Origin of the sequence: Roseateles sp. (assembly GCF_039595295.1) — a bacterium.
Classification (GTDB): domain Bacteria; phylum Pseudomonadota; class Gammaproteobacteria; order Burkholderiales; family Burkholderiaceae_C; genus Roseateles.
Window position 1 is genome coordinate 55,218 of the sequence record NZ_JBCNLU010000002.1, and the last position, 57,125, is coordinate 112,342.

Genomic DNA, 57,125 nt, shown 5'->3' on the forward strand with positions numbered 1-57,125 from the left:
GCGTCGTGTCGCGGGCGAGCATGTCCTGTTTCACCGATTCGCGCTGCTCGGTCACGGCCAGCACCGCGTCCTCCAGCCGGTCCGCGTCGCGCCGCGAGATGTAGCCCTGCTTGGCCAGATCCGCCTGATCCCGCACCTGACGCTGCGCCAGCTCGGCGCGACGCTCCAGCGTTTCCAGCTGCCGCTTGTACTGCGCGATCTCGGCCTCCAGATTGCGGACCTCGCCGCGCAGCCGCGTCTCACGCAGCTCATAGCGCGAGCGCACCGCGTCGCGTTGCTGCTCCAGCTGCTCGCGCTCTCGCGCCAGATCGACAAGCAGCCGACCCGACAGGCTCTGCCCCTGATCCAGCTGCCCATCCAGGCGCAGCGTCGCGATCTCCGCGCCGCGCGCGACGGTGTCGCCTTCCGATGCGTGCAGCGCCTCGATGACGCCGTCGCTCTGCGCCTCGACGCGGATCACGCCGCGCTCGGGCCGCAGCCAGCCGCCGACGGTCTCCTTGCGCGCATAGGTCCCCAGGAACAGGAAGCCCAGCAGCAGCGCGAAGACCAGCACCACCAGCGCGGTCACCCAGCGCGCGCCGGCCGGCACATGCAGCAGCACCTCGCCGAGCAGCCGCTGCCCGCGGTGCTCGATGGCCTCCTTGCGGAAGAGATTTGGCTTCATGGGCGGCGCTCCTGGCCTGACGCCACGGACGCCACGGACGCGTCCGACGCATCGGTCGTGGCCGGCGCGCGGGCCGCGGCGACGGCGGCGGCTTCCGCATCGATGAGCTCGGGTTCACCGGGTGCGCGGTCGGGGGCGCGGCGTCGCTCGACCAGACGGCCTTGCACCAGCTCCAGCACGCGATCGGCGCGGTCGACCAGCTCGGGCCGGTGCGCGACGACGATGCGCGTGATGGGCATGTCCTGCACCAGATCGGCGATGCGGCGCTCGGCGCCGGGGTCGAGGTTGGCGGTGCCCTCGTCGAGGAAGAGCACGGCGGGCTTGCGGTAGAGCGCGCGGGCCAGCAGCACGCGCTGGCGCTGGCCGCCGGAGAGCGTGGAGCCCATGTCGCCGACCATGCTCAGGTAGCCCATGGGCATGGCCTGGATCTCGTCGTGGACGGCGGCGGCCTGGGCGCTCTCGACGACGCGGGCCATGTCGACCTGCGGGTCGAAGAAGGCGATGTTGTCGGCGATGGTGCCCATCAACAGGCCGTCGTCCTGCTGCACCACGCCGATGGCCTGGCGCCAGGCGCGGATCCCGAAGGACTGCAGCGGCATGCCGTCGACGAGGATCTCGCCGGACGTCGGCGGGAGCAGGCTGAGCATCAGCTTGAGCAGCGTGGTCTTGCCGCCGCCGGAGCTGCCGACGATGGCGACGTACTCGCCGGGCTGGATGTCCAGCGAGATCGATTGCAGCAGCAGCGGCTCGTTCTGCGCGTAGCGGAAGGAGACCTCGCGCAGGCTGAGCGCGCCGCGCGGCGTGCGCTCGGGCAGGGCGGCGGCGGATTCGAGGCCGGCCTCGCGCGGGGTGGTGACGATGTCGGCCAGGCGCTCCATGTGCAGGCGCAGCAGGCGGAACTGCACGACCTGGCGCAGCAGCGCCTCGGCGCGGTCGCCGAACTGGTTGCGGTAGAGCAGGATCGCGAACAGCATGCCGGCGCTGAGCGAGCTCTCCATCACCATCAGCGATCCGAAGTAGACGACCAGCACCAGCTGCAGATTGAAGATCAGGCTGCGGGCGAACTGGGTGCCGACCTCGACCTGGCCGGTGCCGAGCGCGGCGTTGACGACCTGGCCGAAGTGGTTGCGCCAGACGACCTCGCGCTGCGATTCGCGGCCGTAGAGCTTCACGGTCTTGGAGGCGCGGATCGATTCGATGAGGTAGGTCTGGGCCTCGGCCTGGGCGATGAGCTGTTCTTCCTCGCGGCGGCGGCGCAGCGGGTAGAGGCCGAGGACGAAGACCGCGTAGAGGACGAGCGAGACCAGCACGATGCCGCCGAGCGCGGGGCTGTAGATCATCAGCAGCACGGCGGTGGCGATCATCATGACGCCGTCGATGAGGGCGGTGACGGCGGACTGGGTCAGGGCTTCCTGGATGGGCTTGACGGCGCCCATGCGGGAGAGGATGTCGCCGACGATGCGTTTCTCGAAGAACTCGGCGGGCAGGCGCAGCAGGTGGCGCAGCACGTTGCCGGAGAGCTGGAAGCTCATGGCCTGGCCGAGTTGCAGCACGGTCCAGCCGCGCAGGGCTTCGGTGAGGGACTGCAGGATGTACATCGCGCCGAAGGCGAGCGCGAGCACGAGCAGGAAGTTCTGGTCGAGGCGGGCGACGGCGTCGTCCATGGCGAGCTGCAGGAAGGCCGGGGCGGCCATCGTGAACAGCTGGAGCATGACGGACAGGACCAGGGTCTGGAGCAGGGGGCCTTGCCAGCCGCGCACGCGGGTCCAGAGGTCGCGCATGCGGGCGCGGATGCGGACCTCGCGGGGCTGGAAGCTGGCGGTGGGGGTGAGCTCGAGGGCGACGCCGGTGAAGCTCTTGGCCATCTGGCGCGGGGAGATGCGGCGCACGCCCAGGGCGGGGTCGTGAATGATGGCGTCCTCGCCGCGGAGCTCCTTGAGGACGACGAAGTGGTTCATGTCCCAGTGCAGGATGCAGGGGAGCTGGAGCTTGTTCAGATGCGAGGGTTCGAGGCGCAGCGGGCGCCCGGCGAAGTCCATGCCGTCGGCGATGCGCATCAGGTCGGCGAGGGTGGCGCCCTTGAGGGAGAGCGCGTATCGCTGACGCAGGCCGTTCAGATCGACGTGATGCCCGTGATACGCCGCGATCATGGCGAACGACGCGAGGCCGCATTCAGCGACCTCGGACTGATGAAACATCGGCAGCTCGCGCCGGCCGCGCAGCCAATCGAAGGGGTTCAACGGGGTTCCCGAATCTAGGAGGGAAGGGCGGTATTGTGCCGAGGGACCGGCAGGCTGTAAGGGGGAAAACAGCGAGGGCGTCGTGGGGCGCTCCTTGGACAGATGCGCTAGAGCAACTGCGCATTGAGGTCGGTCGGCTCACTTGAACCAACGTCTTGATCGGCTCCGCACCCTGGAAGCAGAATCCGTCTTGCTCTTTGAAGCCTTGTTTGCGTCCAGCCCCTCGGGGACTCATCTGGACAACCGCCCTTAGAGGCCTTGGGAAGCCCAGTCGAAAGACTGGGCTTCTATCGTTTCGGGGTCAGGGCTTGCTCCAACAAAAAGGGCCGCGAAGCGGCCCCTTGTATGCTGGCGAGGTGAGTCGCTCAGGTCGGCAAGTCATTGACGACTTGCGGGCCGCCGGAGATTGCGGACAGGTCGTCTGGGTTGACCAAAGTTGGCCAATCGTTGATGACCTGCGGGCCACCAGCCACATCGGCCACTTCATTAGCAGTCAAGCTGCGCGGCTCGGCGGCGTCTTGTTCATTTGATTGGATTTGTTGCTTGTCGTTCATCTGTTCCTCTCAGAAGTGAAATGCGTGGAGGCGGATCCTTGGGATGCGCTAAACAATTCTGCGCGGCAATTCTTGAAACGACAAGGGCCGCATTGCGGCCCCAATCGAAGAGGATTGAATCGGGGATCGCCCGAGTCTCTGACCTCAAGCGCAAGAGGCCGTCAAGGGCAGTTGGACGGACCGTCGTTAATCACCTGAGGGTCGCTGCTCGGGTACAGGTTCTGCACCGTCCCAGGGGTCGAGAACAGGAGCACCACTCCCTTTGTGATCGTGTTCGCGGGCATAGAGAACGACACATTGTTGAAGTCGTCCGCCGGCGCGAAGTTGCTGGCGTTCATGCCTGCCACGGACCCAATCGTCTTGAACGTTGCGCCAATCAGAATCAGCGAAGTGGACTCGGCCGGGGCGAAGATGCACTCGCCTGCCTCCTTCGGGATGTGAATCTCCGAACCATCGATCTGATTGTCGGGATTGCCATCGGAAGTCGTGAAGTATTCGCAGACGGCAAAGTTGCCATCGGCGCTAGGTTCGGCGGCGACATAGACGGTGTAAGACATTGACTTCTCCTTGAGCAGTGAATTGGAATGATCAGGAAGGGTCACCCACGGACCGATCGCGAACCAGCCATTGAGCTGCGCGTTTCACGTCCACTCGATCTCCCTGTCCCAAGCAAGATTGGGCCTCAACCCAGCCTTGGGTGATCTGTTGATGTGAGCCAATTGCCGCAGGTATCTTCTTCGTAATGTCATCAATCTGACGGCATTCCGCACGGATGTCGATCGTGCTTTGCAAAGCGGGGTTCGATTGCACGAGGTTGATCAGCATTCGTCGAGTTTCCACAAATGAGGTCACTGCGCGAATGTCGCCCGAGGTCGATACGGTTTCAGCTTCGCTTGCCGCTTCATCTCTTAGGACTTTGATTGCTCCAGCGACATCTCCTTTTGCCTGCAGGGTCCGCGCCATCAGATTGGCCCATCGCCCCCACACCTCGATCAGGCGAGCCTTACTTCCCGGTCGTGCCTTTGCGTACTGCTCAATGCGCGTCTTCATCGCTTCGAGCTGCTCAAGCCTTGTGGCATGTGTCAGCCCTTGCCATCTGATATCCAGCTCGGTGATTTCACTCTGCAACAGATTCACCCACCATTGAGCATTCGCGGGATCCTGCGCATGCATCTTTCGCAGTGTTGAGGTCGCCGCTTCAACCTCGCTGGTAGCCTGTGGGATCTCTCTCAATCGAAGAAGAGCCTCCGCACGCCAGCGACGCATTACGGCTTCGCGATAGGTCCATGCGTTGTCATTGGGTGCAATGGCTCGGACCTCGGCCAACACGGCAGTGACCTCCGCAAAGACACCTTCTGCGGCGCGGAAGTTTCCGCTTTGCATGTTGGTCGTGCCGAGCCAACTGAGGCTATCCGCCAGATCCGCTCGAATCGATGGGTCTTGCTTGTTGGCGGTCAGTACGGCTTGGCGCTTCAGCTCAATGGACCGTTTGAAGTACTCCTTGGCACCCTCCAAGTCGGAACGTTCCATTCGGGCCGTACCCAGGCTGTTATACGCATAGGAAAGCTCAATGCGCGCCTCACGATTGTCGGGTTGAGCAGTCACCCAGGCCTGCTCTGCATCACGGTAATCGAGCCAAGCCTTCGTTGCTTCGTCGTGATCACGTGCGTAGTAATGGGCATGGCCAACCCAGAACGCAGCCGCACCTTGCGCCTTTCGCCATTCGCCGATTAGCTCAGACGTTGGCGGGTCACCTTCGAGCAGCTTCCGCGCCGCCTCCAACGGCTCCAACGCCTCCTTCAAATTCCTCTTCGAAACCCGTACCTCGCCAATAACCGTCAGCGCCTTCGCCCGTTGCAACCGCTCCTGCGGCGACGCCTCGCTGTCCTGCGCCAAATACGTCAGCGCCTTGCTCCCCACGCTATCGAGCAATTCCAACCGCCCAACCGGCCGCAGCTTGTCCGCAAACTCCCCGAGCATGTAGCTCAGCAAGTCATCCGCTTGCTGCCGTCGCTCCTGCGCCTGATGCTCCGCCATCGAAGCCCGCTTGGCCTGCAGCACGCTGACCGTGGTCAACCCGACCAGCGCCAGCACCGCCGCGCTGCCCGCGGCCACGCTCCACCGGTGCCGCCGCACAAACCGCCCCAGCACATACAGCCGCGTATCCGGCCTCGCCGTGATCGGCTCATGCGCGAGCCAATGCCGCAGATCGACCGCCATCGACTCCGCATTGGCATACCGCTCCGCCGGCACCTTCTTCAGCGCCTTCCCGACGATCGTGTCCAGATCCCCCCGCAGCAGCTTCGATTGCCGCGCCACCACCGGATCCAGCTGGTTCTCCGCCACGTCCGACAGCCGCTTGGGCACCAGCTCCACCACCGCCTTCAGGCGCTCCAGGTGTTGCTGCGTGTCATCCGCCGTCGGATGCCGCCCCCCCAGCAATTGATAGAGCAGCACCCCCAGCGCATACACGTCGGTCGCCGTCGTCACATCCCCTTGCTGGACCTGCTCCGGCGCCGCGTACTGCGGCGTGAACGCGCTGCCCGCGCGCTGCGTGAGCTCCGTCGCCGCGCCCGACTGCGTCGCGTCGTCCAGCAGCTTGGCGATGCCGAAGTCCAGCAGCTTCACCTGCCCGTCATGCGTGACCAGGATGTTGCTGGGCTTCAGGTCCCGATGCAGGATCAGCCGCTGATGCGCATGCGCCACCGCCGCCAGCACGTCCAGGAAGAGCTTGACCCGTGCCTCCACGTCCAGCCCGTGGACCTGGCAGAAGCGATCAATCGGCAAGCCGTCGACGTACTCCAGCACCAGATACGGCTGATGCCCGTTGTGCAGCCCCGCGTCCAGCAGCCGCGCGATGTTGGGATGCGAGAGCCGCGCCAGGATCTGCCCCTCGCGCTCGAACCGCCCGCCGTCGCCCCGGCCGAACAGCCCCGACTTCAGGAACTTGACCGCGACCTCGCCCTCGAAGCGCCCGTCGGCGCGCCGCGCCAGCCACACCGTTCCCATGCCGCCATGGCCGAGCTCCCGCTCCAGCACATACGGCCCGATCGAATCCCCCGTCAGATCCGGCGCGACGGGCGAGCTCATCAGCGGCGGCAGCGAGCCCTGCAAGGCCTCGGCCGCCGGCTGCTCCAGGAAGCTCTCCTGATGCAGCGCGGCATCCCGCGCCAGCAGCGCCTCCAGGTGCTCCGCCATCGCCGGATCGCCGGCGCGAATCTCCGCCAGACGCGCGCTGCGTCCGGGCTCCTCCAGGTCCAGCAGCTCATCGAGCAGCGGGCTCAGCGCAATCCAGCGCTGTTTGTCGAGTGCGTCCATCTTCCCTGTGGGCGTCTTGTGGGCAAGGCGCCGATTCTGACTGTTGAGCGCCGACCGGCGTCAGGTCTTGAGACTCATCGACAGCAGGATGCGGGCTTTCTGCCAGTCGCGCTGCACCGTGCGCTCGGTCACCCCCAGCGCCTCGGCGATCTCCGACTCCAGCAGACCGCCGAAGTAGCGCATCTCCACCACCTGCGCCAGCCGCGGGTCCACGCCGGCCAGCTCCTCCAGCGCCTCATGCACCCGCAGGATGTCCTCGTCGGTCTGGGGCGTCTGCTCCGCGATCGCGGTGTTGAGCGTCACCGCCGGCTGATCGCCGCCGCGCCGCTCGGCCTGCCGCGCCCGCACCAGGTCGATCACCACATGCCGCATCACCCGCGCCGCATAGGCCAGGAAATAGCGCCGGTCCGGGAAGCTCTTGCCCTGCGCGCCGGCCAGCCGCAGCCAAGCCTCGTGCACCAGCGCCGTGGTGTCCAGCAAGGTCATCTCACCCGCCGCGCGGATCTTCTGACGGGCCAGCCGCTGCAGCTCGCCATACAGCTCCGCCACCACCTGGTCGGCGGCGGCGCGGTCGCCTTGCCCGGCGGCCTGCAGCAGTTGGGTGATTTCCGTCATGGGCGGGACTCTAGCGGCCTCGTATGACCCTGGTGCAGCCCCCTGGGCGACGGACGCGCCAAACCTGACCCTCCCGGCGTCATTCCAAGGGTTTCCACCTACAAGATTTTTGCGAGCGAAATGTCGGGACGGTCGTCGGGAATCCGTTCTGTATTGATGAGAGCGCGATTCGGTCATGTGGCAAGGGAGGCCGGCATGGACGGGCTGCTTCAGCAGAGTCGCGCTCTCACCCCATTCGAACGCGTCCCCGCGACGGTCCAGGAGGCCGGCGGCGGGCGCGACATCAAGAAGTCAGCAGGGAGTTGTCGCGCATGAGCCTGTCCACCGTCACCGCCACGTCCGGCGATACGTCCGCCACCGCGGAGACGGCTCGGATGGACCGCGTCAAGCCGACCCGCCACACCCCGGCCCTGTGGGTGCCGCGCGTGGACGCCCTGGCCGAATTCGGCCTGATGATCTCCCGCCACCTCACGCAATGCCGCCGCTACGGCGGGCATCTCGCGGTGCTCTGGCTGGAAGCCGAGCCGCTGGCCCGCGAGGGCCAGTCCTGGCCGCCCGAGGCGCAGGACGCGCTGATGACCGCCGTGGGCCGGCGCCTGCGCAGCCGGGTGCGCGGGACCGACATGGTCCTGCAGGTCGGCGAGACCAGCTTCGCGGTGATGCTGCTGGACGCGGGCTCGTCCGAGGCGCACATCGTGCAGCAGCGCCTGATGCAGGTGCTCAACGGCCCCTACAACGTCGAGGAGCACACCATGCACGTCGGCCTGAACCTGGGCTCGGCGGTGTTCCCCGAAGGCGGTGTGCGCGGCGCCGATCTGGCCGAGAGCGCCCGCTCCGACCTGCGCCGCCGCGTCGGCTGAGCGCCCCCGGGGACGTCCCTCGGAAGTCCCCAGACGTCTCTCAAACGTCTCTCAAACGTCCCGTCCGTAGACGATGAATCCCTTGAACTCCGCCACGCGGTCGTAGAGCGCGCGGCCGGTGGCGTTGGTCTCGTGCGTCTGCCAGTAGAGGCGCTCGCTGCCCTGGGCCTTGGCCGCGGCGGCGGTCGCCTCGATCAGCGCGCGGCCGATGCCCTTGCCGCGCAAGGCCGGGGCGGTGAACAGGTCTTGCAGATAGCAGACGCCCGCCGGCCGCGTGGTGCTCAGGTGGAAGAGGAAGTGCGACAGCCCGACCAGCTCCCCGTCGAGCTCCGCCACCAGCGCGTGCATTGGCACGCGCTCGTCGAGCAGCCGTTCCCAGAGGATGCGGGTGCGCTCTTCCGGCAGGGCGGTCACGCCCTCGAGTCCGTAGAAGGCGTTGTAGCCGTCCCAGAGCGGCCGCCAGGCAGCGAGGTCGGAGGCGGTGAGGGGGCGGATGAGGAGGGTGGAGGACATGCGCTCGTGAACAGGTGAAGAGGGCGAGATCCAGGCTCATGCCCGGGTCACGGTCGAGGCCATTGCCATTGCCATTGCCATTGCCATTGCCAAGGCCTGGGGCGAGCCCGGATCTTCGGGCCCCGCTCGCCCGGTATCAAACGTCACGCCGTCATCGCACCCGCCGCGGTTCAGCGCGCCGGACTGTCAATCACCCTCACCACCTCGCGCCACGGCACCAGCTTGAAGTTCTGCCGCCCCGTCGGCCAGCGCTTGTGCCCGTCCTGCACGACGAGCAGTCCTTCGCCGTACGCCCCGCCCAGCGACACCGACGTCACGTCCAGCCCGTCCGTCTCCGACGCGGCGTCGATGCCCTTGTCAATGTTCAGTCCGACCCGGAAGCGACCCTTGACCGCATACGGCGCCTCGGCATCCAGCACCACGTAGCTGTCGTTCCCTTGCGAGGACACCACCAGCCATGCGCCGCGCGGTCCGCGATGCACCGCGATGCCCTCGACGTCCGCATGCAGCACCTCGCCCACCGGCAGGATCAGCGTCGCGTCGCCGAGCTTGCCGTCCGCGTCCAGCGCCACGCGCCACAGGCCGCGCTTTTCCTCGCCGACGAAGAACTGCTTGCCGGCCTCGTCCGCGACGCAGCCCTCGGGTTGCGTCGCCAGCTTCAGCGTGGCCACCGTGGTCGAGCGCCATGCGCCGCGCTCGCGCGACACGCGCATCTGGATCAACCGCCCGTCCTTGTCATTGACGAACACATCCAGCCCGCCGCCCGGATGCCGCGCGCTGCAGATGCCGTAGACCTCGTCGAGGCCCGTCGGCAGTTCGGTCAGCGTCGACAGGCGGCCCTTCGCGCCGATCCCGAACAGCACCACCGTGCGGCGGTCCCGCTGCGTCGCCACCGCGAGGTCCCAGTCGCGGCCGTCGTAGCGCAGGCGCTGACGCACGTCCACGTTGTTGACCCGGCCCACCGGCAGGAACTGCGTCTCGCGGCCCTGCAGGTCGTAGACGCCGAGACCGCGCTTCTTGTCCGTGCCCAGGATGCGGCTGCGCGAGGGCTGGGCCGCATCGATCCAGATCGCCGGATCGTCGGCCGCATCGCCGCCGCCGCGCACCGGCTCGGTCTGCGCGCTCGGGACCGCGACCGGAATCACCGGCAGCGGCCGCGAGACCCGCGCCTCCAGCCACAGCGCCGTGTCCTGCGGCGCCAAGCCAGGCGCCACCAGCGCGCGGCCGGCGCGCTCGGGATCGGTGTTGAAGGACCACAGGCCCACGTCCGCCTCGGCGACGTAGAGACGGCCTTCATCGTCGCGCACCGCGCAGCCCTTCGCATCCGGCACCGTCGCGAGCTGGCGCAAGACCTGGCCCTCGGTCGACGCCTTGGCCTTGGCGCCGCTCAGCAGCCACTGCTCGGTCAGGCCGTCGCTGCCGATCAGGAAGGCTTGCAGCGACTGCTGCCGCGGCTCCAGGTACAGGCACACGGCCTCCACGTCATAGGCCGGGCCGGACCAGTGCGCGCGCTCGCGCAGCTTGCCCTCGCGGACTTCGAGCAGGCGCAGCGCGCCGCTGTCGGCGTCCTGCAGCAGGGCCACCGTCGTGCCGTCGGCGAGCACGCGCCGATCCCAGCGCTTGGCGCGCACGCCGAACTCATCCAGCGCCTGCCCCTTGGAATCGCGTAGCGTCAGGCCGTGCTTGCCGAGCTCCAGCACCGGCGCGGCGGTGGCCGCGCGGGCCGGCGCCGCCCCCAGGCCCAGCATCGCCATCGTGGCCGCGGCGATCAGCGCCGCCCGCATCGTGCGCGTCGTCGGCTTCGTCGTGATCTTGTTCATCGTCGTCATGCCTCGCCGCCTCAGAACATCGCCAGCTTCAGGCTGACCTTGTAGGCGCGTCCGTACTGCTCGTACTGGACGTTGCGGGACTTGGCGCTCTGATAGACGTAGTAGCGCTCGTTGCCGAGGTTCAGCGCCTCGAGCTGCAATTGCAGGCCCTTGGTCAGCTGCACGCGCATCGACGCGTCGATCTGGTTCTGCGTGTCGACCTTGCGATCCTGCGCCGCGTCGAGGACATCGCCGACCTCCAGCAGATACGGCGACTTGTGGTTCAGCGCGACGCGCGCGCCGAAGGCGGGCGACTCCCAGCCCAGGCTCAGGTTGATGCTGCGGTCCGACTGGCTGGGCAGCGCGATGCGGCGCGAGACGAACTTGCCGCCGTCGTAGCCGCCGATGGTCGCGCGCGACTTCACGAAGCTGCCGTTGGCGCCCACCACCAGGCCGTTCCACGGCGCCGGCAGCGTGCTCAGCGCCTGGCTCCAGGACAGCTCCAGCCCGCGCACCGTCGCGTCGCCGCCGTTGGCGTAGGTCGTCACATGGCTGAAGTCCTCCCAGCCCTTCGTGCCGGCCAGATCGGTCTGGAAGGCGAAGTCGCGGATCTTCTTGTGGAAGACGTAAGCCGACAGCGCGCCGTCGCGGCCCAGGCGGCGCTCGACGCCCAGATCCAGGTTGCGCGAGCGCAGCGGCTTGAGCAGCGGATTGCCGACCGTGGCCTCGTCGCCGTCCACCGTCAGGCCGGGCGTCAGCTGGCCGAAGGCCGGCCGCACCACCGAGTTCGTCAGCGCCGCGCGCAGCGCCGTGTCGCCGCCCAGCTGCTGCTTGAGCAGCAGCGCCGGCAGCCAGTGGCGGCTGCTGGTCTCGGCACGGACCGGCGCGGTCTTGCCGTCGGTGGACGAGGTGCCGTCGGCGCTGAAACGCACGCGCTCATGGCGCAGGCCCACCAGCCACTGCGTGCCGCCTTGCTCGACCTGCGCCTGCAGATAACCGGCGTCGACGCGCTCTTTCATGCCGAAGTCGTTGACCACCGAGGCCACCGCGTCGCGGAAGCCGTTCAGGTCATAGGGCCTGAACAGGCCGCGCAGTTTCGCGGTGTCGATGCCGGGACCGAAGGAGGCCCACGGATAGTCGACCGCGTCGCCCGACACGAAGTTCGCCATGCCCAGCTGCGAGGACGTCAGGTTGTACGGCGCCTTCTTGAGCACCTTGGCGCTCGGCGCATAGGTCTCCTGCTCGTTGTCCTTGTCGCGGCGCGAGGCCTTCACACCGGCCTTCAGATCCACGTCCCAGCCGGCCAGATCCAGCTCGCGCTGCACGTCGGCCTTCAGGTGGCGGACGCGATCGGTGGCCAGGCTCTTCTCGATCTTGGCCTTGTTGAAGGCGTACTTGGACACGTCGTTCAATCCGGTGGCCGCGGTGGGCAGCGGCTTCATGGTGTCGGCGTGGCCCAGGCCGGTCAGGTCCGCGGTGAAGGCGGACGAGCTCAGCGTGTCGGGCTTGTCCTCGCTGGCGCGGCCGAGCCCGCCTTCCGCCCAGAACTTCCACGGGCCGCGCGTCAGCTCGGTCCCCAGCACGGCGGCCTTGGACTCGTTGATCTCGCGGCGTTCCTTGAGCCCGCGGCTGACGGTGCCGGCGCCCAACTCGCCCACGACCTGCGGCTTGGCGAAGGCCACCTTCATCGACTGGCGGTTCTCGTGATCGGTGAATCGGCTGGCGAAGCTGCGCAGATAGAAGAGCGAGCCCTCCTGCGGCTTCCAGTCCAGGTTGAGCGCGCCGCCCAGGCGCTCGCGCGTGATCGTGTAGCGCCGCAGCTCGAAGCTGGCGAGCTTGTCGCCCTCCCAGTCGCCGCCGGTCTCGACGTTGTCGCTGGCGAAGCGGCGCTGATCCGCCGACAGCGCCACCGCCACGCCCAGCGTCCCGCCGGCGAAGCGATCGGCGAAGGCGACCGCGCCACGGGGTCGGGATTTGCCCGCGTTGGCGTCATAGTTGCCGCCCAGCTCCAGCGTGAACAGCCGGCCCGGCTGGTCGAAGGCGCTGAGCGTGCGCACGGTGACCGTGCCGCCCAGCGAGTTGGCGTCCTGGTCCGGCGTCAGCGTCTTCTGCACTTCAAGCGCGCGGATCAGGCCGGCGGGCACCAGGTCCAGCGCGGGCGCGCGGCGATCGGACTCGGAGGCCGGGGTCAGCGCGCCGTTGATGTTCACGGCGTTGTAGTCAGGGCCCAGGCCGCGGACACGGATGAAGCGGCCCTCGCCCTGGTCGCGCTCGACGGACACGCCCGGCAGGCGGGCCAACGCCTCGGCGGCGTTGTTGTCGGGCAGCTGGCCGATGCCGTCGGCGTGCACGACGTTGACGATGCCCTGCGCCGCGGACTGCTTGTCCAGCGCCGAGCGCAACGCCGCTGCTTGGCCGACCGTCACGACGGTGTCGAGCTTGCGGGTTTCAGCGTCGCTCCTGGCATCGGCCTTGGTCTCGGCTTTCGTATCGGCTTTGGCGTTGGGCGTCGCCCCTGCCTTGGTATCGGTCACGGCCTGCTGGGCCAGGACCGGCATCGCGGCGAAGGCGCCGGACAGGCACAGCGCGAGCAGGGTGGGGCGGGGAAGGGAGCGGATCGGCGTGCGCATGGGGGTCGGTCGGTGAGTCACGGATGGGGGCGCACCTTAGAAACCGCGCATGGCGGGTCCGTGACAGCGCGGCATTGTCCGTGGGCCGCGGCGCGGACGGCTCCCGCCGCCCGCCGTGATGAGCCGATCCGACCCCCTTGTGGCGTCAGCGCCTCACGTCGTCACGGCTGCGCTGCCGCAGGGCCACGCAGGTTGCACAGTTTCGCGGGCGTGCCGGACGACATCTGGTTGTTGACGGCGAGGAAGGTGCGGCCCGGCGCTGTCGGCGTGGGCGCCGACAGCATGCAGGCGCTGAGATCGCGGTTGTCGAAGTGGTTATCGATGAAGCTCAGGTCGTTGATGGTGGTGTCCGTGGCGCCGTCGCCGGTCACGCGTTGGGTGATGTCCGCGACGCTCTGGACGAACCAGTTCGAGCGGATCGTGGCGCTTTTGGTCGGCGGCGGGGCATACGGCCAATCCAGGCTGGGGGCGCCTCGCACGATGTGTAACGCGACGCGCTCGAGCCGGTTGCCGACGAACTCCAGGGATTGCGCCCCGCCGATGGTCACCGTCGGGGCTCGCGCCGGCATCTCTCCGGCAATGACGAAGCGATTCCCTGTCATGCTGAGGGTGGTCGTATTCATCAGACGCGCGGCTTGGCGACCGGCACTGGTGGCGCCAAGGGGCGCCGAGGTCAGTTGCACCGTATTCCTGTCGATGGCGGCGGACGACGTTCGGGTTGCCATCAAGGCAAAGCTGAAATGTCCCTTGCCCTCAGATGCGTTCGGCACTGTGCCGTCGCGTCCCACCAGCGTCGACATCACGCGAGTCAGGCGGCGGACGCGCGTTGCATCGACATCGGCGGAGGCGTCCTGGCTGGCGAGTTCGGCGGCCCCCAGCACATTGCCCGTGATCCGAGAGCCCGTCGCTTCGCGGGCCTGGATGCCGATGCCCGGATGGCCGGGTTCACGCCAGAGCACGTTGCCCAGGACCTGGTTGGCGCCGGACAGCAGCGCGATCTGGGCGGAGGGCGAGGTCGTGCCGCGAATGCCCGTGTACCTGAGGACACTGCCGATGCCGGTCCTGCCGCCGCTGTGGAAGAACTGGACGGCGATGTTGTCCAGCACCAGACCCTCCACCAGAATCTTGTGAGCGCTGTGGTGCAAGTGCTGCGTGATGATCGAGGTTTCCTGAGCCGGATTGATGAAGTGCGTGACGCCGGATCGGCTTCCGACCAGGACGTTGCCCGTGCGCAGCGTCAACTGGCCGCCGACGAGGTAACGACCTTGCGGGAAGAACAGGCCGGCCTCGGCCGACACCAGCGAGGCCAAGGCGGCGCGGATCGCGTCGCCCTGGTCGCCCGGCAGATTGGGGGCGACGCCCTCGAAATCGAGCGCGCATCGCATCGCGTAGGGCGCCTCCAGGATCGGCATCGGCTCGTTGCCGCACATCTCCGACAAGGTCCGGCCCAGGGTGGGCTCGGGGAGCGGCAGTTCGACCGTCGCGGACGCGCCCAGCGGGAGCAGCAGCGCGAACATCGCGCCGGCGATGGCTGGCGGCCGATGTGGCCGATGCGACGGAGCCTGAGGGCGCGCGGAGCGGAACCAGGCGGCGCGAACGAATCGGGAGAGTCGGGACAGGGAACGGATCGACATGGGGCCTCCAAAGGCGGCGAGTCAGGGGAGGCGCTCAGTGGGAGCGCGGTGGATCGGGGTGGTCGCTCTCCTGGGGGGCGCGGACGTGAACTCGCGCGGGAGGAGGCGGCCGGCGCCAGCCTCATCCGCGGCGCTGGTACGGCGGTGCCGCGGCCGCGCTCGTCAGGGATGCTGGGGCGGCGCCGCGCCCTCGGCGCTCTTGAGCTGGAATATGTCGTGCCCGGCCTGCCACTGCGCCATGCCGAAGGGGACCGCAGGGGCGGACAAGTCGCCGCCTCTGCGGGACAACCGATCTCGCGCCTCGTCCTGGCCGATGTTGCGCGCGTGGCAGGCCCAGGCGCCGTCGCTGAGCGCGCCGTTGTCCGCGACAAGGAATCGGCGTTCGGGGACGTTCCATTCGACCGCCTCGATCGCGCAGGGCATCGGCGGGTTCTTGAAGCGGTTGCCGACGAGCACCAGATCCGTCGACGCCTTCAGGGGGCCGTCGAGGCCCTCGGTTTGCTTGACCTGAACAAGCGTGTCGAGGAACCAGTTGCCCACGATGGTGGGCCCCAAGGTGTTGACCACGCCGTGGTGCTCGCCCAGATCCACCGTCAAGGGCATCCGCTCGAAGGTGTTGCCGACCACCCAACTATCCACGGTGCCCAGCAGCTCCAGGTCGACGTCCCACGTCGGCGTCGCCGGAGCGAAATGATTGCCCTGCACCGACAGATGCTCCGTCGAGTACAAGTTGACGGACGCGCCAAACCGATTGCCTTGGATGAGGGTGCTCTTCATCGTGTGGCCGGACACCGCGCTTGGCGGAAATGGGGTCGGCGCCGGGTCGGTGGGGGGCATGCTGCCATCTCGCCGCGGCAAGGTGGCCATGCGCGCGCTCAGATCACGGGTCGTCGCGGAAAGACCGGTGGGGTCGGTCGTCGCGACCTGGTTTCCTTCGACCACGCCCTGGCGCGTGTTGAGCATTCGTATGCCTCCCACCTGATTCGAAGGCGAGGGCCACAGCACGTTGCCGATGATCTGGTGCGAGGCCGGTCCGAACACGCTGAGTTGGAAATTCAACTTTTCCATTTCTCGGAAGCCCGTGTACCTCACGACGTGGCCCTCGCCCTCGGCCTCGCCGTGCAGGTCCACCGCTCGGTTGTCGAGGACCAGCCCTTCGATCAGGACTCCGTTCCCATGCGCACTGATCGGATCGTAGGCCGACCCCGGATTGATGAGATGGCTCGTTCCCTGTCGGCTGCCGACCAGGGCCTGGCCCGACTTCAGTTGGATCACGCCGCCGACGATATAGCGTCCTTGCGGAAGGAACAGGCCGGTCGCGCTGGGTGCCAGCCGGCTCAGCGCCGCGCGGATGTTGTCCCCCTGGTCCGTGCCGGTGTCGCGCGCGATGCCGTGGTCGAGGGCGCAGACGATGGCACGGGATGGATTCAGGCGGGGGATGTACTCGTTGCCGCACATCGGGGTCGCGGGCGCGTCGGAGGCCCACGCGCCCAGCGGCAGCAGCAGGACGGGCCAGAAGTATCGAGATACGGAGCGGATGGACATGACGCCTCCTGAGGCAGATGAAGGAGGGCGATGAGTGCCTGCGCTCGCGCCGGCGCGCTGCCCATGAGCCGATCCGACCCCCTGCCGCCGCCCCGCCGCGCACATGACAGCCGTGTCACAAACGCCGCCTAGCATCGCGCGCCATGAAGCTCGCCCTGCCTCGTCCGCCGCTGGTGCTCGCGCCCGTCGCGGGCTCCCGTCACTTCGGCCATGCGCTGCTGCTGGCGATGGCCGGCATCACCTGGCTCTTCGCCTACTGGGCCGTGGCCAAGCCGCTGGCCGTCTGGCGCTTCATCGACATCCTCGGCGAGGCCGCGATCGTCGTCATGCTCGCGACCTGGCTGGTGCAGCTGCGCGCCAGCCGGCCCGCCGGCCGCGTCACCACCTGGCTGTGCCTGGGGCTGTCCGGCATGCTGCTGGGCGGCTGGGCCGACCTGATGGACGAGTTCTGGAAGTTTCCGCGCGACTACACCCTGCTGATGGGCATGGAATCGAGCTTCCACGTCGCCGGCATGATCGGCCTGACCTTCGGGCTGCATCTGTGGCGGCAGGAGCAGCTCGCCTTCAACGCCATGCGCGCCGGCCGCGAGCGCGGCTATCGCGAGCACGCCCAGATCGACGGGCTGACGCAACTCGGCGACGGCGCCTATCTGCTGGATCAGATCCGGCATCAGCAAGCGCAGCCGGGCTCGGGCGCGATGCTGGTGATGCTCGGATGGCAAGACCTGGCATCGCTGGCCCGGCAGCACGGGCTGGCCGAGGCCGACCGCCTGCTGCAAGCCACGGGTCCGCTGCTGCTGCTGCAGCTCCGGCCCGGCGACCTGCTGTGCCGCTACGCCGCCGACCGCTTTGTCGCGTTGCTGCCGGAGGCGGACTCGGCGCTGGCGGGCGACCTGCTGGCGGCGCTGTCCGCGCATGTGCACCCTTGCGCCGACGGCCGCACCCGCGCGCGCCTGAGCGCCCGCATGGCCAGCGCGTCGCTCAAGGCCGACGAGGACGCCGAGGCGCAGCTGCTCCGCCTGCTGGAGCGGCTGCGATGAGCGAGATCGCAGCCCCGGCCGGCGCCCAGGACGCGCTTGCCGCGCTGCGCCGGACCTTGCCGGTCCCCGCGGCGCCGCACTACGGCGCCGACCAGGCTTTCCTGCCCTGGGCCTATCAGGGCGCGCTGCTGGCGGAGTTCGCGCGCAGCCGGTCCATCGCGCCGCAGGAGTGGCTGACGCGCTGCGGCGTGACGCCGGGGCAGATGCTCTCGACCCGGCAGCTGCTGGGCATGCTGGCCGCCCTGCAGCCGCTGGCGCGTGATGTGGGTTTCGTGGTCGGCCAGCTGAGCCTGCCCGGGCATTACGGACTCGCGAGCCAGGCCCTGCAGCAGGCCGGCGATCTGCGGCAGGCGCTGCGCATGCTGTGCGCCTGGCCGGCGCGCCTGTCGCCGCTGCTGACGCCGCGTCTGATCGAGACCGACGATGAGCTGCTGCTCGTCTGGACCGAGTCCTGCGGCGCGCCGCCCACGCTGCAGCCGCTGCTGGTGGACATGCAGATGAGCGCGGTCGTCGCGATGGTGCAGTGGCTGGGTGGCGCGGCGGCGGGCGGGCGTCCGCTGCCGTGGACCTTCAGCTTCAATCGCACCCGGCCGCGCGAGATCTCGCAGCACGCGGCCTATCTGGGCGCCGATCTGCATTTCGGCTGCCAGGTCGACGCGATGCGGCTGCCGCTGTCGCATGCGACGACACCCTGGCCGTCCGCGGGGACGGGGCGTCCGGCGATGGCGCTGGGCGCGCTGGAGCAGGGCGCCGATCCCGAAGCCGGCTGGCGCGGCCAACTCGCGGCGCTCTACGACCATCTGCTCGCCGAGGTCGGCGGCGAGCACTCGCTGGAGCGCAGCGCCCAGCGCTTCGGCGTCAGCCCGGCCACGCTCAAGCGGCAGCTGGCCCAGCTCGGCACGCATCACCAGGCGCAGCTGGACCAGGTGCGCGCGCATGCGGCGCTCTACCTGATGACGCTGCGTGGGCAGCGCGGCGAAGCGGTGGCGCGCTCGCTGGGCTTCAACGACAAGAGCAACTTCCGGCGCTCGTTCCGGCGCTGGACGGGGATGACGCCGGGGATGCTCTAGATCGGCCGCAGCGCGGGCTCATCGTTCGCAGAGGATCGCCTCCAGGTCCCCTCGCAGGTTGCCGCCGATCTGGAATCCGTCAGGGCCCGCCTGGCTCGCTCGCGTGACGATGTCGCATTCCGGATGGGGTGCGTTCACGCGCTTGCCCTTGAACACGTTCTGCAGAAGCTTGATGTCCGCGGGTGACGAATGGTCGTCGCCGGCGCCGTTGACGCTGACCTCGACATGCAGCGCGGATCGAAGAAACTCGTTGGCGCTGACAAGGCTGTTCTTGGCATTCGCGCCAGGACTGCTCTCGCTGGGGGAGAAACGTAGATCCACGCCGTCCAGCGTGTTTCCATCCAGCGTGGCCCTCGCGGGCGCGCGCAGACTCACGGTCAGTCGGTTCCCCGTCCCTTCGCCGAGGGCGATGAAGCGATTGCCCTTCAGCTTCAGCCTGGCGCCATGCTCGAAGTCCGCCATCCGAGGCGTGCTCCCCCCATTCGACGAAGAGGCGATGGCCACCGTGTTGCCGACGAGCGTCGCGTTGACGTTTCCGATCGTGCGGATGGCCGTGCGGTACTGTCCGGCCAGGCGTGGGATGAACTCAGGCTTCAGCGGCCTGAGCTGCCCGACGAAGAGCTGCATCGTGCGTTTCTTCGACTTCGTCGGCGTGCCCTGGGGGATCGCCCCGATGAGATTGCGCATCATGCTGACCTTGACGGCGCGACCAAGCGCGGATGTCGATCTGGCTGTCGCGTCCACCAAGATGCCCTCGCCAACGCCATCGATGTCCCGCTGAAGCACGTTGCCGTTCACGTGATGGTGTCCGCGGGAGATCTCGATCTGAGGCGCGGGAGATCGTGTCCCAGACAGCACGTTGAACTGGATCTTTGCGGGTCGAACCGAGTCAAGCACGATCCTGGCGTTCGAGAGTTGCAGGTCCTCGACGTGATAGGGCGCCCCTTCGACCTCGTTGTCGGATGGGCGCAGCACGGTGGTCTCGGTCCCAATACCCGTGATGCGGGTGAAGCTGTTCCGGCTTCCGATCAAGCCGGTTCCGGGGGGGAGATGGAGGTCGCCGCTGACGTTGTAGTTGCCCGGCGGCAGGTAGAGGTGGGCACCTGTGTCGGCAGCCGCATGGAGGGCGCTTTGGAGGGCCTCCCGCTGGTCCAGATCGGTGTTGTCGTACACGCCCAGCTCGGTGGCGCAGCGCAGGACGAGATCCTCGCGCGTGGGGAGCGTGTCCTCGCCGCAGCGCGTCGCAGCCCCGGCGTCTAGTGCGAGCGCATACAAGCTCAGCGGTAGCCAGCTGAGACAAGCCCTGGGGAACCAAGTTGACATGGATTCACTTTCAACGCGGCATCCACAAGCGCCGCGCATGGCCATTGCATTCGCGCGCACGCGAGCGCGCCATGCCCTTCGCTTGCTCGACCCAGGTCCCCGGATGCGTCGTTCCTGCGAGGCGCTGAGCGATCAAAGCGGAAGAGTTCGCGGCGAGCGTCTCTGGCGACCGCGGGAGGCGACAGGCATAGACTCCCGCCATGTCGCCGTTCGAGCATCACGAGGACCAGGCCCAGTACCGCCGCCCCGCGCATCGCGCGGGCGTGGAGCTGTACCACGCCCACATCCTGCGGCACAGCTTCGAGCCGCACACCCACGAGGCCTACGGCCTGGGCGCGATCACGCAGGGCGTGGGCCGCTTCCGCTGGCGCGGTGGCGAGCATCTGGCGCCGCGCGCCACGCTGATGCTGATGAATCCCGAGGACATCCACACCGGCGAGGCCGCCACCACCGACGCCTGGGGCTATCGCATGGTCTACCTGGACGAGGCGGTGCTGTCGGAGCTCTACGGCGGTCCGGCCTGGCGCTTCGACGCCGCGGTCGCGCACGACGCGGAGGCCGCCTCGCGCGCCGCCGCGCTGATGGCGACGCTGTGGCAGGCGCGGGAGCCGCTGGCCTTCGACAGCGCTTTGCTTGAGCTGGTGCAGGGCCTGAGCCGCCATGCCCACCGCGCGCCGCTGCGAGGCGACGGCGCCGCGCCGCGTTTCGCGCCGGTGCTCGATTACATGCGCGCGCATCTGGACGAGTCGCTGGACACCGAGCGCCTGGCCGCCGTGGCCGGCCTCAGCCCCTTCCATTTCCTGCGCAGCTTCAAGGCGCAGCACCACGCCACGCCGCAGCAGGCGCTGATGGCGCTGCGGCTGCACGAGGCCAAGCGGCAGCTCGCCGCGGGTCAGGCGCCGGCGCAGGTCGCGGCCGCCGTCGGCTTGACCGATCAGGCGCACCTGACCCGCAGCTTCGCGCGGCGCTACGGCGTGACGCCGGCGCGCTATCAACAGCAACTCGGTACAAGACCCCGGCCCTGAAGCGGCGCGACACTGGCGCATGCTGTCCGGATTCCTGTTCGCGCTTGCCGCCGGCCTCATGTGGGGCCTGGTCTTCGTCACCCCGCTGCTGCTGCCGGAGTACCCCGCCGCCATGCTGGTCGCCGGCCGCTACCTGGCCTTCGGCCTGCTGGCCGTGCCGCTGGCACTGATCGATCGGCGCGAGCTCAAGCGGCTCTCACGCGACGACTGGCGCGACGCGGTGAAGCTCAGCGCCATCGGCAACTTCCTGTACTACTTGACGCTGGCCGCGGCGATCCAGCGCGCGGGCGGCCCGCTGCCGACCATGATCATCGGCACGCTGCCCGTGGTCATCGCGATCTGCTCCAACCGGCGCAACGCCGCGCGCGACGGCCATTACCGCTGGCGCGACCTGGCGCCCGCCCTGCTGTTGATCGCCGCCGGCATCGCCTGCGTGAACCAGGTCGAGCAGGCCGCCGTCGCGCCGCAGGCGATGGGGCGCTATCTGCAAGGCGCGGCGCTGGCCATCGTGGCCTTGGCGTGCTGGACCTGGTATCCCATCCGCAATGCCGACTGGCTGCGCGCCCACGCCGATCGCAGCCCGCGCGCCTGGGCCACCGCGCAGGGACTGGTGACGCTGCCGATGGCGCTGCTGGCCTTCGGGATGCTGGCGCTCGCGCAGGCGGCGGGGCTGCCGCTGCTGCCGGCGGGCTTCGACTTCCCGGCCGGGCCGCGGGTCTGGGCCTATGCGGGATTGATGCTGGCGGTGGGGCTGTTCGCGTCCTGGCTGGGCACGCTGTGCTGGAACGAGGCCAGCCAGCGGCTGCCCACGACGCTGGTCGGCCAGCTGATCGTCTTCGAGACCCTGGCCGCGCTGGTCTACGCGCAGCTGCATCGCGGCGGCTGGCCGCAGGGGCTGGCGGTGGTGGGTGTGGTGTTGCTGGTCGGCGGCGTATGCTGGGCCCTGCGTCTCAAGCCCGTGCTGCCGGGGCAGGAACGGCATCTGCCCGCTTCGCCGACATGAATGATTCGCCCGACCTCTTCCGCCTTCGTTCCCGAACCCTCTTTCGCGACGTCGACCAGCGATCGGATCTTCCCGATCACGAAGAGCGTCGCTCGCTGCTGAAGCGCGCCGCGCTGCTGCCCCTGGCGGGTGCGTGGCCGGCGGTCTCCGCCGTGACGGGCGCCGCCGGCTTGGCCCTCGCTCCTTCCGCTCATGCGAAGGACGCGCCCGATGCCGGCGTCCAGCAAGGCGTCTGGCGCGACCAGACCCGGCTGCGCGACATCCCCTGGCGTTTGCGCCTGCCCGAGGGCGACCGTCCGGTGGCCTTGGTGGTGTTCTCGCATGGGCTGGGCGGCAGCCTGGACGGCGGCACCGAGTGGGCGCGCGCCTGGGCCGAGGCCGGCATCGCGACGTTGCATCTGCAGCACGCCGGCAGCGACCGCGCGATCTGGCGCGGCGGCCTGCAGGCGGTGAAAGAAGCGGCCAGCGCCGAACAGCTCATCGAGCGCGGCCACGATGTGCAGTTCGCCGTCGAGCAGCTGCTCAAGCTCCAGAAGGACGCGGCCACGCCGTGGGCGCGGGTGCGTGTCGACGCGCTGGGCATGTCGGGCCATTCCTTCGGCGCGCAGACGACCTTGGCTGTCGCGGGCCGCGACTATCGGCAGCGCAACGCGCCGGATCTGTCCGAGTCGCACTTCAAGGCCTTCGCGGCGTTCAGCCCCTCGGTGGGTCAGTCCGCCGGCGGCATCAAGGCCGTCACCCGGCCCATGCTCTGCCTGACGGGCAGCCTGGACGGCAACCCGCTCGGCCAGGAGCGCGACGGCCACTACCGCCGCGCGGTCTACGACACGCTGCCGGCCGGCGCCAAGGCCATGCTGTGGCTGGAGGGCGCCGATCACATGAGCTTCGGCGGCGGCGGCGAAGCGGGCGCGGGATTCGCGCAGCGGCTGCTCGGCCGGCGCCGCGAGGGACCGCCCCAGAAGCTGGCCGCGCATCACGAGGCGCTCATCAAGTCGGTGACGACGGACTGGTGGCGCTGGCGGCTGCTCGGCGACGACGAGGCGGCGGCGCGATTGAAGTCGCCCAAGGGGCTGGACGCGAAGGACGCGTGGCTCCAGGGCTGAGGCCCTGGCGACCGCGAGACGCCGTCAGGCCGCGAGCGCGCCGTCCCGCGGCGTGGCCATCAGCCCCTTGGCCAGCGACCCGATGCGGCGCAGCGCGCGCGGATGCTCCACGCCCCACTTGCCGCCGACGCCCAGCCGCACGCAGTGCCGGAAGCGCGGGCTGGCCGAGAACATCAGCCCGGGCGCGATGACGATGCCCTCTTCCAGGCAGGCCTCGTAGAGCTGCGTGGCGTCCAGCGACTCCGGCAGCTCGACCCACAGGATGAAGCCGCCGGCCGGATCGGACACGCGCGTGCCCTTGGGGAAGCTCTCCGCGATCAGCTGGCGGGCCTGGTCCACCCGCGTCGCGATCGTCGCGCGCAGGTTGCGCAGCGACGCGCCGCCGCCGGGCTGCGTCAGCAGATCCGCCAGCGCCAGCTCCAGCACGCTGGTCTGCGCGCCGGACTCCACCGCCTTCATCTGGCGCAAGACCTGGCCCCAGCGGCCCGCTTCCACCCAGCCCATCCGCAGGCCCGGCGCGATCGTCTTCGAGAACGAGCCGCAAATCATGACGTGCCCCGTCGTGTCGAAGGACTTCACCGCGCGGCGCTTGTCCTCCTGCTCGGACAGGTCGTTGTAGATGACGTCCTCGATCAGCGCGACCTCGTGCCGCGCCAGCATCCCGGCCAGGCGGCGGCGTTCCGCCACCGGCATGCAGGCGCCCAGCGGATTGGACAGCGTCGGCACCGACAGCACCGCCTTGACCTGCTGCGTCTCGAAGGCCAGCTGCAGCGCGTCCAGCGACATGCCGTGGCGCGGATGCGTGGGGATCTCCAGCGCGCGCAGATGCAGGCTCTGGAGGATCTCCAGGAAGCCGTAATAGGTCGGGGACTCCAGCGCCACCACGTCGCCGGGCTTGCACACCGCGCGCAGGCACAGGCTGATCGCCTCCAGCGCGCTGTTGGTCATGACGATCTCGTCGGGGTCCAGCACGCAGCCCAACCCCAGCGCATGGCGGGCGACGGCGCGCCGCGTCTCTTCCATGCCCGGGCCGATCGGATAGGTGCACAGCAGATCGCGGTGGCGCGTGACCGCGCGGGTCATCGCGCGACGGACGCGGTCCTGGTCGAAAAGCTCCGGTCCCGGACAAGCCGCGCCGAAGGACACGAAAGACGGATCCTGCGACAGCGCCATCACCTGCGCGCCCAGCTGGTCCAGCTGGACCATGCGCGAGGCCTTGTCGGGCCGCGAGACCTGGGGTTCGGGCAAGCGTGGCGGGCGTGCCGCGACGAAGTAGCCGGAGCGCGGCCGGGCCTCGATCAGCCGGGCGTCCTCGAGCCAGCGGTAGGCCTGGACCGCGGTCGACAGCGAGACGCCGTGCTGACCGGCGAGCTCGCGCACCGAGGGCAGACGCTCGCCGCGTTTGAGGGTGCCCGCGCGCACCGACCGGGCCATCCGATCGGCGAGTTGCATATACAGCGGCAGCAGCGGCGAGTCCATGCGCTGATTCTGTGTGTTGTCACCTCGCGGTAACCAATACAGATCAGCGGGAAGCCGGCCAGCACAGGACCGGCGTGTGCGCGGGCTGTTCGGGTTCGCCCGGGCGGGGGCTGTGGATGGCGCGCCACAGCGGCGGTTTTTATCGTGAGCACATGAAACCGCAGTCCCGCCTCCTGCCTCGCCGCTCGCCTGGTCCCGAGCTCTCCCTCCCCGCCGACGGCCGCGTGGTGACGCTGCGCCTGCGCGGCCCCGCGCGCCTGAGCGTGCACGGGGGCCGGGCCTGGATCACCCGCGCCGGCTGGCCCGACGATCACTGGCTCACACCCGGCCAGACCTTGGACCTGCCGCGACCCGAAGGCTGGCTGGCGAGCTGGTTCGGATGGCGCGTGTCGGTGAGCGCCGAGGGCGCGGCCGCGGTCACCCTGAAGGCGGAGGCGCTGCGCTGACGCGAGCTTTGTCCGCTGAATCCCGCTATAACTCCGCCTCGAACGATTGCCGGCACGTGTCGAACCCTGTCGCCGGCGCTACAAGACCAGGGGTCCGTGACCCGGAAGAGGGGAGTTGCGATGAATCGATCCGCCATCCAGCGGAAAGCGCGTCTGGCCGTGGCCGGCGCGGTCGGGGCGATGCTGCTGCAGGCGTGCGGCGGCGGCGGGGGGCAAGGCGGGACGCCGATCGTGGGCGGCGCACCGTCCACCGGGGGCGGCACCATCATCATCGGCGGCGGCAACTCCGGCGGTCAGACCCTGCAGGCCAGCGCCACCTACGCCCAGCAATGCGCCCCGGGCAACACCGAGGCCGCGGCCAACCTGCGCACCGCCAGCCTCACGACCGAGAAGAACTGGATCCGCTCCTACATGGACGAGGCCTATCTCTGGCGTGACGAGGTGCCGACCATCGACGCCTCCAGCCCGGCCTACAGCGGCAGCGACGTGGGCCTGGCGCTGGACAACTACTTCCAGGCGCTCAAGTCCACCGCGCTGACCACCAGCGGCAAGCGCCGCGACGAGTTCAGCTTCACGATGAGCACGCGCGAGTGGAACGCCCTGTCTTCCGGCGGTGTGTCGCTGGGCTACGGGATCGAATGGACCATGGCCTCGCCGACGCCGCCGCGCAACATCCGCGTGGCCTACGTCGAGCCCGGCAGCGCCGCCGCCAATGCCGGCGTGCGCCGCGGCGACACGCTGGTCACCGCCGACGGCACCGCCGCCGACGCGGGCGACACGGCCGGCGTGGCAGCCCTGAACGCGGCGCTGTTCCCCGACGTCCTGGGCCAGACCCACAGCTTCGTGCTGACGCCGGCGGGCGGCGGAACGCGCTCGGTCTCGCTGGCCAGCGCCAACGTGCTCAAGACGCCGGTCCCCACCAGCCAGGTGCTGACCGGAACCGACGGCGCGCGGGTGGGCTACATGGTCTTCAACGACCACATCGCGCCGGCCGAGGCCCAGCTGATCAGCGCGATGCGCACGTTCAGCACCGCCGGCATCAGCGATCTGGTGGTGGACCTGCGCTACAACGGCGGCGGCTATCTGTTCATCGCCAGCGAGCTGGCCTACATGATCGCGGGCGACGCGCCGACCGCGGGCAAGACCTTCGAGCAGCTGCGCTACAACAGCCGCCGCTCGGCCGAGACCAACAGCGCCGACGCCCGCACGCCCTTCTACAACCAGTCCTGCGTGCTGGTGGGCAACAACTGCACCTCGCAGCAGGCGTTGCCGGCGCTCAACCTCAAGCGCGTGTTCGTGCTGGCGCAGGCGGGCACCTGCTCCGCCAGCGAGGCGCTGATCAACGGCCTGCGCGGCGTGGACATCGAGGTCGTGCTGATCGGCGGCACCACCTGTGGCAAGCCCTATGGCTTCACCGCCAAGGACAACTGCGGCTACAGCTACTTCCCGATCGAGTTCGTCGGCACCAACAACAAGGGCTTCGGCGATTACGCCGACGGCTTCGTGCCGGGCGGCACCGGCAACACCGGCGTGAAGGGCTGCCGCGTCAGCGACGACCTGGACCACGCGCTGGGCGACCCCAGCGAGCGCATGCTGGCCGCGGCCATGCAGTACCGCGTCAACGGCAGCTGCCCGGCGAGCGCCACCGAGGCGCCGCGCGCGCAGTCGCTCGCGGTGCGCGAGGCAGGCGCCGATGCGGTGGCGCTGTCGCTCAAGCGGTTGGCGGCGCGGTCCAACCGCATCGTGGGCGGCCGGCATTGAGCTGAGCGTCCCCCGCGACGCAGCAAACGACATGGCCACCCCCAGGGGTGGCCATTCTCATTGGGGGCGTCCGGAGGATCAGCCGAGCATCAGCGGGGGGTCAGAACCGGACGTTCACAGCTTCGGAATCTTGATCCGGCTGATCATCAGCGAGCCCGAGATCGCGAACATCAGCACCAGCGGATGCAGCGTGAAGCCCAGCAGCTTGAGCTCGCCGCCCCAGATGGCCGGGCCGATCGCGCCCTGCCAGGCCGCGACCCACAGAATGATCACCAGCAGCAGCGAGGTCGGAATCGGCGTGCCCTCGAAGTAGCTGACCTTGCCGGTGCCGCCGCTGAGCTCCTCGGCGGTGATGTTGTAGCGGGCCAGACGCGACACGCCGGCCGCGACGAAGAAGCCCAGCACGATGCGGTCCCACAGGCCCTGCATGCCGCAGCCGTAGGCGATCACCGCCGGCGCGACGCCGAAGGAGATCACGTCCGCCAGCGAGTCCAGCTCCCGGCCCATCGCCGAGCTCTTCTGGCGCCATCGCGCGATGCGGCCGTCCAGCACGTCGAACACCAGCGCGGCCGGAATCAGCGCGCAGGCGTAATACAGATGCAGCACCAGTCCGGTCTGCAGGTAGGTCATCACCGAGAACAGCGCGCCGACGCCGCAGAAGGCGTTGCCCAGGGTGAACCAGTCCGCCAGATGGAACTCGCGGATCATGGAAAAAGGCTTGGGTCGGTTCATGGGGAGGGAGCATAAGCGATGGCCCTGGCGAGGCGCGGCAAGGCGCGCGCCCGCCGAGGGCTTGACGCGAGCCGGGCTCAGCCCTGCGCGGGCGGCTTGGCGTCGGGCGCGCCGGTGGTGTCGGGCGTCACCGGCGCGGCGGTCAGGCGGCCCCAGGCTTTGCGGCCCAAGTGCAGCGCCAGCAGCCCGAAAGGCATGCGTAGCCAGTGTGAGCGCACGTACAGCGCCAGCTCGGCCAGTTCATGGCCGGGCAGCCGGCAGCTCTCGTGCGCCGGTCGGAGCAAGCGGCGATAGCAGGCGTCCAGCAAGCGGCGGGCGAGCGGTCCCGGCGGCGGGCCGAGCTCGGCCGGCAGCGAGTCGGGATAGGGCGTGTTCAGGAGCGCCCGCGTGTAGCGCAGCGCCAGCCACAGCGGCCGGCTCAGACCGATCTCGCGGGCGCGGGCGACCAGGCGCGGCCAGAAGCCGTCGAGGGCACCGAACTCGCGCAGCAGGGCGTCCAGGTCGAACAGGTCGCGCAGGCCGTTGTGCAGCTCGCCCTCGTGGAAGAGGTGAGCGGCGCTGTGCAGCAGCATGTCCTCGGGTGGCAGGACGAAGACGCCCGGCCGGCCCGGGAGGGGGCGCGGCGCGTCGAACAAGCGCTCGCTGTCCAGTGGCGTGCGCGCCGTCGGCGGCAGCAGGGTGTGGTGGACGTCCAGCGAGGTGCCGCGGCGCAGGTGATGCAGCGGCGGCAGCTCATGCATCCACTCGCGGTAATAGCGCTGATCGTAGGCGTCGAGCTCGTCGTCGAAAGCCCAGCCGTGCACCAGCAGCGTGGTCTCGCAGCGCGGCAGCTGCGCGGGCGGGATCAGGATGTCGATGTCGCTGAACATGCGGCCCGGCGCGGGCGCGTGTCCGCCCAGCGCATAAGCCGCACCCTTGAGCAGGATCACCGGACCGGGCAGCTCCGACAGCGTGGCCGCCAGCAGGTCGACCTCGCGTCCCAGCATCTGCATCTGCCGCCGCGACAGCAGCAGCGCCGAGCGCAAATGCGGTTGCACCGGCGCGGGCAGGGCGTCCAGCCAGCCGCCGCTTTCCATCTCATGAGCGAGCCGGCCGGCCAGGTTGGCACGTCGCGCCTGACGCAGCAGCAGGTCCCAATCGCGCAGACCCAGCCCGACGGCGATCGCCGGCGACAGCAGCACCCGCATCAACAGGGGCCGGCGACGGTCGTCGGCGAAAGGATGGCCGGGGACCGGATGAGCGATGGCGCGGGGCGCGTTCATGCGGGGCCTCCGTCGACCGGCGTCGCGGCCAGGGCCTCGAAGCGATCCATGGCCTCGTCCAGCCGGCTGTACTCGAAGCGGAACACCTCGCAACCGGCGACCAGCCGGCCCAGCGCGCGAAAGCCCCCCTGGCCGTGCAGGTCGTAGTTGAAGGACTGCGAGGCCAAGTCCATGAAGGCCTGGGCTCGCTCGATGGGGACGAGCTCGCCGTGCGCGTCGGCGCGCCAGGCGGGCAGCACGACCCAGGCCGGTCGGGCCGGACGCAGCCGGGCCGCGATGGCGTCGTCGGGCGCGCGCACCAGGGCGACCGTGCCCTTGGCGGTGTTGGGCATGGACGCGCTGAATCGCGCCTGCGGGATGAAGTCCTGGATCAGCGGGATCGAGGCGTTCTTGAGGTTGATCGGCCGCGCCATCCCGTGAATCAGGCCGGTCGTCATGTCGAGCAGGCCCAGCTCGTCCGACAGCAGGCGCCATCCGCGATGGGCCAGCGCCGCGCACAGCGTGCTCTTGCCGGAGCCCGGCGGCGCCGGCATCACCAGCGCGCGGCCGTCGCGCTCCAGCACCGCGGCGTGGATCAGCAGGAACTGGTGGGCGTGCGCGGCGATGCACCAGTTGATGCCCCACTCGAGCATCGCCAGCGCTTGGGCCGCCGGCAACGGCGTGAAGGAGCGCTGGCCGTCGAACCAGAACTCGGCCCGGCCGCGCAGCCGGCTCAGCCAATGCGAGCTGCGCCGCACGGCGACATGGAAGTCGACGAACTCGTCCTCGGCGGCGAGCTCGAAGTCTTCGTACATCAGGGCGATGTCGTCGGCGAGATGGGGGATGTCGGAGCGCACGCGCACGACGAAGGGCGCCAGCTTCAGCGTGACGCCCTCGCCGCGCAGCTGGTCGCGCAGCCCGCGGATGCCGACCTCCTGGAGCTTCAAGCCGGCGGCTCCTGCGTCAGCAGATGGACGTCGGTCAGGCGGGCCAGGTGGCGGTCCAGCAGGTCGGCCACGACCTCGGGCGGCTCGTCCCAGTCGATGTCGGCGGCCAGGCGGGCCAGCAGTTGGTCGCGGGTCAGCGGCGCGGCAGCCAGCCATTCGGCCAGTTGCGCGCCCAGCGCGGCGATCAGGTGCGTATCCCCGGAAACGGGGTCGAAAAAGACAGCGTGCTGCTCACCCTCCCAGGCGAGCAGCACGTCGGACAGCGGGTGCGGACAGCGCCACGCCGAACCGGACATCAAATCAGCCAGTTGGCCTTCAGATAGTCGTTCATGTCCTTCGCCGTCCAGGCGGCGCCGGTGGAGTTGGCCGGCTTGAACACGTTCGGGCCCAGCGAGGCCATCTGCGGCAGCATGTCGGTGCCGTTGGAGATCGTGCACTTGGACACCGGCGTATTGGCCAGCAGTGTGTTCAGACGCGCGGCCAGCAGGATCGCGGCGAAGTCCGGCGCGCCCTTCTTGATCAGCGTGTAGACGTTGGCCGAGGGGGAGACGCCCTTCAGACCACCGGGGAACACCTTGGACACGGGCAGGTTGTTCTGCACCCAGGTGTCGGACTTGCCGGAATACCACTTCTTGGCGGCGCAGCTCCACGGGGTCGCGCTGTTGCGCACCTGCGGACGCGTGCTGTTGTTGATCCAGTCGCTGATGTACCAGCACTCGGTGTTGTCGATCTCGGCCAGTTCGGCGCGCGCCTTCACGCTGGCGCCGCCATTGCGCAGCACCGCCGACCCCCAGGCCGAGGTCGTGTTGCAGTGCCAGGCCATGACCGGACGGCTGGCCAGCGTCAGGCCGACAGGCACCACGCCCGCCTGGATGAAGCGGCGGCGGCGTTGCGAGACAACGGCTCCGGCGACAGGCGTCGGGGCGGCCGAGGGCTGCTGGGAGTTGTCGCTGCTGTGATCCATAAACTCAGCTTTCGTGGTGCTTGGCCCGGAAATAGGGCAGACGCTCAAGCGGATCGGCGCTTGTCCGACCTGCGAGCGCAGTGTTCCACACAAGCCTGCCCCCGCAAAGCCCGCCCAACCCCTTGAACGGGTGGCATGCGGTGTCCGTCAGACAGTGGATAAGTCGGCGCATGCTTACGTTGAAATCGTTGAGCCGCAACGGGTCGTCGCAAGACCAACCGCCCTTGTAACCGGATGCAGGGGCATCCATGGCTCATTCGGCCCCGTCGTGAACGATGTCGCGACCGGAGGGGCTGTCGGTATCGCGCGGACGCCGCGTCGAGGCCATCGGGCCCTCGGTGCTTGCCGCCGAACTCGCGTCGGCCTCGCCCGGCTCCAGGTCCTCCTCGACCAGGAATCCCCCGCTCTGATGCGCCCAGAGCTTGGCGTACAGCCCGCCCTGCGCGAGCAGCGAGGCGTGGTCGCCCTGCTCGACGATGCGGCCCTGGTCCATCACGATCAACCGGTCCATCGCCGCGATCGTGGACAACCGGTGTGCGATCGCCACCACCGTCTTGCCCTCCATCAGGCGATAGAGGCTGCGCTGGATGGCCGCCTCGACCTCGGAGTCCAGCGCGCTCGTGGCCTCGTCCAGCAGCAGGATGGGCGCGTCCTTGAGCATCACCCGCGCGATCGCGATGCGCTGGCGCTGACCGCCGGACAGCTTCACGCCGCGCTCGCCCACATGGGCGTCGTAGCCCTGCCGGCCCTTGGGATCGGTCAGGCCGTCGATGAAGTCCTGCGCCTCGGCGCGCTCGGCGGCGGCGCGCATCTCGTCCTCGCTGGCCTCGGGGCGGCCGTACATCAGGTTGTCACGCACCGAGCGGTGCAGCAGGCTGGTGTCCTGCGTCACCATGCCGACCTGCGAGCGCAGGCTGTCCTGCGTGACCCGCGCGATGTCCTGGCCGTCGATCAGCACGCGGCCCTTGTCGATGTCGTGGAAGCGCAGCAGCAGATTCACCAGCGTGGACTTGCCGGCGCCGGAGCGCCCGACCACGCCGATTTTCTCGCCCGGCCGGATGGTCAGGGTCAGGTCGTGCAGCACGGTCTTGCGGCCGCCATAGCTGAAGTCCACCTGCTCGAAGCGGACCTCGCCGCGGCTGACCTCCAGCCGGCGCGCCTCGGGCGCGTCCTGGATGGCGATCGTGCGCGAGAGCGTGGTGATTCCGTCCTGCACCGTGCCGATGTTCTCGAACAGGCTGGCCATCTCCCACATGATCCAGTGCGAGATGCCGTTCAGCCGCAGCGCCATCGCGGTGGCCGCGGCGACCGCGCCGGCGCCGACCTCACCCTGGGTCCACAGCCACAGCGTCATCCCGGCGGTGCTGGCGATCAGGCCCATGGAGAGCGCGTGGTTCACGATCTCGAAGCCGCTGATCAGGCGCATCTGGCGGTAGGCCGTGCCCAGGAAGTCCTGCATCGCGCCACGCGCGAAGCCCGCCTCGCGGTTGGAATGCGAGAACAGCTTGACCGTACTGATGTTGGTGTAGGCGTCGGTGATGCGGCCGGTCATCAGGCTGCGGGCGTCGGCCTGCTGCGCGGCGGCCTTGCCCAGTCGCGGGACGAAGAAGCACAGCGCCACGATGTAGCAGGCCAGCCAGCCCAGGAAGGGGATGAGCAGCTTCAGGTCGAAGCTGCCCACCACGCCCAGCATGGTCAGGAAGTAGATCGTGATGAAGACCAGGATGTCGACGACGATCATCCAGCACTCGCGCACGGCCAGCGCGGTCTGCATGAGCTTGGCCGAGACGCGTCCCGCGAACTCGTCCTGATAGAAGCTCATGCTCTGCGCCAGCAGATGGCGGTGGAAGTTCCACCGCAGGCGCATGGGGAAGTTGCTGGACAGGCCCTGGTACTTGCACATCGACTGCACGGCGATGAGCAGCGGGCTCGCGAGCAGGATGCCCGCCAGCAGCAGCAGCGTGTCCTGCTGCGTGGACCACCACTGCGCGGGCGGCACCTTGGCCAGCCAGTCCACGATGGAGCCCAGCATCGAGAACAGCAAGGCCTCGAAGGCGCCGATCGCGGCGGTCAGCACCGTCAGGATCAGGATCAGGCCGCGCATCCCCTGGGAGCCGGCCCAGACGAAGGCGAAGAACCCCGCCGGAGGCTGCGGGGCCGGGGTCTGCGGGAACGGATCGACGAGCTTTTCAAACCACCTGAACACGGCGGACTCCCTGTTACTTCTGCGAGACCTGGGAGCCTAACGGAGTCCTGTGGCGCCGCGCCATCCACTCGGGGCGGGTGGGGAATGGACGGGCTGAGCTGCGGGATCCGCCGTTCGGGTGGCGCTTGCGTGGCGCTCGGGGGAGGCCGGGTCCCGGCCTCCCGGCGTCACTTCGCCGGCAGCGGCAGCAGCTTGCCCTGGGCTTGTTTGGGCGCGGGTACGTGCAGGATCGCGGACAGCGTCGGCGCCAGGTCGACGATCTCCACACGCTGCTCGATGCGGCCCTGGCCCACCCAACGGGGGCCCCAGGTCAGCAGCGGCACGTGGGTGTCGTTCTCATAGGGGCTGCCGTGGGTGGTGCCCATCACGCGCGAGCCGAACATCCAGCCCGCTTTCGGGATCACCTGCAGCGGCGCCGCGATGCCCGGGTACCAGGACTTGCGCATCTGCTCCAGATACGGCGTCGCGGTGTCGGTGCCGGCGAGCTGAGCGCGGGTGAACGCGGCCTGCACGCCGTCGACCTGGACGACCAGCTGCTTGGCGGCCTCGTAGACGTCATCCTGCTTCAGGCCGCGGGTCTTGATCAGCGCCTCGTCGAAGATGAAGCCGGTGCCGGACATGCCGATCACCCAGCGGCCCTCGCCGAACTGCTTGGCCAGGCCCGCGTTGACGAAGCCCACCGCCTGCGCCGGCACGATGCGGCCCGCGTCGCGGCCTTGCGACTTCGCCCATTCGGGCGTGTCGGTGAAGCCGTGGTCCGCGGTCAGCACGGCGATGTAGTTGTCCTTGCCGACCTTGGCGTCCAGGTACTTGAACCAGTCCTGCAGGTAGGCGTCCAGATGCAGGAAGTGGTCGTGCGAGAGCCGCGACTCCGGCCCGAAGGCGTGGTTGATGTAGTCGTGGCTGGACAGGCTGACGGACAGGATGTCGGTCTGGTCGTCCGCGCCCAACTGCTCGCCCTCGACCGCGGCGCGGGCGAAATTCAGGGTCAGCTCGTCGCCGAAGGGGGAGGGCAGGATGTTTCCGTAGAAGCGCGGGCCGGGGCCGTCCATGCCGGCGCCCAGCACGGCGGGCAGCTTGTTGCCGTTGCCGCTGTTGGCCTGCCAGGGCTGGCCGTCCGGCACGCTGCGCGCGTAGGCGGACTCGGGCAGCATCGGCGCCCAGGTCTTGCCGAAGAACTTGTCGGCCGGCCTGGCCGCGTTGAAGGCGTCCACCCAGGCCGGGTGCTTGTCCATGTAATAGGTGCTGGAGGCGAATTGCCCCGAGCCGCCCATGTACATGTAGGCCGTGCCCTTGTGTCCCGAGGGCAGGATCGCGCCGCGGTCCTTGCCCGAGATGCCGATCACCTTGGACCCGGGCTGCAGCGTGCGCAGCACGTCGCCGACGGTCTCGACCTTGTAGTTCTCGGGGCTGGTGCCGGCCAGGGGCTCGGTCTTGTTGCCGATGTACTGGTAGCGCGGATCGGCGGTGTTGTACTGCGGCGCGCCGGTCATGGGGTCGCGCCACTCGTTGCCGATGATGCCGCTGCGCTGCGGATAGGCGCCGCTGAGCATGATGGAGTGACCCGCCGCGGTGACCGTATAGCCGTGGCCGTAATAGGCATTGGCGAACCAGGCGCCGCGATCCAGGAAGCGCTTGAAGCCGTCGGGCTGCAGCTGGTCGCGATAGCCCAGCACCTGGCGGATCGGCAGGCCGTCCACGACCATGAAGACGATCAGCTTGGGCGGCTTGGCGGCGGCGAAGGGCGCGGCGGGCGCGACCGGCGCCGTGGCCGAGGTGCCGGTGGCGCTCGAGGTCGGGGCGGAGGTGTTGGCGCAGGCGGCCAGCGCGGCCAGCACGGGCACCAGCAGCCAGGTGCGACGGGTCATGGTCATGGCGGGGAGGCTTCGCGCGGAAGCCTGTGAAGGAAATGTGACGGCGCAGTATCTCCGTCATGCCCGCGTTTGGGGACCGATTTCGGGCGCATGACGAGCGGCCGGACCTCCGCCGACACGCCTTCCGCACCGCGGATCCGCGTCGCGCGCGGCGCTTCAGGGTTGACCCGGAGAACGCGGGTCTGCAGGCGCATCGCGGACCCCAATGAAAGAAGGCCGGTCACCACACGATGACCGGCCCGCCTTGCTTTCTGGTTGGATCGCTTGCGCGCTCCCCTCCTGTTATGGGAGGCGATTGTGGAGGCCGACGGCAAAGGGCATGCCCGGGTTTGCCCGAGGACGGGCGATTGGCGTGAGAACTCCTGCTCACGGGGGAGATGTTCTTGACGGATCTGATGTGCGGAAGCGACGCCCTTACGGCGCGAGCACCTCGTCCAGCACCTCGATCCAGTGCCGCACCGGCGTGCCGGTGCCGGCTTGCAGATGCTGGACGCAGCCGATGTTGGCGGACACGATGGCATCGGCCTGCAGCGGGGCCAGCGCCTCGAGCTTGCGCGCGCGAAGCTGCTTGGACAGCACGGGCTGCAGCACCGAGTAGGTGCCCGCCGAGCCGCAGCACAGATGACTCTCGCTGGGCGCGACGGCGATCTGGAAACCGAGCTCCCGCATGACGCCCTCGACGCCGCCGCGGAGCTGCTGGCCGTGCTGCAGCGTGCAGGGCGGGTGATAAGCAAGCTTGGGCCGCTCGCCGCCGCGGCCCAGGCGGGCGCGCAGCGCGGGGACGAGCTCGGGAAGGAACTCGCTGAGGTCGCGGGTGAGGGCGGAGACGCGTTGGGCCTTCTCCGCGTAGTCGGGGTCGTGCGCGAGCAGTCGCCCATAGTCCTTGACCTGGACGCCGCAGCCGGACGCGTTCATGACGATGGCCTCGACCTGCGCCCCATGCCCGTCGACCATGGGCCACCAGGCGTCGATGTTGCGGCGCGCGTCGTCCAGGCCGCCGTGATGGTCGTTCAGATGCGAGCGGATCGCGCCGCAGCAGCCGGCCTCGTCGCCGACCAGCGTCTGCACGCCGGCGGCATCGAGCACGCGCGCCGTCGCCGCGTTGATGTTGGGCATCATCGCGGGCTGCACGCAGCCCAGCAGCAACAGCACCTTGCGCGGGTGCTCGCGCCGCGGCCATTGATGGGCGCGCGCGTCCGGCCTCGGCGGGACCTTGTCCTTGAGCGAGGCGGGCACCAGCGGCCGCAGCGCCTGCCCCAGCCGCAGCGCCGGCTTGAACAGCGGCGAGGTCAGCCCCTCCTTCAGCAGCCAGCGCTTGACGCGTTCCTGGCGCGGACGCTCCACCTTGGCCTCCACGACCTGCCGGCCGATCTCCACGAGTTGGCCGTACTGCACGCCGGACGGGCAGGTGCTCTCGCAGTTTCGGCAGGTGAGGCAGCGGTCCAGGTGCTGCTGGGTGGCGGCGGTCGGTGTCTCGCCCTCCAGCACCTGCTTGATCAGATAGATGCGGCCGCGCGGTCCGTCGAGCTCGTCGCCCAGCAGCTGATACGTGGGGCAGGTCGCGGTGCAGAAGCCGCAATGCACGCAGCGGCGCAGGATCGCCTCGGCGGCGTCGCCCTCGGGCGTGCCTTGGAATTCGGGGGCGAGGTGGGTTTGCATCGTTCAGGCTGGCGGTCGGCGGAGGTCGATCGGCGGGCGAAAAGGGGAAGAGCGGCGTCGGCGTTCAAAGATCCGGATACAAGCGACCCGGATTGAAGATCCCCGCCGGATCGAACTCCCGCTTCAGCGACTGGTGGATGCGCGTGAGCTGCGGCCCCAGCGGCGAGAACGCGCCGGCCGATTTGTCGTTCGCATAGAACAGCGTCGCGTGACCGCCCGCCGCGGCCACCAGATCCCGCAACTGCGCCGGCGCCATCGGCGTCACGACCCAGCGCTGCGCGCCGCCCCATTCGATCAGCTGCTCGCCGTGCAGCGGCATGGCCGGCGTCGTCGGCGGCACCGCGATGCGCCACATCGCCGCGCCCCCCTGCACCGCGCGTCGCGCGCCCAGGAAGAACTCGTCGCTCTGATCGCGCAGGCCCCGCCAGAAGGGCGCGGCCATCTGCTCCGGGATGACGTCGCCGCCCAGTCGCCGCAGCGCCGAGCTCAGCGCCGCCTCCGCGCCGGACAGCCGCACGACCAGCGCGCCATCCCACCAGGCCGTCGCCGACACCGGCAGCGGCTGCCCGCCCCAGCGGTTCATCTGGATCAGCGCCTCGTCCTGGCCGGCTTCGAAGCGCAGCGTCGCCGAGGCCACCGGCACCGGCAGCACCTTGAGCGTCACCTGCGTGATCAAGCCCAGCACGCCCAGCGCGCCGGCCATCAGCCGGGAGACGTCGTAGCCCGCCACGTTCTTCATCACCGTGCCGCCGAAGTGCAGCAGCTCGGCTTGTCCGTTGAGCATGGACAGTCCCAGCACATGATCCCGCACCGCGCCCGAGGTCGCGCGCGCGGGGCCCGAGAGCCCGGTGGCGACCATGCCGCCCACCGTGCCCTGACCGCCGGACGCGGCGCCCACGAAGCGCGGCGGCTCGAAGGCCAGGTGTTGCCCGTGCGCGGCCAGCAGCGCTTCGACCTCCGCCAGCGGCGTGCCGGCCAGCGCGGTGAGGTAGAGCTCGCTGGGCTCATAGGCCAGCACGCCGCTGAGCGCCGTCGTCGACAGCACCGGCAGCGGGCCGGCCACGTTCGGGGGCGTCAGCGGGCCGCCGTAGAAATCCTTGCTGCCGTGGCCGACGATGCGCAGCGCGCCGCCCTCGCGGACACGGGCCTGGAGCTCGCGCAGCGCGGCCGATTGCGCGGCGTCCAGCGGCGCCGCGCTTGTTGTTTCGCCCGCGGCCCCGCCCGTGGTCCCGCCCGCCAGCGGCGAGTCCTGTGCATGCACCGTCATCAGAATCGCTCCAGTTCAGGGAAGGCCAGCATGCCGCGCTTCACATGCATGCGGCCGTACTCGGCACAGCGCTGCAGGGTCGGGATCACCTTGCCGGGGTTCAGCAGCCCTTGCGGGTCGAAGGCGCGCTTGAGCGCCAGCATCTGCTCGCGCTCCTCGGGCGAGAACTGCACGCACATGCTGTTGAGCTTCTCCACGCCGACGCCGTGTTCGCCCGTCACCGTGCCGCCCATCGCGACGCTGGTCTCCAGGATGTCGGCGCCGAAGCGCTCGCAGCGGTGCAGCTGATCGGGGTCGTTGGCGTCGAACAGGATCAGCGGATGCAGGTTGCCGTCGCCGGCATGGAAGACGTTGGCGCAGCGCAGCTGGTACTTCCGCTCCATCTGCTGGATGGCCAGCAGGATGTCGGCCAGACGCTTGCGCGGGATGGTCGAGTCCATGCACATGTAGTCCGGACTGATCCGCCCCGAGGCCGGGAACGCGTTCTTGCGACCGCTCCAGAAACGCAGCCGCTGCGCCTCGTCCTCGCTGACCTCGAGGCGAGTCGCGCCGCTGGCGCGCAGCACGGCGCTCATGCGGCCGATCTCCTCCTCGACCTCCTCGGGCGTGCCGTCGCTCTCGCACAGCAGGATGGCCTCGGCGTCCAGGTCATAGCCGGCGTGGACGAAGTCCTCGACCGCCGCGGTCATCGGCTTGTCCATCATCTCCAGACCGGCCGGGATGATGCCGGCCGCGATGACCGCGGCCACCGCGTCGCCCGCGCGGCGCAAGTCGTCGAAGCTGGCCATGATGCAGCGCGCCAACTGCGGCTTGGGCGTGAGCTTGACGACCACCTCGGTGACCACCGCCAGCATGCCCTCGCTGCCGACGACCACGCTCAGCAGATCCAGCCCCGCCGCGTCCAGCGCCTCGGAGCCGAACTCCACCGGTTCGCCCTCGACGCTGAAGCCGCGCACCTTGAGCACGTTGTGCAGCGTCAAGCCGTACTTCAGGCAATGCACGCCGCCGGAGTTCTCCGCCACGTTGCCGCCGATGGTGCAGGCGATCTGGCTGCTGGGATCGGGCGCGTAGTACAGGCCGTGCGCGGCCGCGGCCTCGGAGATCGCCAGGTTGCGCACGCCGCACTGCACGCGCGCGGTCCGCGCCAGCGGATCGATCGCGACGATGCGGTTGAACTTGGCCAGCGCCAGCGTCAGCCCCTCGGCATGCGGCATCGCGCCGCCGGACAGACCGGTGCCCGCGCCGCGCGCCACCACCGGCACGCCCAGCGCATGGCAGGCCTTGAGCACGCCGGCCACCTGGGCCTCGGTCTCGGGCAGGGCGACGGCGAGCGGCCGCTCGCGGTAGGCCGTCAGGCCGTCGCATTCATAGGGGCGGGTCTGCTCGTCCTGCCACAGCATCGCGTGGGCGGGGAGGACCGTCTTGAGCGCGTCCACCAGCGCGGCGCGTCGGCGCGCCCGGAACGCCTGCAGCTCCTGGGCGCCGCCCGCGTGCGGGCCGTGCGCCGGCGGTGCGGAGGCCGCGCGAGAGTCGGAGGAGGGGAGCTCGCCAGTCATGGCGTCGAACTGTAGCCCCAGGCGCGGACCCCGTCCGTCGCGCTCACGCGTCGAGGAAGACGGTCAGCACCCCGGTGTAGCCATGGACGCGGGCATGAGCGATCTCGCCGTTGGCGAAGAAGCCGGCGAGCGGTACCTCGCCCAGCGCGTGCTGCACCCATTGCAGCTCCGCCGACGGCGCCCCGAAGTGCGGGCCGCCGCGTCCGGTGCAGCTGATGTAGAGCGCGCCGGCCATGCGGGCGCCGAGCTCCTCGGCCTCGGCGCGGATCTCGGTGCAGATGCGGACGAGGTCGCGGCGGGCGGCATCGGGATGGCGCTCGCAGAAGCTGAGCAGTTCGCCCTCGCGCACCTGCTCCGCCACCGCGACGCCGCGGCGCGACGGGTCCAGCCCGACCAGATGGCGCACGCGGACCTCGGGGCCGTACTCGCGGCGCGCGCCGGGTGCGTCGTTGAGGCCGACCAGGGTCTTGCGGAAGAGCGGCATCGCCTGCCGCAGCGAGGAGGACTCGCCCGTGTAGGCCGGCAGCTTGAGGTCCTCCAGCAGCGCATCGAGCGCCGGCTGGCCGTCGAGCTCGGTGACCAGCGGCCCGTCGCAGGCGGTGACGCGGCGCTCGCGGCCCAGCGGCTGGCAGCCCTGGCTGACGCGCGAGATCCAGCGCACCTCGGCGCCCAGCGACACGCCCGACAGGCCGCCCTCGAAGACGCCGTCGGCGAACTGCACCGCGCCGGGGCCGCCGCTGACCAGTCCGCCGAACAGATAGCCGCTGCTGCAGCGCTGGGCGAGCTCGCTCACCAGCTCCTGCAGGTCGGGCGTGAGGCCGTCGGCATGCAGCATGAGGCTGCGGGCGTCGCAGTCCTGCGGCAGTGGTTGGCGGCCGGAAAAGATGCGCCACTGGTCCGCCGGCAGGTCGCACAGCAGCAGGACCAGGGCGGGCTCGTCGAAGTACTCGACGCCGGCGGCGCTTACCGCCAGCGCCGACGCGCCGACCCAGCCGCAGCCGGGCCAGCGCTGCCGGACCTCGTCGAGCAGCGCCTGCGCCTGGCCGGCATAGGCCGCGGTGATGTAAAGGAAACCGAGCGTCGGCGTCATGCCGGCGCGCTGGCCCTCGATCTGCGCGCCGGCCAGCGCCAGCGCCATGTGAGGGTCGGGATGGGTGGCGTGAGCCTGGATGAAGCGAGGCATGGACGGCCCTCGAGGGACTGCGGGAGGCTCAGGAAGAAGACTTGCGCTTGGGGGCGGGCTTGCGGGCGGACGCGGTCTTGGCGGCAGCCTTCGCCGGCGCCTTGGCGGCCCCGGCCTTCGTGGCGGGCCTGGACGTCGCGCCGCGGGCGGGCTTGCCAGCCGACTTCGCGCCGTCGGATGTCTTGCCGCGCGCACCCGTAGCGCTCGACCCTCCAGCAGCGGCCGACTTGGCTGCCGCTGTTGCCGCGCTGGTGGCTGACTTGGCAGCTGCTGTGGCTGCGGAGGTGGCTGCGGACGTCGCGGCTGCGGTTGCTGCGCTGGTGGCGGCGGCCGCGGTCTGAGCGGTCTTCATTGCATTGGCGGCGACTTGCGTGAATTGTTGGGTGAGGGCGTTCCACCACTGCATCGGGTCCGCGCCGACGGGCTTGCCCTCGTCCTTCCCCGCGTCGGTCCCGCCCTTTCCTTCCGCCGCCCCGGCGGTGTCATTGCCGGCGCCCGGGGTGGCCCCCTCGCCCGCTTGCGGGAGAGGGTGGGGGAGAGGGTCTTCCTCGTCCTGAGCCGCAGCCGCAACCGACGCCGCCTGCCACGGCGACGCCTGCCACGGCGCCGCCGCCGCCGCCGCATCCCCCTTCGGCCCCCCCGCCTTCAACACCTCCTTGAGGTCCGCCATCGGCACGTTCATCGCGTGCAGCGTGGACAGCGTCATCCGCTGCACCTCCAGCGCCTGAATCGTCGCCGCCAGCATGCGCGCGTTCTGCTCCAGCCAGAACTGCACGGTCCGCAGCTCATCGATCCGCTTGTCCAGCTCCTGCGGGTTGAGCGTCGGCGCCACCCACTGGTTGAACCCGGGAATCGCCGCTCCCGCGTTCTTCACCAGCCCTTGCAGGAAGTCGAAGCCGGGGACGAATCGGGTGAAGTCGGTGTCCGCCATGGTGTCTCCTCGGGTTCCTCGAAACAGTCATCGCGCCTGTGACCGCGCCAAGCGCGCTCGCACGCGCAGCAATCTCACGCCGGAATGCGGTTCAGATCCGCCCAGCCGGTCCACAGGATCTGGATGCCGATGCACAGCAGTACGAAGGCCATCAGCCGCATCATGACCAGGGTGCCGACCTCGCCCATGCGCATCAGCAGCCGGCCGCCGTTGCGATAGACCAGATAGACCACCGCCGCGGTAAAGGCCGCGCCGATCGCGGCAATGCCCGCGCCCATCACATACGGAATCGGCGAGCGCGGAATCTGCGCGCCCAGCGCGATCGCCGCCGCGATGCAGCCCGGGCCGGTGGTCAGCGGGAAGGTGACCGGGAAGAAGCTGCGCCGCACGATCTCGGCTTCGCTCAGATGATGGGCCTCGGCCAGTTCGCCGGACGCGTTCTGCACGACGGCGGTCTGGACGGCGTTGGTCTCGTTGCGGGTCAGCATGATCCAGGCGTTGTAGGCGACCAGCAGGCCGCCGCCCACCCGCACCACCGGCAGCGAGATGCCGAACAACTCCAGCACATAGGTCCCGACCAGCAGCGACACCATGATCACCACCCAGCCGTTGATCGCGACTTGGCGCGACAGCCGCTTGAGCACCCGGTCGTCGCCGCCCGCGGCGTCGATGACGATGGGCGCGACGCCCACGGGATTGATGATGGGCAGCAAGGTCAGCGGGACCAGGAACAGCGATTGGATAAACGACGTCAGGGCGTCCAAGATCGGGTCTCCGGAGAGCGGGAATCAGGGCGGGTCAGTGTGCCGCAAGTCCGTCACCGCGACGGCGAACGCGGCATCAGGGTTACCTCGAAGCCACGCTCGCGCAGCAGCACCGGCAGCGCCTGCGCGCCGGTCATGTGCATCGCGCCGACCGCCACCAGCAGGGTCTGCCCTGCCTGATGCAATTCCGAGACCCGGTCCGCCAGATGGGGGTTGCGGCTGTCGTTGATCCGTTGCAGCGTCGCGCGGTCGTTGGCGTCGCTGACGCAATCGCACCAGTCGGCGTAGCGGTCCAGCCGCTTGAGGTCGCCGCGATCCCACACCGTGACCATCTGGTCCAGCGTGCGCAGCAGCGACTTGGGGCGCTCCAGCTGGCGCAGATTGGCTTGCAACTCCTTGGCCGCGGCGGCCGGGTCGGCGGGCAGCAACGCGTCGAGCTGGCCTTGCAGCGTTTCCAGCGCCAGCACCGGCAGGCCGCGATCCCGGGCCCACTGGCTGAGCAGCATTTCCTGGCCGTAGCGCACATCCAGTCCCAGCGTGCGCGCGCGCAGCAGCATGTAGGTGCTGGTCTGCAGCAAGGGATGCAGGCTGGCCAGCGCCTGGGGCGGCAGACAGACGGCCGCGGCCTGCGCATCGAGCCGGCGCTGCGTGGCGGCGTCCAGTGGCAGCGCGGGCATGGGCGGCATCTTCCAGGCCTCGCGGTCCAGCGGGTCGAGCTCCAACGCGAGCGCGTCCACCCGTTCCAGCGCGGCGCGCAGCCGCGGCCCCGGCGCCGCCCAGGCCGGCTTGCCGACGTGCAGGCTGGCGTAGAGATACGAGGTGCGTCCGTCGCGCGTCAGCGACCACATCAGGCCGCGGTCGCGCGCCTGCGCGGCCAGGCGTTCGGCGGACAGTGCGGCGGGCTCCGGCGGGCAGACCGGCGCCGCGATCGCCGGCCCGCACAGGCCGCCGGCGATCAGGACGCCGCCGATGCCGCGCAACGCACGGCGAGACAGTGAGCGGAGGAGGGCGCAAATCGGCATGGACGGGACGATGCCACAGAACGCGCCGCCCGCCGGGGTCAGGCCTCGCCCGCGCGAAAGCCCATCGGGCGCTGCTGCCGGACCTCGGGCTTCACGCGATGCTCGGCCTCCAGCAGCGTCAGGAATTCCTGCGGCGACAGGGCCTCGCCGAGGATCTCCGCCTGCTGCCGCACCGCCGCGAAGTCGCCCGGCGTCAGCGCGTCCAGCAAGGCCAGCCGGTCCGCCGTCGCCGCATCGGGCGCCACCCCGACTTCGCGCTCGAACATGAGCAGGCGCTGGTCCGGCCGCAGCGGCTTGAAGCGGATCTTGAAACCGAAGCGCCGCAGCGCCGCCTCGTCCAGATCGTCGAAGGCATTCGTGGTGCAGATGAACAGGCCGGCGAAGCGCTCCATGCCGGCCAGCATCTCGTTGACCTCGCTGACCTCGTAATGGCGCTCGGCCATGCGGCGGCTGCGCAGGAAGCTGTCGGCCTCGTCCAGCAGCAGCACCGCGCCCTCGGCGGCGGCCGCCTCGAACATGCGGGCCATGTTCTGCTCCGTCTCGCCGACGTACTTGGACATCAGGTCGCTGGCCAGCTTGATCATCAGCGGCCGTTCCAGCTCGGCGGCAATGTGCTCGGCCAGCGCCGTCTTGCCGCTGCCCGGCGGGCCGTGGAAGCACAACGTGCCCAAGCCGCGGCGGCGCAGCGCCTCGATCAGGCGCGGCAGCGGGAAGCGCGACTCGCAATGGATCAGGTCCAGCGCGTAGCGCGTCACGGACGGCCGCGTCGGCACCGGCTCGTCGCCCTGGCCCAGCGCCTTGTCGGCATGGGCCAGCTGGCGGCACACCAGGCGTTCGTTCGCGTCGGCGTCGCCGGCGAAGCCGGCCTCGGCGGCGAGCCGCGCGAAGCGCACCGCCGTGCGCACCTGCGCCGGAGTCAGACCGGGACGCTCGGCGAGCCGTTCGGCGAAGCCCTCCGGCACGACGAGCTCCGCCAGCGCCCTGCGCACCAGGCCCAGCCGCGCGCCGGGCGGCGGCGAGCGCAGCTCCAGGTGATACTGGAAGCGGCGCCGGAAGGCGGGGTCGATGTGCTCGATGCGGTTGGTGATCCAGAGCACGGGGACCGGGTTGCTCTCCAGGATCTGGTTGACCCAGGCCTTGCCGTTGACCGCCATCGAGGCGGGCATCTCGAGCGCCGCGTCCAGCCGCGCCATCAAGTGCGTGGCGTCGCCGCTCAGATGGGGGAAGACGTCTTCGACCTCGTCGAACAGCAGGGCGACGTCGCGGCTGGCCTTCAGGAAGACCTGGCTGATCTGCAGCGAGCGATAGCGGTCGCGGCCGCTGAGCGCGTTGCCGTCGCGATCGGCGTACTCGACCTCGTAGAGCGCCAGGCCCGCTTCGCGCGCCACGACCTTGGCCAGTTCGGTCTTGCCGGTGCCCGGCGGGCCGTAAATCAGCACGTTGACGCCGGGCTGCGCTTGCGCGACCGCGTTGCGCAGCAGCGCGGCGAGCAAACTGAAATCCTCGGCGACGAACTCGAAATCGGCGCGCTGCAGCGGGCTGGGCGTGACTGGCCGGGTGAAGACGGCCATCAGGTCCTGCGGGCCCTGGTACTCGCGCATCAGCACGGGCGGGAGCTGCTCGCTGACCTTCATCAGGTCGGAGAGGTCGGTGATGTTGTGTTCGGCGATCAGGTTCTCGACCATGCCGACCCGCTCCAGCCGCGAGCCGGCGCGCAGCGCCTCCGCCACCTCGTGCGGATCGACGCCGGCGACCTCGGCGATCACCGCGAAGGCCTCCTGCGCGGTGTTCACCTTGAACTCGACCAGCGCGCCGCGCAGTTCGCGCTGATAGCGGGCCAGCGTGCCGTAGAGCAGCAGCGCGCGCTCGGCGGCGTTCAGCTGCAGCAGGCGGCCGAGGATGTCGATGTTCTGCTCGATCAGCGTCGATTGCCGGCGCAGCTGGCGATCAAGCGCCTCGCAGGTGCAGCAGAGCAGGGCGAGCAGGTCCTTGGGCGCGTCCTTGATGTACTCGTCCAGATAGAAGAAGACGGTGGCCTCGGCGAAGGGGCCGCGCCAGACGCCGTGGCGGGCGAGGAAAGCGGCGTCGCTGAGCTGCTCATGGCCGGCCCAGAGCGCATGCCCCTGGCAACGACGGCCCAGATACAGCCGTACCCGCGCCAGCACGGCGGGTGGCCAGACGAGATGGCGGGCGGTGAGCGCGAGCAGACCGCTGAGGTCGCGGCGCGGGTTGAAGCGGTTGGCGTGGCGAACCGTCAGCGTCAGCACGAAGTGCGAGCACATGCGGTCCAGCACCGGGCTGTCGGCGAGTCCGGGGGACGACAGCGGGGGCTGTGCGCGCTTGCCCATGGTGCGGGCAATCTTGGCGCACGAGACGATTCAGGACAAGCCCCGGCCCCGGGTGACGCGGCCCGGGTACCGTGAGCCTCAATGCGGGGAGGTCAATGCATCACGACGGGCTGGTGGCCGAGGTTGGCGTACTGGGAGATGAAGGCGTCCAGGTCCTCGACGTCGGGGCCTTGCTCGATCAGCGCCTCGACCCCTTCCTGGAAGGTCTGCGCGAGGGCGCCTTCGATGAAGATCTCCTTGCGCGAGACCTTGTCGACGATCTCGAACCCGTCGCGCTGCAGCGATGGCGGGGTCACCTCGCTGCGGGCCGCGTGAGCGGTGTCCCCGGCGGTCGGAGCGACCGGCACATCGAACTGGACGACGATGTAGCTCGGCGAGTCGTAGAGCATGTACATAAAGACTCCTTTGCGTCAGGAGTTATGGCCTGCCGCGACGGAATCAAGTCCCGTCGCTCCCAACCAGACCATGACCCCATGGTGGCAGAACTTGCGGTGAACGGTCCGCATGACCCCGCGCCCAAGTGGCGCCAAACGCACGGACGGTGCCAAGTCGATCACACGCCGCCCCGCGTTCGAGGGGACGTCGCCGAGCTACTCCAGCAAGCGGAGGGCCCACTGCTCCTCGTCGTCGAGGCTGAAACGCAGATCCACGGGGAGAAAACCCCGCGTACCGTCCAGCCAGACGGCCCATTGCAGGGCGGGGCGACCCGCGCCGCGTTGCGCCTCCCGGCGCAGCAGCCAGCGGTCGCCGTCGCGGGCGGCGACTTCGAAATCCCAGAAATGGACCCCCTGCGCACTCGCAACGGGCACGCGCAGCACCAGACCGAGTCGCCGGTCGGGCTCGGTGGCCATCATCGCGGCCAGTTGCAGCCACCAGGACAGACGGTCCTGCGTGCCCGCGGGCAGGGGATAGGCGCGGGCGCCGGCCAGCAGCGTTGCCGCGGAGGCGCCACGGCTGCGATCGAACACTAGCAACTCGCGGTCCCGGCCGGAACGGATGACGCGGTGGCGCTCGGGCTCCATTCCCCAGGGGCCGGTGCGGCCCTCGCTACGCCAGACCGGCATGTCGCGGGAACCGGCGCGGCGCTCCAGCGTCAAGGTGTAGCGGTTCGCGTCGATCTCGTAGCTCAAGGTGGCCTGGCCAGGCTGGCCGTTGATCGTGAACGCGTAGGCCAATCCTCCCTCGCCGTGTAGCGGGAGCGCCAACAACGCCGGCGTCGGACGCCACTCGACCGAGCACCCGGCCGCCTGAGCCGGTGCCCCCGCTCGCTCATACGCTCCGCCCGCGCCGCATAGCGACGCGTTCTCCGCAAATCGCTCGGAGGGCACCGGCTCAGGCGGCCTCCCCGACGAGCCCTCTTCTTTGACTTCGACCAGCTTCTCCACTCCCGCCGCATCCGCCTTGGCTTGCGCCTTCGCCTGCGCCGTCGCCTTGGGTGCTACGGGTTCCGTTGCTCGCTTCGGCGGTGTGCTCGGGTCGGACGGCGGCACAGGCTCGACGGGATCGACGGGATCGGGGGAGGGCTCCGGGAGGTCGGCGGTGAGGCGGGCGGCGATCGGCGAGGGCGCGACGACATGCGGGGGTGTCTCGCGCGCGAGCCCGGTCAGCAGCCAGGCATGCAGCGCGAGCGCGGCGGCGAGGGCCAGGGCGAAGGCCTTGCGCCGCATCGCGCGCTGGGCGCCGCGGCCGATCCGAACCTGAGGTGACAATGCCGCTGACGACTGCACGACGATGACTGCTCGACAACAATGAAACTCGCAACCTACCGCGACGGCTCCCGCGACGGCCAGCTGGTGGTCGTGTCGCGCGACCTGAGCCAGGCATGCTATGCCAACGGCATCGCGACGCGCCTGCAACAGGTGCTCGACGACTGGAATTTCATGGCGCCTCAGCTCGAGGCGCTGTCGCAATCGCTCAACCAGGGCCGCGCCCGCCACGCGTTCGCGTTCGACCCCAAGCAATGCCTGGCGCCGCTGCCGCGGCCGTCCGCCTGGATCGCCGGCGACGCCTATCCCGATCACGGCCGCGCGCTGCGCGAGCGCGGCATCGCCTGGCCCGAGCGGCTGAGCGCGCCGCTGCTGCGCGCCGGCGGCGCCGAGGCGATGCTGGGTCCGGCGGACACCCCCGCGCTGCGCGGCATGCCGGGACTGGAGCCCGAAGCTCAACTCGCCGTGCTGACCGCCGACGTGCCGCAGGGCGCGGTGCCGTCGCAGGCGCTGGAGGCCGTTCGGCTGCTGATGCTGGTGAACGACTGGGTGCTGCGTCCGGTGCAGCAGGAGGAGCTCGCCGGCGGCCTGCCCGCGATGCACAGCCGGCCGGCGCTGCAGTTCGCCCCGGTGGCCGTGACGCCCGATGAGCTGACCGGCGCCTGGTACCTGGGCCGCGCCGCCTTGCAGCTGCAGCTGATGCGCAATGGCCGCAAGCAGGCGGTGCTGGACGCGAAGGCCGGCATGCAGTGGTCCTTCGGCGATCTGCTGGCCGAGGCGGCCCGCAACCGGCCGCTGCGCGCCGGCACGCTGGTCGGCGCGGGCATGCCCGGCGGCGGCAAGCCGGTGACGCTGGAAGCCGGCGACAGCCTGCGCATCGAGTTCAAGCTCGGCGACGGGCCCGGCCCCTTCGGCGCCATCGACATGGACCTCGCCGAGCCCGATCATGACGCCGGCGCGGACGACGACGAGCCGCCGCTGGACGATGAAGCCGAAACGGTTGAGAAAGGAGACTCCGATGCGGACCCCGATGCTGAAGTCGCTGCCGCGACGTGACCTGATGGCGCTGCTGGGCGCGGGCCTGGCCTCGCCCTGGGCGATGGCGCTGGGGCTGAGCGAATCCGACGCCGCCTCGGGTGTGCGTGCCGCGCTGGAGCGCGGCGCCCAGGCGGCGCTGACCAATCTGGGCCGCACCGACGGCTTCCTCGGCAATCCGCAGGTGCGCATCGAGCTGCCGGGCGCGCTCAAGGACGCGGCCCGGCTGCTGCGCACCACCGGCCAGGGCAAGCGCATCGACGACCTGATCACCTCGATGAACCGCGCCGCCGAGCAGGCCATGCCCGAGGCGCGCCAGCTGCTGGTGAGCACCGTGCGCAACATCAGCGTCGAGGACGCGCTGAGGATCGTGCGCGGCGGCGATGACGCGGTGACCCGTTTCTTCGAGGACAAGACCCGCAGCCCGCTGAGCACGAAGTTCCTGCCCATCGTGACCAAGGCCACCGAGCGCCAGTCGCTGAGCGAGAAGTACAACGCGGTGGCCGGCAAGGCCGCCGGCTTCGGTCTGGTCCGCAAGGAGGACGCGAATCTGCAGTCCTACGTCACCGACAAGGCGCTGGACGGGCTGTACTTCATGATCGGCCAGGAGGAGAAGAAGATCCGCCAGGACCCGATCGGCACCGGCAGCGCCATCCTCAAGAAGGTCTTCGGCGGATGAGCGCGCGGGACGCCGTGTCGATCGCCGCCGTCGCGCCCGCGGACGACGCGCCCTGGCGGGACCTCGCCCACGACCTGGCGACGCTGGATGCGCTGCGCGACGTGTACGCGGCCCCCACCGCGCCGGCCACGCTGGACAAGGAGTGCGACCACGTGCACCCGCTGTACCGGCCCTTCATCGAAGCCTCGCCCTTCGCGATCCTGGCCACTCGCGGCCAGAACGGGCTGGACACCTCGCCCCGCGGCGACGGGCCCGGCTTCGTCGAGATCGCCGATCCCAACACCCTGCTGCTGCCCGACCGCCGCGGCAATCACCGCATCGACAGCCTGCGCAACGTGCTCCACGACCCGGCGGTCGCACTGCTGTTCCTGATCCCCGGCATCGGCGAGTGCCTGCGCGTCAACGGCCAGGCGCGCATCAGCGCGGCGCCCGCGCTGCTGGAGCGCTTTGTCGTCGAGGGCCAACTGCCCAAGTCGGTGCTGGTGATCGAGGTCCGCAAGGTCTTCTTCCAGTGCGCGCGGGCGGTCAAGCGCTCGGAGCTCTGGAATCCGGATCGCCGCATCGAGCGCTCGGCCCTGCCGTCGACCGGGTCCATCCTCGCGGCGCTGAGCCCGCGCGTGGACGGTGCCGCCTATGACGCGGAGCTCGAGGAACGCCAGCGCCGCACGATGTATTGACGCGTTTTCTACAATCAGGCCCATGAACGCCCCGACCGCTTCCCGTCCCGCCATCCGCTACACCCGCGGCGCCGCGCTGCCCGACATCCTGGCCAGCCGCATCGCCGTCCTGGACGGCGCGATGGGGACGATGATCCAGCGCTACAAGCTGACCGAGGAAGACTTCCGCGGCGCGCGCTTCGCGGATCACCCGAAGGACCTCAAGGGCAACAACGACCTGCTGGTGCTGACCAAGCCCGAGGTCATCGCCGAGATCCACCGCCAGTACCTGGACGCCGGCGCCGACATCATCGAGACCAACACCTTCGGCACGACCTCCGTGGCGCAGGAGGATTACGGCCTCGAGGAACTCGCCTACGAGATGAACATCGCCGCCGCGCGCCTGGCGCGCGAGGCCTGCGACGCCTTCAGCACGCCGGACAAGCCGCGCTTCGCGGCCGGCGCGCTCGGCCCGACGCCGCGCACCGCGTCCATCAGCCCGGACGTCAACGACCCCGGCGCCCGCAACGTCGATTTCGACACGTTGCGCGCCGCCTACTACGAGCAGGCCAAAGGCTTGCTTGAGGGCGGCGTGGACCTGTTCCTGGTCGAGACCATCTTCGACACGCTCAACGCCAAGGCGGCGATCTTCGCGCTGGACGAACTGATGGAGGACACCGGCGAGCGGCTTCCGGTGATCATCTCCGGCACCGTGACCGACGCCTCCGGCCGCATCCTGTCGGGCCAGACGGTGACGGCTTTCTGGCACTCGGTGCGGCATGCGCGGCCGCTGGCCATCGGGTTGAACTGCGCGCTGGGCGCGGCGCTGATGCGGCCCTACATCGAAGAGCTGTGCAAGGCCGCCGAGGACACGGCGATCTCCTGCTATCCCAACGCCGGTCTGCCCAATCCGATGAGCGAGACCGGCTTCGACGAGACGCCGGACGTGACCGGACGCCTGGTGGGCGAGTTCGCCTCGGCGGGCTTCCTGAACATCGCCGGCGGCTGCTGCGGCACGACGCCGGATCACATCCGCGCCATCGCGCAGAAGGTCTCGGCCTACCAGCCGCGCCGCTGGGGCAGCAAGCTCTTCAGCGAGCTGGTCGAAGGCGCCGAGGCCTGAGGCTTCTCGACAAGCGCTTCAATACAGCTTCAGCATCGCGTCCATGTGGATGCGCAGCCGCATCTCATGCGGCGCAAGGCTGGCCATGATGGCCTGAGCCGCCAATCGCGTGTCGCGCAGCACCGGCGCGGTCAGCGGCGTGCCGCTGCGGCCGACCAGCGAGGCCACCAGGGGCTCGCTCGCGCTGTGGCCGCGCTTGAGCACCATGCCCTCTTCGCCGCTGGTCAGCCGCACCAGCGACCCCGGCGGATAGAGTCCGATCGCCTTGATCAGCGCGGCGCCGGCCTCGTCGGGCTGCTGCAGTTCATCCAGATAGACCGCGCGCGCCGCCTGCGCCGCTGACAACGCACGGCGATTGCGGCGCGGGCTGATGCGCGCGCCGTAGAGGTCGACGCGGCGCAGCAGCCGCGCCATCGCCTCGCCGTCCGAGCGCCCGGCCAGCGGGCCAGGCCCGGCGTCGTGGTGCAGCCGCACCGCGGCCAGCCAGGCCTCGTCGTCCACGCCCGCCGCCAGCAGCTGCGCGGCAGCGCGGTCGCCGTGACCGGCGAGCCGATCGCGCTGCTCGGCCGTGAGCGGCTCGGCGCGCAGGGCGTGCTCGTCCTGCTGCCGCATCATCCCGAGATTCATCGTCAGCGCCGCCAGCCCCAGCGCGCGTCGCCGGCCTTCGTCCCAGCCGAGCTGGCGCGTGGTCAGCTCGCACAGGGCCAGCGACAGCAGCGCATGGCGGGCGCTGTAGTCCAGCGCCTCCTGCCCGGCGTCGTGGATGAGCAGCGCCAGCGAGGCGTCGGGCTGCTGGCTCAGGCGCATCAGCACGGTGTCCAGCAGTTGCGTGAGCCGGACCAGGAAGTCGGGCCGCGTCGGATCGCGCAGCACCTGCTGCGCATGCCATTGCAGATCGGCCCAGATCGCGCCGTGGGCCGGCGCGGTGCGCGGCGCCAGCCGGACCGTGTCGGTGGGCTTGAAGTCGGGCTTGGCCTTGGCCAGCTCCGACATCGACGCGCCCTGCAGCATCATCGTGTCGAGTTTGTGGGCGAGGGCGCGCTGGTACTCGCGCGTCTCGTGGGCGTAGACGTAGGGGCCGCGGGCGATCAGGTCGCGGACCTGCGGCGTGTCGGGCAGCGGATGGCCCGAGGCGAACAGCAGATGGCCCGCCGCGTCGCGCAGCGAGAAGCTCAGCACCTGTCCCACGCGCAGGCTGAGAGGGGGAAGTTGGACGAGTTCCACGTCGTTCTGTCGTTGTCGGAGTGTCGAACGGCGCGGGCGAGCATAAGCGCGGGCCCGGCGCCGGGCGGGCTGCCGGCACGAAGAAAGTGGGTCGGACCAGTAGAATGCACGCCGTTTCCGTCAGCCGCAATGCCGTGTTCGCGGCCAGCCCAGGTGTCCGCCCCGATGTCCGAAAAATCGCCCACCGCCGCCGTTCCGCCGATGAAACTCTCGGGCCTGGAGCCCGTCGCCATCGGCGCGGGAACGCTCTTCGTCAACGTCGGCGAGCGGACGAATGTCACCGGGTCCAAGGCCTTCGCGCGGATGATCCTGAACGGGGACTTCGAGCAGGCGCTCAGCGTCGCCCGCCAGCAGGTCGAGAACGGCGCCCAGGTCATCGACGTCAACATGGACGAGGCCATGCTCGACAGCAAGGCCGCCATGGTGCGCTTCCTCAACCTGATCGCCTCCGAGCCCGAGATCGCGCGGGTGCCCATCATGATCGACTCGTCCAAGTGGGACGTGATCGAGGCCGGCCTGAAGTGCATCCAGGGCAAGGGCATCGTCAATTCGATCTCGATGAAGGAAGGGGTGGACGAGTTCCGCCGCCAGGCCCGGCTGATCCGCCGCTACGGCGCGGCCACCGTGGTGATGGCCTTCGACGAGCGCGGCCAGGCCGACACCTATCAGCGCAAGATCGAGATCTGCGAGCGCGCCTACCGCATCCTGGTCGATGAGGTCGGCTTCCCGCCCGAGGACATCATCTTCGACCCCAACATCTTCGCGATCGCCACCGGCATCGAGGAGCACGACAACTACGCGGTGGACTTCATCGAGGCCACGCGCTGGATCAAGCAGCACCTGCCCGGCGCCAAGGTCAGCGGCGGCGTGTCCAACGTGTCCTTCAGCTTCCGCGGCAACGAGCCGGTGCGCGAGGCCATCCACACCGTGTTCCTGTACCACGCCATCCAGGCGGGCATGGACATGGGCATCGTCAACGCCGGCATGGTCGGCGTCTACGACGAGATCCCCGCCGACCTGCGCGAGCGCGTCGAGGACGTGGTCCTGAACCGCCGGCCGGATTCGACCGAGCGGCTGCTCGAGGTCGCCGAGTCGGTCAAGGGCGCGGCCAAGGACGACAGCGCCAAGCTGGCCTGGCGCGCCAACGACGTGACCGCGCGGCTCTCGCATGCGCTGATCCACGGCATCACCGATTTCATCGTCGAGGACACGGAAGAAGCCTGGCAGGCCATCCGCGCCAATGGCGGCCGGCCGCTGCACGTGATCGAGGGTCCGCTGATGGCCGGGATGAACGTGGTCGGCGACCTGTTCGGCGCCGGCAAGATGTTCCTCCCGCAAGTGGTCAAGAGCGCGCGGGTGATGAAGTCCGCCGTCGCCCACCTGGTGCCCTACATCGAGGAAGAGAAGCGCCAGATGGCCGCGGCCGGCGCGGACGTGCGCTCCAAGGGCAAGATCGTCATCGCGACGGTGAAGGGCGACGTGCACGACATCGGCAAGAACATCGTCACGGTGGTCCTGCAGTGCAACAACTTCGAGGTGGTCAACATGGGCGTGATGGTCCCGTGCCAGGACATCCTCGCCAAGGCCAAGGTCGAGGGCGCCGACATCATCGGCCTGTCCGGCCTGATCACGCCGAGTCTGGAAGAGATGCAGTACGTCGCCGCCGAGATGCAGCGCGACGACTACTTCCGCGTCAAGAAGATCCCGCTGCTCATCGGCGGCGCGACGACCAGCCGCGTGCACACGGCGGTGAAGATCTCTCCGCATTACGAGGGTCCGGTGGTCTACGTGCCGGACGCGTCGCGCTCGGTGGGCGTGTGCTCGGACCTGCTGTCGGACGAGCGCGCCACGCGCTTCATCGACGAGCTGAAGTCGGATTACGAGCAGGTCCGCCAGCTCCACGCCAACAAGAAGCAGACGCCGCTGGTGACGCTGGCGCAGGCCCGCGCGAACAAGCATCGCGTCGACTTCACCAGCTACGTCCCGCCCGTGCCGCGCTTCATCGGCAAGCGCCAGTTCCGCAACTACGACCTGGCCGAGCTGGCGCAGTGCATCGACTGGGGCCCGTTCTTCCAGACCTGGGATCTGGCGGGGCCGTTCCCGGCCATCCTCAAGGACGAGGTCGTCGGCACCGAGGCGCAGCGCGTCTTCAGCGACGGCAAGCGCATGCTGCAGCGCCTGATCGAAGGCCGCTGGCTGACGGCGAGCGGCGTGATGGGGATGTTCCCCGCCGCGCAGGTCAATGACGACGACATCGAGATCTACAGCGACGAGTCGCGCAGCCAGGTGCTCATGACCTGGCGCGGACTGCGCATGCAGTCGGAGCGGCCGGTGGTGGACGGCGTTCGCCGCCCCAATCGCGCGCTGGCGGACTACATCGCGGCCAAGGGCACGGTCCCCGATTACATCGGGCTGTTCGCGGTGACCGCGGGCCTGGGTGTCGACAAGAAGGAAAAGCAGTTCATCGACGATCTGGACGATTACTCCGCGATCATGCTGAAGGCCCTGGCCGATCGCCTGGCCGAAGCCTTCGCCGAGCGCCTGCACCAGCGGGTGCGCCAGGAGTTCTGGCACTACGCGCCGGATGAGGCACTCAGCAACGAGCAGCTGATCGCCGAGCAGTACCGCGGCATCCGCCCGGCGCCGGGCTACCCGGCCTGCCCGGACCATCTGGTCAAGCGGGACCTGTTCCGCGTGCTGCAGGCCGAGGACATCGGCATGCAGCTGACCGAGGGCATGGCGATGACGCCGGCGGCGAGCGTCAGCGGCTTCTACTTCTCGCATCCGGAGTCGAGCTACTTCAACGTCGGCCGCATCGGGGACGATCAGCTCGCCGACTGGGCCGCTCGCATGGCGATGGACGAGAGCGAGGCCCGTCGCGCGCTCGCGCCGCAGTTGGGCTGATAGCGATCGGTCCGAGCGGGTTGAGCCGTCCCCGAACTCCGCTCCGACGCCCCCAACCTGGGGGCGTTTTCATTGGCGAATCGATGCCGTCGGGCAACGAAAACCGCGTGTCGCGGCCTTGTCCTACAGGCGGCGTTTCAGCCGTTTACAAAAGGCACAGATTCGGCGTGCCCGGACTTGTAACAGCGTGGCATTCTTCGCCCGTCCCCCGAGCTAGGGGAAAACCATAAGAGGTGAATCATGGCGATGACTACCAATCACAAGATCGCGGCCGGTGCCGTTGGGGCGGCCGTTCTGGTCGTGGCTGCTTTCTTCGCGGGCCGACATCAGTCCGCTCCCTCGGCGCCTGACGCGCCGCTGGCGGCGATGACGCAGCCGCAGGACGAGAAGTCCAACATCGTGGATCGCAACGGCGCGAATGCGGCCGATGAGGCCCGTGCCGCCAAGCGCTCGGCCAACGAGTCCATGGACCGCCGCCAGGTGTCGCAGCGCCCGCGGGACGACAGCGGCGCAGCCGGCAGCGGCTCGGGTTACGGCAACGGCTCGTCCGGCGTCGCGCCGCGCGAGGAATCGCGCCTGTGCGCAAGCTGCGCGACAGTGCTGTCGGTGCGCACCGAAGCCCGTGAGGGCCAGGGCTCCGGCATCGGCGTGGTGGGTGGCGCGGTCGTGGGCGGCCTGCTGGGCAGCGCCATCGGCGGCGGCACCGGCAAGAAGATCGCCACGGTGGGTGGCGCGGTCGCGGGCGGCTACGCCGGCAACGAAATCGAGAAGCGCCAGCGCAGCACCACGGTCTGGGTCGTGAAGATGCGCAACGCCGACCAGAGCAGCCGCACGATGACGTTCAGCCACGACCCAGGCGTGCAGAGCGGCGACGTGGTCCGTGTGAGCGACGGTCAGTTGATCCGCCAGTAAGCGTCGGCGGTCTTCTCCGCCGTTCAATCCTCCCTGCCCGGCAGCGCCCGGCGCCACTGGATCGCCTCGGCGATGTGGATGCCGAGCACCGCCTCGCTCCCAGCCAGGTCGGCGACGGTGCGCGCGACGCGCAGCACGCGATGAAAGCTCCGTCCTGACCAGGCCAGACGCGCGGAGGCGCGATGCAACAGCGCCTCGGCCTCCGGCGCCATGCCGAGGTGCTCATCCAACTGCGCCGCGCTCAACAGCCCGTTCGCGCATCCTTGACGGTTCACCGCGCGCCGCCTTGCGGCGGCGACGCGGGCGGCCACCACCGCGCTGGGCTCTCCATCCGCCGAGGCCGACAGGATGGCGGTCGACAGCATCGGCACCTCCACGGTCAGATCGATCCGATCCAGCAGCGGCCCGGACAGCCGCCCCTGATAACGCGAGATCTCCATCGCCGAGCAGCGGCAGGCCTTGTGCGGATTGCCCAGGTGGCCGCAAGGGCAGGGGTTCATCGCGGCGACGAGTTGAAACCGTGCGGGGAAATCAGCCTGATGCGCGGACCGCGAGATGTGGATGCGGCCCGTCTCCAGCGGCTCCCGCAGCGCCTCCAGCGACATGCGCTGGAACTCGGGGAGCTCGTCCAGGAAAAGTACCCCGTGTTGAGCGAGGGTGATCTCGCCGGGACGGGGCGGCGATCCCCCACCGATCAGCGCGGCCGCCGACGCGGAATGATGCGGCGCCCGGAATGAGCGTCGCGCCCATTGCGACGGCCGGAACTGCCCGTTGGCGCTGAGCAGCGCCGCCGATTCCAGCGCCTCCGCTTCCGACAGCGGCGGCAGCAAGGACGGGAGCCGCTGCGCCAGCATCGACTTGCCGGTGCCGGGCGGGCCGACCAGCAGCAGACTCAATCCGCCCGCGGCGGCGATCTCCAGCGCCCGCTTGGGACCGGACTGGCCCTTGATGTCGCGCAGATCCAGTGCCGCGTCGCTGGCGGGCGGCGGGTCGCGCTGAACGCGGGTGAGCGGCGCATCGGACTTTGCCTGCAGCGCGTTCACCAGGTCCAGCAAATGCGTTGCCTCCTTCACGACCAGCCCTTGCACCAGCGCCGCCTCGTCGGCGCAACCGCGCGGCAGGATCAGTTCGCGATCGAGCTTGGCGGCGCGCAGCGCGAGCGCCATCGCCAAGGCGCCCTTCACCGGGCGCAGCTCGCCGGACAGTCCCAGCTCGCCCGCGCACTCGACGTTGCTCAGCAGGTCCTGATCGATCTGACCGCTCGCCGCCAACAGACCCAGCGCGATCGGCAGGTCGAAGCGCGCGCCCTCTTTCGGTAGATCGGCCGGCGACAGGTTGACCGTGATCCGCTTGTTGGCGGGGAAGTCCAGCCCGCTGCTCTGCAGCGCTGCGCGTACGCGCTCGCGGGACTCCTTCACTTCCAGGTCCGCCAGTCCGACCAGCGTGAAGCTCGGCAGCCCGTTGGCCAGATGGACCTCGATGTCCACCGCGGCGGCGGACAGGCCGTCGAGGGCGCGGCTGTGGATGATGGAGAGGGACATGGGGACGACCAGAACCTGCG

At 69.7% G+C, this 57,125-nt stretch carries 46 protein-coding genes (1 of these 46 only partly in view); 14 read left to right on the plus strand and 32 right to left on the minus strand.

Annotated elements, in window-relative coordinates; translation table 11 throughout:
- From ABDW59_RS02295 to ABDW59_RS02320, 6 genes are all read right to left on the minus strand, one after another.
- Positions 1-664 carry the 5' portion of an HlyD family efflux transporter periplasmic adaptor subunit gene (locus tag ABDW59_RS02295; RefSeq protein WP_343627786.1) on the minus strand. 584 nt of this gene lie to the left of the window's left edge, so the window shows 664 of its 1,248 coding nt (coding positions 1-664); its start codon is at positions 662-664; its stop codon lies beyond the left edge, outside the window.
- Positions 661-2,904 (minus strand): peptidase domain-containing ABC transporter, encoded by a 2,244-nt coding sequence (locus ABDW59_RS02300; protein WP_343627787.1) that lies wholly within the window; start codon positions 2,902-2,904, stop codon positions 661-663. Before ABDW59_RS02300 ends, ABDW59_RS02295 begins: the two co-directional genes overlap by 4 nt.
- Before the next feature lie 365 nt (positions 2,905-3,269).
- On the minus strand, positions 3,270-3,458 hold the full coding sequence (locus ABDW59_RS02305) for a hypothetical protein (RefSeq protein WP_343627788.1): 189 nt from the start codon (positions 3,456-3,458) through the stop codon (positions 3,270-3,272).
- Positions 3,459-3,619: 161 nt separating this feature from the next.
- Positions 3,620-4,015 (minus strand): hypothetical protein, encoded by a 396-nt coding sequence (locus ABDW59_RS02310; RefSeq protein ID WP_343627789.1) that lies wholly within the window; start codon positions 4,013-4,015, stop codon positions 3,620-3,622.
- Positions 4,016-4,046: 31 nt separating this feature from the next.
- Entirely contained in the window at positions 4,047-6,776 is a 2,730-nt protein-coding gene (locus ABDW59_RS02315; protein WP_343627790.1) for a protein kinase, read from the minus strand.
- A gap of 60 nt (positions 6,777-6,836) precedes the next feature.
- Positions 6,837-7,391, minus strand: coding sequence for an ECF-type sigma factor (locus ABDW59_RS02320; RefSeq protein WP_343627791.1), 555 nt, complete (start codon positions 7,389-7,391; stop codon positions 6,837-6,839).
- A 311-nt stretch (positions 7,392-7,702) separates the two neighbouring features.
- Between ABDW59_RS02320 and ABDW59_RS02325 the strand changes: the two genes are divergently transcribed.
- Positions 7,703-8,251, plus strand: coding sequence for a GGDEF domain-containing protein (locus tag ABDW59_RS02325; protein WP_343627792.1), 549 nt, complete (start codon positions 7,703-7,705; stop codon positions 8,249-8,251).
- Positions 8,252-8,302: 51 nt separating this feature from the next.
- Here the strand turns inward: ABDW59_RS02325 and ABDW59_RS02330 are convergent, their stop codons facing one another.
- The 5 genes from ABDW59_RS02330 to ABDW59_RS02350 all read right to left on the minus strand — a co-directional run bounded on the left by ABDW59_RS02330 (position 8,303) and on the right by ABDW59_RS02350 (position 16,381).
- Positions 8,303-8,764 (minus strand): GNAT family N-acetyltransferase, encoded by a 462-nt coding sequence (locus ABDW59_RS02330; RefSeq protein ID WP_343627794.1) that lies wholly within the window; start codon positions 8,762-8,764, stop codon positions 8,303-8,305.
- Positions 8,765-8,934: 170 nt separating this feature from the next.
- Positions 8,935-10,584, minus strand: coding sequence for a phytase (locus ABDW59_RS02335; RefSeq protein WP_343627795.1), 1,650 nt, complete (start codon positions 10,582-10,584; stop codon positions 8,935-8,937).
- Positions 10,585-10,604: 20 nt separating this feature from the next.
- Entirely contained in the window at positions 10,605-13,202 is a 2,598-nt protein-coding gene (locus ABDW59_RS02340) for a TonB-dependent receptor (protein WP_343627797.1), read from the minus strand.
- Between the two features lie 161 nt (positions 13,203-13,363).
- Positions 13,364-14,719: a hypothetical protein gene (locus ABDW59_RS02345; protein WP_343627798.1), complete on the minus strand. Its 1,356-nt coding sequence runs from the start codon at positions 14,717-14,719 to the stop codon at positions 13,364-13,366.
- A 279-nt stretch (positions 14,720-14,998) separates the two neighbouring features.
- Entirely contained in the window at positions 14,999-16,381 is a 1,383-nt protein-coding gene (locus ABDW59_RS02350; protein WP_343627799.1) for a hypothetical protein, read from the minus strand.
- Between the two features lie 143 nt (positions 16,382-16,524).
- Here ABDW59_RS02350 and ABDW59_RS02355 point away from each other — a divergent pair, with 143 nt between their 5' ends.
- Both ABDW59_RS02355 and ABDW59_RS02360 read left to right on the plus strand, forming a co-directional pair.
- A complete protein-coding gene (locus tag ABDW59_RS02355) occupies positions 16,525-17,421 on the plus strand; it encodes a diguanylate cyclase (protein ID WP_343627800.1) in 897 nt (298 codons plus the stop codon).
- The gene (locus ABDW59_RS02360; RefSeq protein ID WP_343627802.1) at positions 17,418-18,491 is read left to right on the plus strand and encodes a helix-turn-helix domain-containing protein; all 1,074 of its coding nucleotides are present in this window, start codon (positions 17,418-17,420) and stop codon (positions 18,489-18,491) included. The genes ABDW59_RS02355 and ABDW59_RS02360 overlap by 4 nt, the downstream gene beginning before the upstream one ends.
- Positions 18,492-18,509: 18 nt before the next feature.
- On the opposite strand, the gene ABDW59_RS02365 is transcribed toward ABDW59_RS02360, so the two are convergent.
- Positions 18,510-19,814: a glycosyl hydrolase family 28-related protein gene (locus ABDW59_RS02365; RefSeq protein WP_343627804.1), complete on the minus strand. Its 1,305-nt coding sequence runs from the start codon at positions 19,812-19,814 to the stop codon at positions 18,510-18,512.
- A gap of 200 nt (positions 19,815-20,014) precedes the next feature.
- On the opposite strand from ABDW59_RS02365, the gene ABDW59_RS02370 reads away from it, so the two are divergent.
- The 3 genes from ABDW59_RS02370 to ABDW59_RS02380 are packed head-to-tail and all read left to right on the plus strand — an operon-like array spanning position 20,015 to position 22,945.
- The gene (locus tag ABDW59_RS02370) at positions 20,015-20,839 is read left to right on the plus strand and encodes an AraC family transcriptional regulator (protein WP_343627805.1); all 825 of its coding nucleotides are present in this window, start codon (positions 20,015-20,017) and stop codon (positions 20,837-20,839) included.
- Positions 20,840-20,858: 19 nt separating this feature from the next.
- Positions 20,859-21,842: a DMT family transporter gene (locus ABDW59_RS02375; RefSeq protein WP_343627806.1), complete on the plus strand. Its 984-nt coding sequence runs from the start codon at positions 20,859-20,861 to the stop codon at positions 21,840-21,842.
- The gene (locus ABDW59_RS02380; RefSeq protein ID WP_343627807.1) at positions 21,839-22,945 is read left to right on the plus strand and encodes a hypothetical protein; all 1,107 of its coding nucleotides are present in this window, start codon (positions 21,839-21,841) and stop codon (positions 22,943-22,945) included. The genes ABDW59_RS02375 and ABDW59_RS02380 overlap by 4 nt, the downstream gene beginning before the upstream one ends.
- Positions 22,946-22,969: 24 nt before the next feature.
- On the opposite strand, the gene ABDW59_RS02385 is transcribed toward ABDW59_RS02380, so the two are convergent.
- Entirely contained in the window at positions 22,970-24,424 is a 1,455-nt protein-coding gene (locus ABDW59_RS02385; RefSeq protein ID WP_343627808.1) for a PLP-dependent aminotransferase family protein, read from the minus strand.
- 152 nt (positions 24,425-24,576) lie between these two features.
- Here ABDW59_RS02385 and ABDW59_RS02390 point away from each other — a divergent pair, with 152 nt between their 5' ends.
- A complete protein-coding gene (locus tag ABDW59_RS02390) occupies positions 24,577-24,870 on the plus strand; it encodes a DUF2917 domain-containing protein (RefSeq protein WP_343627809.1) in 294 nt (97 codons plus the stop codon).
- 120 nt (positions 24,871-24,990) lie between these two features.
- Complete coding sequence (locus tag ABDW59_RS02395; protein WP_343627810.1) at positions 24,991-26,631, plus strand: S41 family peptidase; 1,641 nt, start codon at positions 24,991-24,993, stop codon at positions 26,629-26,631.
- 114 nt (positions 26,632-26,745) lie between these two features.
- Here ABDW59_RS02395 and pssA read toward each other — a convergent pair whose 3' ends face one another.
- The 17 genes from pssA to ABDW59_RS02480 form a co-directional block, all read right to left on the minus strand.
- Positions 26,746-27,363: a CDP-diacylglycerol--serine O-phosphatidyltransferase gene (gene pssA / locus ABDW59_RS02400; protein ID WP_343627811.1), complete on the minus strand. Its 618-nt coding sequence runs from the start codon at positions 27,361-27,363 to the stop codon at positions 26,746-26,748.
- 77 nt (positions 27,364-27,440) lie between these two features.
- On the minus strand, positions 27,441-28,625 hold the full coding sequence (locus tag ABDW59_RS02405) for a nucleotidyltransferase family protein (protein ID WP_343627812.1): 1,185 nt from the start codon (positions 28,623-28,625) through the stop codon (positions 27,441-27,443).
- The gene (locus ABDW59_RS02410; protein ID WP_343627814.1) at positions 28,622-29,551 is read right to left on the minus strand and encodes an HprK-related kinase A; all 930 of its coding nucleotides are present in this window, start codon (positions 29,549-29,551) and stop codon (positions 28,622-28,624) included. The genes ABDW59_RS02405 and ABDW59_RS02410 overlap by 4 nt, the downstream gene beginning before the upstream one ends.
- The gene (locus ABDW59_RS02415; RefSeq protein WP_343627815.1) at positions 29,548-29,847 is read right to left on the minus strand and encodes an HPr-rel-A system PqqD family peptide chaperone; all 300 of its coding nucleotides are present in this window, start codon (positions 29,845-29,847) and stop codon (positions 29,548-29,550) included. Before ABDW59_RS02415 ends, ABDW59_RS02410 begins: the two co-directional genes overlap by 4 nt.
- Positions 29,847-30,515, minus strand: a complete 669-nt coding sequence (locus ABDW59_RS02420) for a hypothetical protein (protein ID WP_343627816.1) — start codon at positions 30,513-30,515, stop codon at positions 29,847-29,849. Before ABDW59_RS02420 ends, ABDW59_RS02415 begins: the two co-directional genes overlap by 1 nt.
- 253 nt (positions 30,516-30,768) lie before the next feature.
- Entirely contained in the window at positions 30,769-32,721 is a 1,953-nt protein-coding gene (locus ABDW59_RS02425; protein WP_343627817.1) for an ABC transporter ATP-binding protein, read from the minus strand.
- 167 nt (positions 32,722-32,888) lie between these two features.
- Entirely contained in the window at positions 32,889-34,595 is a 1,707-nt protein-coding gene (locus tag ABDW59_RS02430) for an alkaline phosphatase family protein (RefSeq protein ID WP_343627818.1), read from the minus strand.
- Between the two features lie 414 nt (positions 34,596-35,009).
- A complete protein-coding gene (glcF, locus tag ABDW59_RS02435; protein WP_343627819.1) occupies positions 35,010-36,254 on the minus strand; it encodes a glycolate oxidase subunit GlcF in 1,245 nt (414 codons plus the stop codon).
- A gap of 64 nt (positions 36,255-36,318) precedes the next feature.
- Positions 36,319-37,521, minus strand: coding sequence for a glycolate oxidase subunit GlcE (gene glcE / locus ABDW59_RS02440; RefSeq protein ID WP_343627820.1), 1,203 nt, complete (start codon positions 37,519-37,521; stop codon positions 36,319-36,321).
- A complete protein-coding gene (locus ABDW59_RS02445) occupies positions 37,521-39,077 on the minus strand; it encodes an FAD-linked oxidase C-terminal domain-containing protein (protein ID WP_343627821.1) in 1,557 nt (518 codons plus the stop codon). The genes glcE and ABDW59_RS02445 overlap by 1 nt, the downstream gene beginning before the upstream one ends.
- A 43-nt stretch (positions 39,078-39,120) precedes the next feature.
- On the minus strand, positions 39,121-40,260 hold the full coding sequence (locus ABDW59_RS02450) for an FIST N-terminal domain-containing protein (protein WP_343627822.1): 1,140 nt from the start codon (positions 40,258-40,260) through the stop codon (positions 39,121-39,123).
- Positions 40,261-40,288: 28 nt separating this feature from the next.
- Complete coding sequence (locus tag ABDW59_RS02455; protein ID WP_343627823.1) at positions 40,289-41,191, minus strand: PhaM family polyhydroxyalkanoate granule multifunctional regulatory protein; 903 nt, start codon at positions 41,189-41,191, stop codon at positions 40,289-40,291.
- Positions 41,192-41,265: 74 nt separating this feature from the next.
- The gene (locus ABDW59_RS02460) at positions 41,266-41,955 is read right to left on the minus strand and encodes a MarC family protein (RefSeq protein ID WP_343627824.1); all 690 of its coding nucleotides are present in this window, start codon (positions 41,953-41,955) and stop codon (positions 41,266-41,268) included.
- Positions 41,956-42,008: 53 nt separating this feature from the next.
- The gene (locus tag ABDW59_RS02465; protein ID WP_343627825.1) at positions 42,009-42,977 is read right to left on the minus strand and encodes a TraB/GumN family protein; all 969 of its coding nucleotides are present in this window, start codon (positions 42,975-42,977) and stop codon (positions 42,009-42,011) included.
- Positions 42,978-43,015: 38 nt separating this feature from the next.
- Positions 43,016-45,325 carry an ATP-binding protein gene (locus tag ABDW59_RS02470; protein ID WP_343627826.1) on the minus strand — a complete coding sequence of 770 codons (2,310 nt, stop codon included), beginning with the start codon at positions 45,323-45,325 and terminating at the stop codon, positions 43,016-43,018.
- 92 nt (positions 45,326-45,417) lie between these two features.
- Entirely contained in the window at positions 45,418-45,720 is a 303-nt protein-coding gene (locus ABDW59_RS02475; protein ID WP_343627827.1) for a DUF3567 domain-containing protein, read from the minus strand.
- 195 nt (positions 45,721-45,915) lie between these two features.
- Positions 45,916-47,052: a hypothetical protein gene (locus tag ABDW59_RS02480; protein WP_343627828.1), complete on the minus strand. Its 1,137-nt coding sequence runs from the start codon at positions 47,050-47,052 to the stop codon at positions 45,916-45,918.
- Positions 47,053-47,073: 21 nt separating this feature from the next.
- Between ABDW59_RS02480 and ABDW59_RS02485 the strand changes: the two genes are divergently transcribed.
- Genes ABDW59_RS02485 through ABDW59_RS02500 form a run of 4 tightly spaced genes read left to right on the plus strand, consistent with a single transcriptional unit; the run spans position 47,074 to position 50,524 of the window.
- Entirely contained in the window at positions 47,074-48,087 is a 1,014-nt protein-coding gene (locus tag ABDW59_RS02485) for a fumarylacetoacetate hydrolase family protein (RefSeq protein WP_343627829.1), read from the plus strand.
- A gap of 4 nt (positions 48,088-48,091) precedes the next feature.
- A complete protein-coding gene (locus tag ABDW59_RS02490; RefSeq protein ID WP_343627999.1) occupies positions 48,092-48,745 on the plus strand; it encodes a DUF4197 domain-containing protein in 654 nt (217 codons plus the stop codon).
- Positions 48,742-49,422: a pyridoxamine 5'-phosphate oxidase family protein gene (locus ABDW59_RS02495; protein ID WP_343627830.1), complete on the plus strand. Its 681-nt coding sequence runs from the start codon at positions 48,742-48,744 to the stop codon at positions 49,420-49,422. Before ABDW59_RS02490 ends, ABDW59_RS02495 begins: the two co-directional genes overlap by 4 nt.
- 22 nt (positions 49,423-49,444) lie before the next feature.
- A complete protein-coding gene (locus ABDW59_RS02500) occupies positions 49,445-50,524 on the plus strand; it encodes a homocysteine S-methyltransferase family protein (protein WP_343627831.1) in 1,080 nt (359 codons plus the stop codon).
- Between the two features lie 18 nt (positions 50,525-50,542).
- On the opposite strand, the gene ABDW59_RS02505 is transcribed toward ABDW59_RS02500, so the two are convergent.
- Positions 50,543-51,748 (minus strand): phosphohydrolase, encoded by a 1,206-nt coding sequence (locus ABDW59_RS02505; protein WP_343627832.1) that lies wholly within the window; start codon positions 51,746-51,748, stop codon positions 50,543-50,545.
- A 129-nt stretch (positions 51,749-51,877) separates the two neighbouring features.
- Here ABDW59_RS02505 and metH point away from each other — a divergent pair, with 129 nt between their 5' ends.
- The gene (gene metH / locus ABDW59_RS02510; RefSeq protein WP_343627833.1) at positions 51,878-54,652 is read left to right on the plus strand and encodes a methionine synthase; all 2,775 of its coding nucleotides are present in this window, start codon (positions 51,878-51,880) and stop codon (positions 54,650-54,652) included.
- A 240-nt stretch (positions 54,653-54,892) separates the two neighbouring features.
- Positions 54,893-55,564, plus strand: coding sequence for a glycine zipper 2TM domain-containing protein (locus ABDW59_RS02515; RefSeq protein WP_343627834.1), 672 nt, complete (start codon positions 54,893-54,895; stop codon positions 55,562-55,564).
- A gap of 23 nt (positions 55,565-55,587) precedes the next feature.
- On the opposite strand, the gene ABDW59_RS02520 is transcribed toward ABDW59_RS02515, so the two are convergent.
- On the minus strand, positions 55,588-57,105 hold the full coding sequence (locus ABDW59_RS02520) for a YifB family Mg chelatase-like AAA ATPase (protein WP_343627835.1): 1,518 nt from the start codon (positions 57,103-57,105) through the stop codon (positions 55,588-55,590).
- Between the last annotated feature and the right edge of the window lie 20 nt (positions 57,106-57,125).

Excerpts from the sequence above, each read along its gene's own strand:
- ABDW59_RS02490 (WP_343627999.1), top strand. The coding sequence starts at position 48,092 with ATGGCGCTGCTGGGCGCGGGCCTGGCCTCGCCCTGGGCGATGGCGCTG.
- ABDW59_RS02350 (WP_343627799.1), bottom strand. The coding sequence starts at position 16,381 with ATGTCCATCCGCTCCGTATCTCGATACTTCTGGCCCGTCCTGCTGCTG.
- ABDW59_RS02455 (WP_343627823.1), bottom strand. The coding sequence starts at position 41,191 with ATGGCGGACACCGACTTCACCCGATTCGTCCCCGGCTTCGACTTCCTG.
- glcE (WP_343627820.1), bottom strand. The coding sequence starts at position 37,521 with ATGACGGTGCATGCACAGGACTCGCCGCTGGCGGGCGGGACCACGGGC.
- metH (WP_343627833.1), top strand. The coding sequence starts at position 51,878 with ATGCCGTGTTCGCGGCCAGCCCAGGTGTCCGCCCCGATGTCCGAAAAA.
- glcF (WP_343627819.1), bottom strand. The coding sequence starts at position 36,254 with ATGCAAACCCACCTCGCCCCCGAATTCCAAGGCACGCCCGAGGGCGAC.
- ABDW59_RS02485 (WP_343627829.1), top strand. The coding sequence starts at position 47,074 with ATGAAACTCGCAACCTACCGCGACGGCTCCCGCGACGGCCAGCTGGTG.
- ABDW59_RS02495 (WP_343627830.1), top strand. The coding sequence starts at position 48,742 with ATGAGCGCGCGGGACGCCGTGTCGATCGCCGCCGTCGCGCCCGCGGAC.
- ABDW59_RS02365 (WP_343627804.1), bottom strand. The coding sequence starts at position 19,814 with ATGTCAACTTGGTTCCCCAGGGCTTGTCTCAGCTGGCTACCGCTGAGC.
- ABDW59_RS02515 (WP_343627834.1), top strand. The coding sequence starts at position 54,893 with ATGGCGATGACTACCAATCACAAGATCGCGGCCGGTGCCGTTGGGGCG.
- ABDW59_RS02375 (WP_343627806.1), top strand. The coding sequence starts at position 20,859 with ATGCTGTCCGGATTCCTGTTCGCGCTTGCCGCCGGCCTCATGTGGGGC.
- ABDW59_RS02430 (WP_343627818.1), bottom strand. The coding sequence starts at position 34,595 with ATGACCATGACCCGTCGCACCTGGCTGCTGGTGCCCGTGCTGGCCGCG.
- ABDW59_RS02320 (WP_343627791.1), bottom strand. The coding sequence starts at position 7,391 with ATGACGGAAATCACCCAACTGCTGCAGGCCGCCGGGCAAGGCGACCGC.
- ABDW59_RS02450 (WP_343627822.1), bottom strand. The coding sequence starts at position 40,260 with ATGCCTCGCTTCATCCAGGCTCACGCCACCCATCCCGACCCTCACATG.
- ABDW59_RS02345 (WP_343627798.1), bottom strand. The coding sequence starts at position 14,719 with ATGTTCGCGCTGCTGCTCCCGCTGGGCGCGTCCGCGACGGTCGAACTG.
- ABDW59_RS02355 (WP_343627800.1), top strand. The coding sequence starts at position 16,525 with ATGAAGCTCGCCCTGCCTCGTCCGCCGCTGGTGCTCGCGCCCGTCGCG.
- ABDW59_RS02305 (WP_343627788.1), bottom strand. The coding sequence starts at position 3,458 with ATGAACGACAAGCAACAAATCCAATCAAATGAACAAGACGCCGCCGAG.
- ABDW59_RS02445 (WP_343627821.1), bottom strand. The coding sequence starts at position 39,077 with ATGACTGGCGAGCTCCCCTCCTCCGACTCTCGCGCGGCCTCCGCACCG.
- ABDW59_RS02340 (WP_343627797.1), bottom strand. The coding sequence starts at position 13,202 with ATGCGCACGCCGATCCGCTCCCTTCCCCGCCCCACCCTGCTCGCGCTG.
- ABDW59_RS02475 (WP_343627827.1), bottom strand. The coding sequence starts at position 45,720 with ATGTACATGCTCTACGACTCGCCGAGCTACATCGTCGTCCAGTTCGAT.
- ABDW59_RS02520 (WP_343627835.1), bottom strand. The coding sequence starts at position 57,105 with ATGTCCCTCTCCATCATCCACAGCCGCGCCCTCGACGGCCTGTCCGCC.
- ABDW59_RS02370 (WP_343627805.1), top strand. The coding sequence starts at position 20,015 with ATGTCGCCGTTCGAGCATCACGAGGACCAGGCCCAGTACCGCCGCCCC.
- ABDW59_RS02315 (WP_343627790.1), bottom strand. The coding sequence starts at position 6,776 with ATGGACGCACTCGACAAACAGCGCTGGATTGCGCTGAGCCCGCTGCTC.
- ABDW59_RS02310 (WP_343627789.1), bottom strand. The coding sequence starts at position 4,015 with ATGTCTTACACCGTCTATGTCGCCGCCGAACCTAGCGCCGATGGCAAC.
- ABDW59_RS02420 (WP_343627816.1), bottom strand. The coding sequence starts at position 30,515 with ATGGATCACAGCAGCGACAACTCCCAGCAGCCCTCGGCCGCCCCGACG.
- ABDW59_RS02385 (WP_343627808.1), bottom strand. The coding sequence starts at position 24,424 with ATGGACTCGCCGCTGCTGCCGCTGTATATGCAACTCGCCGATCGGATG.
- ABDW59_RS02405 (WP_343627812.1), bottom strand. The coding sequence starts at position 28,625 with ATGAACGCGCCCCGCGCCATCGCTCATCCGGTCCCCGGCCATCCTTTC.
- ABDW59_RS02500 (WP_343627831.1), top strand. The coding sequence starts at position 49,445 with ATGAACGCCCCGACCGCTTCCCGTCCCGCCATCCGCTACACCCGCGGC.
- ABDW59_RS02395 (WP_343627810.1), top strand. The coding sequence starts at position 24,991 with ATGAATCGATCCGCCATCCAGCGGAAAGCGCGTCTGGCCGTGGCCGGC.
- ABDW59_RS02470 (WP_343627826.1), bottom strand. The coding sequence starts at position 45,325 with ATGGGCAAGCGCGCACAGCCCCCGCTGTCGTCCCCCGGACTCGCCGAC.
- ABDW59_RS02335 (WP_343627795.1), bottom strand. The coding sequence starts at position 10,584 with ATGAACAAGATCACGACGAAGCCGACGACGCGCACGATGCGGGCGGCG.
- ABDW59_RS02415 (WP_343627815.1), bottom strand. The coding sequence starts at position 29,847 with ATGTCCGGTTCGGCGTGGCGCTGTCCGCACCCGCTGTCCGACGTGCTG.
- ABDW59_RS02390 (WP_343627809.1), top strand. The coding sequence starts at position 24,577 with ATGAAACCGCAGTCCCGCCTCCTGCCTCGCCGCTCGCCTGGTCCCGAG.
- ABDW59_RS02380 (WP_343627807.1), top strand. The coding sequence starts at position 21,839 with ATGAATGATTCGCCCGACCTCTTCCGCCTTCGTTCCCGAACCCTCTTT.
- ABDW59_RS02330 (WP_343627794.1), bottom strand. The coding sequence starts at position 8,764 with ATGTCCTCCACCCTCCTCATCCGCCCCCTCACCGCCTCCGACCTCGCT.
- pssA (WP_343627811.1), bottom strand. The coding sequence starts at position 27,363 with ATGAACCGACCCAAGCCTTTTTCCATGATCCGCGAGTTCCATCTGGCG.
- ABDW59_RS02360 (WP_343627802.1), top strand. The coding sequence starts at position 17,418 with ATGAGCGAGATCGCAGCCCCGGCCGGCGCCCAGGACGCGCTTGCCGCG.
- ABDW59_RS02325 (WP_343627792.1), top strand. The coding sequence starts at position 7,703 with ATGAGCCTGTCCACCGTCACCGCCACGTCCGGCGATACGTCCGCCACC.
- ABDW59_RS02465 (WP_343627825.1), bottom strand. The coding sequence starts at position 42,977 with ATGCCGATTTGCGCCCTCCTCCGCTCACTGTCTCGCCGTGCGTTGCGC.